We start from the raw sequence: 57,671 nt of genomic DNA on the forward strand, positions 1-57,671 counted from the left end.
TATTGATTCACTAGCACTTAACGACTCAGATTCGCTCAATGACTCACTCGTACTTAATGATTCACTCTCACTCAATGATTCGCTATCGCTTAATGACTCGCTCTCACTCAGTGATTCACTTTCACTTATTGACTCGCTATCGCTCAATGATTCAGACTCACTTATTGATTCACTGGCACTTAATGATTCACTCTCGCTCAATGACTCACTCTCACTTAGTGATTCACTTTCACTCAACGACTCACTTGCGCTTAACGATTCACTAGCACTTATTGACTCACTTGCACTTAATGACTCAGATTCGCTTAATGACTCACTCTCACTCAATGATTCGCTATCGCTCAACGATTCGGACTCGCTTAATGACTCACTCTCACTCAATGACTCACTTTCACTTAGTGATTCACTTTCGCTCAATGATTCACTCTCACTTATTGATTCACTAGCACTCAATGATTCGCTATCGCTTAATAATTCACTTTCGCTTAATGACTCACTCTCACTCAATGATTCGCTATCGCTTAGTGATTCGCTGGCACTCAATGATTCGCTTTCACTTATTGACTCGCTATCGCTCAATGATTCAGACTCACTTATTGACTCACTCGCGCTTAATGATTCGCTATCGCTTAATAATTCACTTTCACTCAATGACTCGCTTTCACTCAACGATTCACTTGTGCTTAACGATTCACTGGCACTCAATGATTCACTCTCGCTTAATGACTCACTTTCACTTAACGATTCACGCTCACTCAATGACTCGCTCTCACTCAATGACTCGCTGGCACTCAACGATTCGCTGGCACTCAACGATTCACTCGTACTTAATGACTCTGACTCACTCAACGATTCGCTGGCACTCAATGATTCACTCTCACTCAATGACTCGCTCTCACTCAGTGATTCACTTTCGCTTAATGACTCGCTCTCACTTAATGACTCACTTGCACTCAATGATTCGCTTAAACTCAACGATTCACTTGTGCTTAACGATTCACTGGCACTTAACGACTCAGATTCGCTTAATGACTCGCTCTCACTTAATGACTCACTGGCACTCAATGATTCGCTTAAACTCAACGATTCACTTGTGCTTAACGATTCACTGGCACTTAACGACTCAGATTCGCTTAATGACTCACTCGTACTTAATGATTCACTCTCACTTAACGATTCGCTTTCACTTAATGACTCACTTGCGCTTAATGATTCGCTTGCACTTAATGACTCACTCTCACTTAATGACTCGCTGGTACTCAATGATTCGCTCTCACTTAGTGATTCACTGGCACTTAATGATTCACTCTCGCTCAATGACTCACTCTCACTTAGTGATTCACTTTCACTCAACGACTCACTTGCGCTTAATGACTCGCTTTCGCTCAATGATTCACTGCCGCTCAATGATTCACTCTCACTTAATGACTCACTGGCACTTATTGATTCACTAGCACTTAATGATTCACTCTCACTTAACGACTCACTGGTACTTAATGACTCGCTCTCACTTAACGATTCGCTTTCACTTATTGATTCACTTGTACTAAGTGACTCGGATTCACTTAAAGACTCGCTCTCACTCAATGATTCACTCTCACTTAGTGACTCACTCTCACTTAATGACTCACTGGCACTCAATGATTCGCTCTCACTTAACGACTCGCTCTCACTTAACGACTCACTGGTACTTAATGATTCGCTCTCACTTAACGATTCGGATTCGCTTAATGATTCAGATTCACTTAGCGATTCGGATTCGCTCAATGACTCACTTGCGCTTAACGATTCACTAGCACTTATTGACTCACTTGCACTTAACGACTCACTTTCACTTAACGATTCGCTTGCGCTTATTGATTCACTGGCACTTAATGATTCACTCTCGCTCAATGACTCACTCTCACTTAGTGATTCACTTTCACTCAACGACTCACTTGCGCTTAATGACTCACTTGCGCTTAATGACTCGCTTTCGCTCAATGATTCACTCTCACTTAATGACTCACTCTCACTCAATGATTCGCTATCACTTATTGATTCACTGGCACTCAATGACTCACTTGCACTCAATGACTCACTGGCACTTAATGACTCACTCTCACTTAATGACTCACTCTCACTTAGTGACTCACTTTCGCTTAACGACTCACTTAATGACTCGCTCGCGCTTATTGATTCGGACTCACTTAATGACTCACTGGCACTCAATGATTCGCTTAAACTCAACGATTCGCTATCGCTTAACGATTCACTCTGTCTTAATGATTCGCTTGTGCTCAATGATTCGCTTGTGCTCAATGATTCACTTGTGCTCAATGATTCACTTTCACTTAACGACTCACTCGCGCTTAATGATTCAGATTCACTTAACGACTCACTCGTACTCAGTGATTCGCTTTCACTCAACGATTCGCTCTCACTCAGTAATTCACTTTCGCTCAATGATTCAGACTCACTTATTGATTCACTGGCACTTAATGATTCACTCTCGCTCAATGACTCACTCTCACTTAGTGATTCACTTTCACTCAACGACTCACTTGCGCTTAACGATTCACTAGCACTTATTGACTCACTCTCACTTAATGACTCACTTGCACTCAATGATTCGCTTAAACTCAACGATTCAGATCCACTTAACGACTCAGATTCGCTTAATGACTCACTGGCACTTAACGACTCACTGGCACTTAACGATTCGCTTGCGCTTATTGATTCACTGGCACTTAATGATTCACTCTCGCTCAATGACTCACTCTCACTTAGTGATTCACTTTCACTCAACGACTCACTTGCGCTTAATGACTCGCTTTCGCTCAATGATTCACTCTCACTTAATGACTCACTCTCACTCAATGATTCACTTTCGCTTAACGACTCACTGGCACTTAACGACTCGCTCTCACTCAAGGATTCGCTTGCGCTCAATGATTCGGACTCACTTAGAGATTCACTGGTACTTAACGACTCAGATTCGCTTAATGACTCACTGGCACTTAACGATTCGCTTGCGCTTAGTGATTCGCTTTCACTTAACGATTCGGACTCGCTCAATGACTCACTCTCACTTAACGATTCACTCGCACTTATTGACTCACTATTGCTCAACGATTCGCTGGCACTTAACGACTCACTTTCACTTAACGACTCACTCGTGCTTAATGATTCGCTTGTGCTTAATGACTCACTTTCACTTAACGATTCACTCGCACTTATTGACTCGCTTTCACTTAACGACTCGCTTTCACTTAACGACTCGCTCTCACTTAATGATTCGCTTTCGCTTAATGACTCACTCTCACTTAACAATTCACTCGCACTTATTGACTCACTTTCTCTTAATGACTCGCTGGCACTTAATGACTCGCTTTCACTTAACGACTCACTCGTACTCAATGATTCGCTTTCGCTTAACGACTCACTCTCACTTAACGATTCACTTGCGCTCAACGATTCAGATCCACTTAACGACTCACTCGTACTTAACGATTCACTCGTACTTAATGACTCGCTCTCACTCAACGATTCGCTCTCGCTTAACGACTCACTCTCACTCAATGACTCACTTTCACTTAACGACTCACTCGTGCTTAATGATTCGCTTGTGCTTAATGACTCACTGGCACTTAATGACTCGCTTTCACTTAACGACTCACTCGTGCTTAATGATTCGCTTGTGCTTAATGACTCACTTTCACTTAACGATTCACTAGCACTTATTGACTCACTTGCACTTAACGACTCACTGGCACTTAATGACTCACTCGCACTTAATGACTCGCTGGTACTCAATGATTCGCTCTCACTTAACGATTCACTCTGTCTTAACGACTCACTCGTACTCAGTGATTCGCTTTCACTCAATGACTCACTCGTACTTAACGATTCAGATTCGCTTAATGACTCACTCTCACTTAATGACTCACTTTCGCTTAATGACTCGCTTGTACTTAAGGATTCACTCTCACTTAACGATTCACTCTCACTCAATGACTCACTAGCACTCAATGATAGTGATTGGCTTAATGATTCACTTGTGCTTAAGGATAGTGACTGACTTGTTGATTCGCTTTCACTTAGCGATAGTGAATGGCTCAAACTCAATGATTGTGAAGTGCTTAGCGACTCAGATAAGCTTAGTGATTCCGAAGTTGTGTCAGAAACTAAACCAGCATCTATCGTCATATTGTCAGCATCTTTAATAGTAACGTGTGCAATGTATCTTCCATTCTCAAAAACTACATCTGAATCTTTGTCATCTACAGTGTTGTTCGCTTGTGTAGGAATATATCCTTCTGGCATTACGAATTCCACAAGATAATTACCATTTGTTAAATTATCAAAATTGTAGTGTCCTGTTATATCAGTAGTCGTTTTAGCTAAACGTATACCAGTTGGGTCAAGTAAATTCACAGTAATGCCAGCTGCAGCTGCGTTCGAATCATTCTGAACACCGTCATTATTCTTATCAAACCATACATAACCACCGAATCCACCGAATCCAGCAAGTTCTGCTCTGACAAACTGAATACTACTTGCGTGTGCTCGTGTGTCTCTTTGGTTTTTATTATTAGTAAATGTGTATTCTGATTTTAATACACCAATCCCCGAAAAATCAGGTAGCGTGTTTGGTTTACTTCTTATTATATAACCAAGTGTTCCAATATCCCCCAGGTCTACAGTTGCTGATCCATCAATATTTATAATGATTTTAGGATTTCTAACTTGCGTTAAGTTTGCATAATCTGGTGAGAAACTATCTCTGAATTGTGAGTTATTTAATACTTTATAAACCTCAATCTCATCAGGAGATGTAAATTTGAATCCTTGGCCACTTAACCTAACTTTTGATCCTGTATTAAATGCTCTATTTTGATTTATATAAGTTGTAAATTCAGCAAAGTCCTTCGTCAAATAATTTATATCTGAAATAACTGGTCTCGTTCTATTACCATAATTGAATATGACATTTTGAGTATAATCCTCTCCAGCAACTGTAATGCCTACTGGGACACTCTGTTCATCAGTAGTAACTAATTCTTTAAATGGCCAACTTAATAAACTAAAAGATCCTCTCACATTATTATAAATATCCACATAATTTGTGAAGGTATATTTCGCAGTATTCGTTGCACTATCATATGATCCAATAGCGATTGTTCTCCCATTAGCATCATGTATGTTATTTACTCGATACGGTTTTCTTGATGTACCTGGATGTATATATTTACCGAAATCAACTGTAAAGTAATCTCCTTCAACCACGGAGTCATCTACCGTATAGTCAATCTTAATTTTCAACTTACCATCCATAGTCATAAATACTTGATTGTATTTCTTACCGCCACCTAGTATTTCATATGAAGTGTTTGCAAAGACTAAATGGTTAACATTTCTACCACTCTGATTAGCTGCATAATTAACTACATTCGTTGCTCTTGTATTTGCAGATCTAAATTTACTTGTAGATGGTTTAGCTAAAGTTTTTTCAATATTCGTAGTATTCGTTTCAATACTTAAACTTTCGTTATTTGTTTCCGCACGCTTTGAAGCAGGCACATTGGCTTGTACTTTATCTTTATCCATTTGATTAGCTAGTTCAATTAATAATAATGCGATTAATTGATCTGAATTTTGTTTAGTAAAATCAATGTTTAATTTTTCAATAGCTTTTTTTGCATCACTAGCTGTAGCATTCGTATGTGTTTGGTAATAATTTTCTAATAGAGATTGCTTTTCTGTGTTATTTTTAGCATTATCTAATTGCTTTAAAGAGTGATTTACTGAGTTTATTAAATTTGAGCGGGTTGCATTATCTTCAGTTTTTTCAATAGAGGTACTACTTGAAGTGTTAACTTTATCATCTTTATTAACATTTTCATTTTTAGACTCTAAATTTGTTTCTTTGTTATTTTTATAGACGTTATCTTCTACTTTATTTTCGATACGGTGATTATGGCTTTCTAATTCATTTTTCTTTTTGCCGTTATCTTTTTCATCTTTATATGTATCTTTCTCTTTTTCTAAATCTAAGCTGCCTTCATCATTTTTTTCAGTTGTATTTTCTTTGTTTGCTTCTTCTACAGCTTTACTTTCTTCGGTTGTGCTTTCTTCGGTTGTGCTTTCTTCAGTTTTTCTGTCTTCTATTGACTCTTCTTCTGTTGATACTTCTTTACTTTCTTCTTTTACATGATTTTCAGTAGCATTTTGATTCAAATGAGTTTCATGATGATTTGACGTATCTTGCTCATTTATAGGCTTTTGGTCATACTCACTAGATTTATCGTGGATTGGTATCTCACTATGATTAGAATAGTTAGCCTCGTCATTATCATTAATTATGTTTGTTCTTTCTTCATCATGTTGTACTGAATTGGACTTGTTTGATTCGCTTTTGTAATTATTATCAGTCTGTCCATATACTTCTGATGTTGGTTGCTGTTCCGCTGCATCCGCTTCTTTATCAATTACTGCACCTAACAATATCGTTGATCCAATTAATACTGAAGCGATACCATTTGTAAATTTACGTATAGAATATTTATTTAATCGATTAGGCAAGAAATCAAATCGATGTCTTTTCTTGTTTTTGTTCATATGTTCCTCCTAATTTACTAACCTAAATTTCTAGTTGATTTTTATTGTACTTTATGTTTTTTTAGCACAATACATTTCTTATTTTACCTAATAGTACAAAATAATTCCATAATATTTTATAATTACACAAGAATATTATGCTTTAGTTTATTAAAATCAATGGAAAACCAATAACCCACAATCGCTTTCACACTGAATTTAATTGTATATGTATCATTTCTGTGAATTTTATTTCTTACCGTCAATAAATTTAATTTTGTCCCGTTTTCAAAAATTTTTGCTATAGAAAAAGCTTCTTTTTAAGTTATCACCCTAAAGTGTGTACTTAAAAAGAAGCTTTAATTGAATATAATTTAATAAATTTACCTTTTTATCGTTTGTTCTAAACTTTTCTATAACGCTTAAGACCTACAATATTAAGCACTGTAAATACGAAAATAAATACGAACAGAATACCAATATCGAACCAAATAAATTCGAACCCTTGGCTTTTGATCATAATATTGGTCAATGCATCCCCAGCATAGCGTAATGGAAACAAATAGCCTATCACACTGACCCAATCAGCAATATTTTCAAGAGGAATAATACCTGAAAAGAAAACTTGTGGTATTGCTACAATTGGAATAAATTGGATCATTTGGAATTCTGAATTTGCAAATGTTGATACGAAGATTCCCATCGCTAAAGCAGCTAATGCAATTAAAATATTGATTAATAGTACCCACCAAATACTACCTGCCACTTCAATGTTTAATATGAGAATCGCATAAAATACAATCAGTAGTGTTTGGAGAATTGCAAACAATCCATAGCCAGCTAAATAACCAAATACGATTTCACTACGTTTAACGGATGTAGCTAATAAGCGCTCTAATGTTCCATTTGTACGTTCTCGTAATAATCCAATGCCTGATATTAAAAACACAAATAAAAATACGAAGAAACCAATTAATATCGGAAACATTTTATCAAAATAAGTGCTATCTTCATCTCCATATAAATAATGATTATCTAATTTAACATTTTCATCTTGTTGTGCATTTTTTTGTTTCATATTATTCGGTATTTTTTCAACGATTTTCATCATATCTTGCATCTTATTTTGTTGTATCGCGCTACCAAGTAATTGTTTTGTTGAACCTGTTTTACTAGGATCTTCATTTGCATATGTGACCTCTAAATTAGAACCATTTTTCGTAATGTAACTATCTAATTTAGAATTTACGATTGTATCTTTTATAGAATCAGGCGATTTGATTTTTTCTATTTCTACTTTGTCTGAAGGTAATGCATTCACAATTTTTTGGGGCACATTGTCATCGATGCCTATTTTTAAATCAGTTTCTGAATTTGTATCGAATACAAAATATAATAATGTTAATACTAGGATTGGTGCAAATAACATGAGCGCCAAAGTTCTTTTGTCTCTTAATAATTCTTTAATCACTCTTATGAACACTGCTTTGAATCTCATGATTGCACCTCCGCTTCAGCTTTAATAAATACTTCTTCTATAGAATCTACGCCAAATTTATCTTTTAGTTCTTGTGGCGTACCCATAGTAAATAATCGTCCTTCTACAATTAAACCTATATAATCACAGCGCTCAGCTTCCCCCATAACATGCGTAGTCACAATAACTGATTTTCCTTTTTTAGTTAAATGTTTTAACTGCTTCCATATATCTCTTCTTAGACTTGGATCTATGCCTACTGTAGGTTCATCTAAAATAATAAGGTTTGGATTCGCAAGTAATGTAATAGCTAATGATAATCTACGTTTCATCCCACCAGAAAAAGTATTAACAATTTTGTTTAATTCTCCTTCTAAATTCACAAGTTTCATATTAGTCGCTATAGCTTGCTTTAATTTCTCTCCTTTTAAGCCGATTAAATTACCAAAAAAGACTAAATTTTCATGTGCAGTTAGTGATTCATATAATGCATCACTTTGGCCCATATAACCGATTTCATTTAAAATTTTACGATCTGGTATTTCAGTATCAAAAATTTGAGCATGACCTTCATCTAATTTCTCCATACCCATGAGACATTTAATCGTAGTTGTTTTGCCAGAACCACTTGGCCCGATAAGTCCTAATATTTTTCCAGATGATAACTCTATATCGGTATGATCTAAAACTTTCTTCTTACCATAATATTTCGTTGCATTTGTCAATTTGGCTACAAGTTCAGACATATAAGCCCTCCTTATTAGACACAGTGTCAATTATCGTTCATAATGCGATTATATACCTCTACTTTGCAAAAGCAATGGAAAAATAACCGTTAATGAACATAATAAAATATATGTCTATTAATATTTGGAGTGAGTTTGATTGAATGAAGAAATGATGACAGATTCGCGTATATTAAAAACAAAAAGAAATACCAGAAAGGCATTAATAACGCTGTTGAAGCATAAAAAGTATGATGATATTTCAGTTAAAGATATATGTGAAGTAGCTGGCATTAGTCGAGGCACTTTCTATTTACATTACAAAGACAAGTTTGATTTAGTGGAACAATATCAATTTGAAATTACAAAAGAAGGCAGCAAAAGAGTTCAAAGTTTATTACAAAGTGAACGTCATTTGTTGTATTATCATATAATTAACTTTTGGAATAATGAAGCCGAGCTTTTATTGTTGCTCATTTCGAATAATGGATCACCTGACGTTCAAAATCAACTAAAAAAAACATTACAATATAATGCGGAAAAGAATGTTTTCCCATACACAAAAAAATCCCATTTTAGTGAAAAAGAACGACACTATTTTGTAGTTTTCTTGAGTAATGCTATATTTGGTATTATTCAAGAATGGGTCAATAATGGTCAACAAGAAACCCCAGAAGAACTATCTGCCATTATCCATAAAATTATACCTGATTCTTTATTAGGTTAATAAAACATATAATAAAAGCACAATGCCATTATAAGTAGCATTGTGCTTTTTTGAATCGTCTATTATTTATTCATTTTCTGCATTAATTTGTACATCTTTCACATAACCATCTTCAACAATAAATTGAACTATGTTATCTCCCATATGATATCTATAATCAAATCCTTGAGCACTTTCAAATGGCTTTTCAATAGGTTGACCATATTGCTCAATTAAAGCTTCCTTCGATACTGCACCCTTCTTCACTTCAAAATCTACCATTGAAGCTGTTTGCTCCCCTGTCTTTGCAATGATTTGATCATATATATCAATCATCGAACTCTCTTGTTGTTCGTTTCCAGTAATATTATAACCGTTAATCACGAAGTTATTATTTTTTACGTCTTCAATAAATGATGGCTCCAATATAAAGTCATTTGCGTCAGTAGTATAACCATTTACTTGATAATCAATATTTTCTGATCCGTGTGCAATAAAAGTTGAGTTTGATGTCACGCTACTCGTTGTGCCAACCATTGCGCTCAGTGCTAATCCAGTTGCTAATGTTACCTTAACCAATTGATTCATACTCAATCACCTCCTAAATTTTATATAGCCCAATCAATTACAATATTGCATATTCTTCCAGACATTTCCACACAACATTTAAATCTTTACAAAAATTTAAAATTTTTATTTATTTATAAAAATTCCTATAAAAAAAACTATTATTACACTTAGGTATAAAAAATAGTGAGTTAGGCATTTTTACAAAATTAATTAACAAAAAGATATATATTGTGTTTAACAAATTAAAGCGCAAGTTTTAATTTAAATTTTTCAAAATAAAGAAGTGTCTCACATGACAGGAATCGTAGAAGCGATTGGTAATGCAGTAAACGCAGGATTAGCACACGACTGGGCAACAATAGGCGTTAGTATCGCAGATGTTTTAGCTAAAGGTGTAGACTTTGTTTTAGGTTTCTTTAAATAAATCACACACAAAACCCCTTTTCTAAAATTCTTACTTATGTAGGAATCATTTTGAAAAGGGGGTTGTTTTTTATTTATACTTATAAACAAGTTCTTTAGGTAAGTGACAATAATCATCTGGAAATCTTGATAAGCGATCCTGGTTTTCTTCTGCACTTCTTACATAATTCGTTAGTGGTAATACTTCAGTAGCAATAAGGTGATGGTCCTCAATACCATCTATGAATTGTTGAGCCTCTTTTAAATGTTTCTCATCTTCGCTGTATAATCCAGTTCTATATCTTAAGCCCACATCTTGACCTTGTTTATTCACACTATATGGGTCAATAATTTCAAATAAATAACCCATCAAATCTGTTACTGATACTTTTTGTGGGTCGAATTCTGTTTTAATTACTTCCACGTAACCATCATATTCACCGTCTAACGTATCCGTAATACCGTTAGCTCTTCCACCTTCAGTATTGATAACGCCGGGTAACGTTTTTACAAATGCTTGTACGCCCCATAAACATCCACCTGCTAAATATACTGTTTCCATTGCAATCCGCTCCTCATGATATTCATTATCATTTGAGTATAGTAATTTACCGTTACTTTTTCAATCACTTCTATTTAATTCAGCATCACACAATATGATTGACTGTTTTTAAAAAGGGAAAATAAATTTATATAAGGAGGAATTCTATGCCTAAAGTAGAAGAAAGAATGTTAGAAGATATTGAAAATAAAGAAACAAGATCTGAAAGTAATTTGAGTTCAGAAAAAGAAATGCAACAAAATGCTTTTGAGAGACTCGGCAAAGATGTCGTTATTATCGAAACATTATCTATCATGAACATTATTTTCGCCATCAGCACAATCAGCTTAATTGGTGCATTAATATTTACAAATAAAAAGAAATCATAATAGATATTAACTTGCTCTCTTCAAGATTTACTTGTAGAGAGCATTTTTTATTACATTAATCAAAAATCTTTACTTAATATAATAAAAATAATGAAGATACTTAAATTAATAAATTGAATAATATCCCTTTTTTGTTATAATGTAATAATGATAATTTTATGCTTTCGCTCAAAAAATAAATAAACCTTATTAAATTGAAGATACTCACATACTTTATATTAGCGAAAAAATGATACCAACATTTTATATAAATTTATAAGAACAAGAAATAAAAGGAGATTAGTATTATGGATTATAGAGTATTATTATATTACAAATATACAACAATCGATGACCCTGAATTATTTGCAACTGAGCATTTAGCATTTTGTAAAGACTTAGAACTTAAAGGTCGTATCCTCGTATCTACTGAAGGTATTAATGGGACAGTTTCTGGTACAGTCGAAGCTACCGATAAATATATGGAAGCATTAAAAAACGATGCTAGATTCCAAGGGATTACTTTTAAAGTGGATGAAGCCGAAGGACACGCTTTCAAAAAAATGCATGTTCGCCCTAGACAAGAAATCGTTGCTCTAGACCTTGAAGATGATGTAAACCCTAGAGAACTTACTGGTAACTATTTGTCACCAAAAGAATTTAGAGAAGCATTATTATCAGATGATACTGTTGTGATTGATGCTAGAAACGATTATGAATACGATTTAGGCCACTTCCGTGGTGCAGTTCGTCCTGATATCACAAGATTCAGAGATTTACCTGACTGGATTAAAGAAAATAAAGAGCAATTTATGGATAAAAAAATTGTAACGTATTGTACTGGTGGTATTCGTTGTGAAAAATTCTCTGGTTACTTACTAAAAGAAGGCTTTGAAGATGTGAGTCAACTTGAAGGCGGCATTGCTACTTACGGTAAAGACCCTGAAACAAAAGGTGAATTCTGGGACGGAAAAATGTACGTATTCGATGAACGTATCAGTGTAGAAGTGAATCATGTAGATAAAACTGTAGTAGGAAAAGAATGGTTCGATGGTACGCCTTGTGAACGTTATATCAATTGTAGTAACCCTGAATGTAACAAACAAATCCTTGTATCAGAAGAAAACGAAGCGCGTTATTTAGGCGCTTGCTCACATGAGTGTGCAAAACACGAAAATAACCGTTATGTAAAAAAACATAACATTAGCGATGAAGAAAAAGCGAAACGCTTAGAAAATTTTAAAGAATTAGTTAAATAACTATAAAAGAACCGCTGCTATATTGAATAGCAACGGTTCTTTTTATTTAATGGAATATATTCAAATCTTTCAATGTATTTTTCAGATTGATTTCATCCCATGGCATGTACTCTGCTACAGTAAAGCCTACAATATCATTATTTTCTGAAATGCCTTTTAGTATGTCATTTAAATGCGACAAGGACATTTGTCCAGCTACTGCTGAGAACGATTCAATATATAGGTTAACGATTTACTCTCTTTTCATTTAATTTAAAACTTGATAATTTAATCCTAACGCACCGGATTCAAATGTCTCGCTCTTTATTAGTTTGAGATCGACTTTATCATGAATATTTTGAAATAACGGTAATCCTTTACCTATTAAAGTAGGCGATATTGTTATTTTATATTCATCCACTAAATTAAGTTGCATTAAATAATGTGCAAATCTTGGACTGCCTAACACGACAATATCTCCGCCTTCTTGCTATTTTAATTTATTAATTTCTTCTTCAACATGATCTTTCACCAATTTTGAGTTACTCCATTCTACATGATTCAATGCTTTTGAAAATACAACTTTTTCAACATTTTCAATCCATTGAGCATGATTCAATTCGTGCTCATTTGCATTTTCATCAGATGGTACCGTCGGCCAGTAATCATACATCATTTCATATGTCTTACGTCCCCAAACAATCGTATCTGTATTACTCAGTACATCATCCGCAAATTTTTCCAATTCTTCATTATAGGCAACCCAACCGATGTCCATTGCACCTTTAGGACCCTCTACAAAACCATCTAGCGTACTATGCAAAAATACTATAAGTTTTCTCATATTCATCATCACTCCCTAATTTGAATTATTATAGCTAAATGTAACCAAGTATTACCACATCATTACCCATTTGCATATTTAATCATTCAAAGATATGCCATTAAAAACATTAAAGTAAAATCCAAGCTGCTTAGTACTATTGTCATCTTATTTCTTACTCAATTGAATGAACAAATTCAAAAATCCATATCCTACCTAAAAATTAAAACCAACAATTAACTATACAAAAAACCCGACTTCTTTATTAAGAAGCCGGGACCAAATTTATCATGTTAATTTAATTTTTATACTTTATTTTTAAAATTATGACTTACAGTTTATGCAGTAACCCATTGTGAAGCGCCTTCTGTATCATAAAGTTTTTGCGCTGCAGCATCTTGTACTGATTCTGGTGCTGAAGCAGCTGGTTGACCTTGATACTCAGCTGGAGCTACTGAATCCCATGTACTTTGTAAGAATTGGAACTTACCAGAAGCACCTGATGATGGATTTGTAGCATGGATGTCGCCACCTGATTCACGTTGCGCGATTTGTTGTAAGTGCGCATTAACACCTGATGATGAACTTTCTGAAGCTTCACTTGAACTTGATTCGTTTGAACTAGATTCATTTGAGCTTGATGCAGATTGTGTTGTTGCCTCTTGTTGTGGTTGTTGTGTTGCTTCAGTTTGTGGTGCAGCTTCTTGTGCTGGTTGTTCAGTTGAAGCTTGCTCAGTTTGTTGTGGTTGTTCTACTTGTTGTGGTTGCTCAGCAGTTTGTTGTGAACTATTGTCTGTAGCTTGTTCTGATGAAGCATTAGATCCTTCGCCTGAACCTTCACCATAGCTCCAGCTAAAGTTTTCACCATCTGATTGGAAACTATAATCTGTATTATTATAGTTAAAGTTGATATTATAAGCACCATCTTGAATAGGCGCCGCGTTTAATGATTCTGGATTTGATTGCGCTTGTTGTGCTAATTGTGCTTTGTCAACGCCTTGTTCTGAAGCGTCTGCTGAATTTCCTGCTGCGATTCCTGTTACGCCAAGTCCTACTGCTAATGTTGATGCAATTACTGTTTTTTTCATTATTAATAATCCTCCTAAGAGATTGTTTGTATTTTTAAAATTTAATAAATTAGCTTGTAATTTCAACCGTCAATAAATAAGTTTACTTTTTACAACTAATTTGTATTTCCTACTATAACACCTATAAAAAGCTTGTAGGTTACAGTGAAGTTAAAAAAACAAGCTCTTTTTTACATCCTAATTACGTTATATATTACACTCAAATCAGGAATTTCTACCTAAAAATCCTTTCATGTACACCTTGTAGTGTATTTATACACTTTTGTGGATGTAATCGCTTTGTAATTAGTGTGAAAAAAGATGTCTATTTGCACTCCAGAAAACATTAACATTGCTTACTATATATATTTAAAAACATTCAAATTAACTACTTTACTAAATGCGTTTTAAACAGCACATTTGCGTTTTGCGCAACAAAATTTATCTCAAAAGAATTCTATTGACTGACCAACCTGATATACTTATAAATAAAAAAGCTGAGACATATATGTCTCAGCTTTAAATATTTATCTTAAATTCATTACTACACTTAATTTTTTATGCAGTAACCCATTGTGAAGCGCCTTCTGTATCATAAAGTTTTTGCGCTGCTGCGTCTTGTACTGCTTCAGGTGCTTCTGTTGGTGATACACCTTGATATTCAGATGGTGCTACTGAATCCCATGTGCTTTGTAAGAATTGATATTTACCTGCTGCACCTGATGATGGGTTAACAGCTTTAAGGTCGCCGCCTGATTCACGTTGCGCGATTGCTTGTAAATGAGAGTTAACATTTACTGATGAACCTTCTGAAGCTTCACTTGAACTAGACTCATTTGAAGTTGATTCATTTGAGCTTGAAGTAGTTTGTGTAGTTGCTTCTTGTTGTGGTTGTTGTGTTTCTTCAGTTTGTGGTGCAGCTTCTTGTGCTGGTTGTTCAGTTGAAGCTTGCTCAGTTTGTTGTGGTTGTTCAACTTGTTGTGGTTGCTCAGCAGTTTCTTGTGCTGGTGCATTAGTTGAACCTTGTCCATAGCTCCAAGTCCAATATTGACCATCTGATTGGAAACTATAGTCAGTATTATTATAGTTAAAGTTAATGTCGTAAGCACCGTCTTGAACTGGTGCTGCATTTAATGATTCTGAATTACTTTGAGCTTGTTGTGCTAATTGTGCTTTGTCAACGCCTTGTTCTGAAGCGTCTGCTGAATTTCCTGCTGCGATTCCTGTTACGCCAAGTCCTACTGCTAATGTTGATGCTACTACTGTTTTTTTCATTATTAATAATCCTCCCAGAAGATAATTTTTAGATTTTATTATTTTTAAGATTTAATGTTGAATTTCAAATACCTTAAATAGATAATTTACTTTTTCAACTGACTCACAAATAACACTATAACATCCATACATAGCATGTAGGTTAAAACGAAATTAAAATACCCCCTTACTTTTTTACATCCTAATGACACGCGCCATAGGATTTTATATACCATAAACACCCACTCAAAACTGTCATGAAAGTCATGAGTTACTTAATTCAGCCATAAAACCTTGTAATATTTATGTAATTTTTGCGACAACTATACATGTTTTTCAATGGTTAATAAAGAAATCTCGACTTATAAAAATAAAAGATATGTTGTTATTACACCTCAACATATCTTTTATTAATTAACTACTATTGTAATAGTACATTTTAGTTCAAAGGAAAACTCAGCGTCATCGTTGTACCTTTTTTAAATACACTATCCACACTAATAGATCCACCTATTTGTTCAGCTAAGTTTGCTGCAATATATAATCCCAGCCCTGAACCACCTGTTGCTTGATTTCTTGAATTCTCCACTCTATATGTTCTATTAAAGATATAATTCAAATGCGTTTCTTTTATACCAATGCCCTCATCTTTTACTGAAATGGCTAACATACCTTGATTTTTCTCATAAACGTCAATTGTAATGGTTGTGTGCGCGTTTGAGAATTTAAGTGCATTATCTATAAAATTAGTAATAATACGCTCTAATGCATTTTGATCTTGAACAAAAGGTTGAATATTTTGAGGTATATGAACCTTAAATGCTCTATTTTCTGTGGCTATAAACTGCTGGTATGATTCTAATATTGGCATTAACAACTGATCTATATTCAATTTAGTCTTGTGGCGTTGTCTATTTAAAGCAATCCAAGTAAACTCATAAAATGAGATTGTCATGATTCCAATTCTAAAGCGATTAGACACCCTTTAGACATCAGTCAGTCTTCTCTCTACATACATTGCACACCGATTATCTTTATTAAAGTTTTTATAATACTTTAAAATGGATTTTGATTCAGCCATTGTCCACCATCCATTGTCATACATGCACCATTAATATAACTCGCATCCTCTGACATTAAGAATTTTGCCAAACCTGCGATTTCTTCAGGTTGACCCATCCTTCCAAGTGGGACACTATCCAGCGTTTGTTGTTTTGCTTCTTCTGATAAACTTAGCTTTCCCGATCCACCTGTATTATCGATTGGCCCTGGGGCAATTGCATTGACATTAATGCCATATTTAGATCCCCATTCAACAGCCAGTGTTCGAGTCATTGATAACACGCCTGCTTTTGCACTTGCAGAATGTATCACACCTATACCAGCTCTCCATGCATAAGTCGCAACCATATTAATAATACGTCCACGTTGACCATTTTTAATCCATTCTTTTCCTACAGCTTGTGTACAGTGCCATGTCCCATTAAGGACAATATCAATGACAGAATGCCATCCATTATATGATAAATCTTCAGCTGCACATAGAAAGTTACCTGCTGCATTATTAACCAAACCATCTATTTTGCCAAACGTTTCAACCGTTTTATCCACTGTATATTGCACTCTTTCAGGATCTCGCACATCCATATCTATGCAAAGAATTTGTCCTTCATATTGTTCTATTTCTTCTTTTGCCGCTTCTAACCGTTCCAATGAGCGACCCGTTATAACCACTTTTGCACCCGCTTCAGCAAATTTTTGCGCCATTGCTTTGCCCATGCCACTACTTCCACCAGTCACCATCATCACTTTACCATTCATGTGCATTCTCCTTTTAAAAACGATTTATACTAAAGCGTCTAAATATTTTTAGTAAGCGCTTACAATTAGTATAACAAATATCGTGCAAATTTATAATAATTCATCTGTTTTGAATGTATTTACCATATAAAATCCCTACGTTTTGAACCATAAGCTCAAAAAATAGGCTGTAACATTAAACATGCCTCAGCCTATTTCCTATTTCAAACCACTCTATTTATGAATCTTATTTTCAAAATAGTGACATAAATAACCACCTATTGCAAAAAACATGAGTAAACCTCTAATAATGACAAATGAAAATCCAGATTCTACTAAATACTAAGGCTCTTTCAATATGCCATTTTCATTTACATAACTTGGAATTAAAAGAAAACTAATCCCTAAAGATGCACCTAAAACAATACTTATAATACTTGCAAAAAATAACTTTTTATTCATAAACTTATTATGCTTCCTAAATTTTTAAATTTACTTGATGTCATCTATTATTGAATAAGCTTATTTTATTTAAAAGAAAGCATTGCTAGCATTTTAAAATATGCGCGCTAGGTGAACTTGCGGAGCATGTAAAGTATCACTAGCGTTCGCTTAACCACACTTTTTATAAACAAAATACGATTTAAAAGGAGCACATTTAACATATGAATTTTGGCACTCAAATTAAAATGATTCGAAAAGAAAATCAACTGACCCAAGAACAATTTGCCAATCAATTAAATATTTCACGACAAACTGTATCTGCATGGGAGAATAATCGTTACTTACCGGATATTGAAATGATAGTAGAAATTGCCAAAACCTTTAATTTATCTCTAGATGATTTAATCTTAGGTAATACTGTGGTAAAGGATAAATTAGTTAATGATACGAAGTTTGTGAAACGCATTCGCTTAAGTATATTAAGTATGATATTTATCTTAATTGCTATAGTATCCGCATTGCTTTTCACAAGTTTACCTTCACATGTCTCTCAAGATGGTGTGTTACAAGAACCCTGGTTTCTAGTTATTCTTGCATTTTTCTCATTATTAACTGGTTTAATCATTGGTATGGTCAATTTAGTATTAATATTCATCAATTACTATAAATACGCACGCCGAAGAAAATAGTGTATTGTATGACTTTGTTTATCATTTTACATTTATTTGCTATAATGATGTTTAAATAAAATAGTTCTCTTATTAAGAGTGAGTGGAGGGACTTGGCCCTATGAAACTCCAGCAACAGCAGTCATATGCGATGTGCTAAATCCAACAACTCAGTATGACGATTGAGTTGAAAGATGGGAAGTTGTGTGGAAGCTCTTCTTATCTAAGAAGGGCTATTTTATTTATAAAAATTAAAAAGGCGGTTATTTTTATGAGATCTCTACACACACTATTTAAACAATTAGAAAAATGGGAACAGTATCAACCTAAAAACATGGCGAGTAATATGAATAAAATGCAACATATTCAAGACATTAAAAAGCAAATTTGGAGACGTATTGATATAAATGATTATAAACAAGTGATACTAGAGAAAAATAAATAAAAAAATGGTTACCAATACCTTTATATCTCCTGGTATTGGTAACCTATTTAAAATTTTATGTTCTGTAATAAAATGAATTATTGCGCTAATGAACGGATAAATTCAGCTTTGCTGATTGAACCTGCTTGTTGCCATTGTTGTCTCAACCTTTGATCTAAATGAGATGGTTCAGCAACAATATCCCTCAATATACTACTTAATATCTCAAATTGTGCTTCCTCAAAAAGATTGTTCTCTGGCGTAACATCCTTATTGTGAGATGTCTCGTTGTATCCTAAGATGACTAAATTGTAATCAAACGCCGCTCTTACAGCATCTAATATTTCATTACCTTTATTTATGTCTAAATAAATATCACATGATTTATATAACGAAATAAATTTTTGCCTTTTGGCATTTGGATATAAATTTACATTGTCATATTTATTGAGGCTTAATAACTTCATAGACATTTCTGTTAAAGCTGCAACATGAAACTCTAGATTTGGATGGGCTTGTACGATTTCTTCTAAATGCGGGATTTGGTCTGAATTTGTCAAAGTTAATACCTGATTAGAATGACGATTCTCTTTCACAAATCTATAAACATATCCTGATTGGAAGATACGATTTTTATATTGTTCATCGATGAGCTCTATTACTTTTTCATACGCTGAAGGACTAGGCAAAATAATTTTAAAATTTCGTTTTTCTTTTGCCAGTGCATTTTCCATATGTTTCATAATTTCAGGCGTAATATCTCCCTGCCAAAAAATAGAGTCGTTTCCAGATTCAGACAAACCATTTAATACGGCAGAAGAAATCGATAGTGAATTAATCATAAAGTTTTCAGACTCAAGCTGCGCAACTTCTAAGTAAAAATTGACAAACTGTATCTTTGAATGGAAGAAATAGACTTTGTTTTTCCAAGTTAACATGATGTCATTAGTCACAAAATTTTCTACCATCATTACTTCATTATTATAGTTAAAATACCTTTTCAAAATGCATTTTTGTGAGTTTGCGTCCAATACCACTTGTGCGTATCGCTTACCTACTTTATTGTAATAATCTATGTATTGCGTATGCCCGCGTTTATTTAACCATTCTACACGTTCAACAATTCTATGTTTATAATTTGCTTTATAAATAATTCTCGCTTTCACCTCATCCAAATTTTTGATAAAGGCAGTATTATTATTACCTTCTATCGTCCAAAATCTTGGAATCGGTACTTCATTAAAAAATAAAGGTTGTGAAGTTGTTTCAGGATTATTCGCGAAAAAAGCGTAAGGTGTTAATATATCATCTGGTAAAAATCCATTTTCTTCAATAACGATTGTTTTGCGTTGCTTACCAACATGTTTAAAAGATTTATATAAGATAATGGCTTTTTTATCAAAAACATCAAATAAATTAATCATATAGCACCTCACTAATCAAATTGTTCCATTTTTGTACGACAACCGGTTGGGTAAAGTTTTCAGCGATTTCATATGAAGCTTGATTAAATCGGCTTGTGTCATTATCGAAATAATTAACAATACCTTCAGCAAGGTGATCTATAATTTCAGATTCTTTATCCTCATTTAAATCAATCGGTATTAAATAACCATTTTTTTGATGCTTAATAAACGTTGGGTTACCATAGTTCACATCAAAACCAATCATACCTAAACCTGAACCGACAGCCTCCATTAATGTAAGACCGAAACCTTCGCTAGTTGAACCCGATAAGAAAAGTTCATAATCTTGATAAACTTGATTTAAATTAACATGTCCTTTTAATGTGATATAATCTTCAGCATGATTTTCTTGAATTAGTTTACTTAATAATTGTCTTTGGCCACCTTCGCCATAGATATCAAATGTTATTTCAGGAACAGATGCTTTCGCTTTCAATACGGCTTTTACTAACCAGTCGACATGTTTTTCAGTCGCTAGCCTTGAGGCTGTAATGATTGAGTAAGGTTTTCTACGATTTGGCTTCACTAACGCACTTAAACTACCTACAGGAATTGTATAAATTTTAGGCTTCCTATGATAATTTTTTTCAAATTGTTGTGCTAACAACTGATTTTGAATATCCGTTGCTGTAATAAAGAAATCAATCTCATGTGCATTCATAAACACATATTCGTAATGATTATTCCATAATATGTATGTATCATTTGTTATCGATTCATTATAATGTTCAGCATGAATCACAACTCCTAAGCGTGCTGATCCTTTATTTTGCAAAACCGTTTGTCCAATATCTTTTGAGCGATCTACAATCAACATATCTTTATCTGTTAAATGCAATTTTTCTAAAAAATAAGCTATTAATGCTTGCTTACCGTACAGAATATTATCCTCTAAAACAAACATACTTTCCTCATCATTAACATATTCGTTATATGCAATGGATCCATCCTCATTATAAAAGGACCTCATATATAATTTGGCCGAATTATCCTCAGGTGCAAAGTACTCAGACAAAACGCGTACATAAGAGTAATAGTCTCTCCTAAGCAACTTGCCTCTAGAAATGTATTCCACTCTATCTACAACATCACTATCTTCATTTTTTAAATAACATACTAAATAATTACTATTGTGATTAAAATGGATTTTTCGAGTTTTACCTTGATCTTCAACTTTAGTGATTTCTGAATACAATGGTTTGATAATTTCATCTACAGTCACACTTGTAGGTGCTATTTTAATATCTGTAAAATACTGATACAGCCAGATGATTTCCTCATTTTTAAATCCTATATTTTCAGTCAATGTTTGAATGTTTTCATTCTTAATAAAATCTAAAAACACAAATTTTATCGTTTCATTACATTTTCTCAATAACTGCGCTCTATAACGTTGTGCATATTCCACACCACTACTCGCCCAGCCAATCCCAAAATTAATATTATAGATTGTCACCTATTTCACCTCTATATGCATTTGTCTATGACTCTATATAAATAACTTCACTAACCCCATTAGCATTAACAACACAATAATCAATTTACAAATAAATGTAAGCGTTAAAAATTGTTTCTTTTCTTTTTGGAATTCTTTATCAGCGTCATATGCGTTTAATTCTGTTTCAATTTCCTTATTCAATTGCTCAAGTTCATGATCTTCAATTTCTTTTTCACTCATATAAATACCTTCTTTTTATAATTTCTACAATCAAATTATAACAAATCCATTGTCCAATACATAAATAACTGTCTCTCTATCTAATCATCTAAAACCTAGATGATTAGCCCCAAATTTGAAGTAACACGTCCAAATGCGATTGTGTCAACACTACTGCTACATGCACTTGTTGCTCAGTTAAACCACATAAATCCCAAGTACTACTGCTGCATGCCTCTTATTTCAAGTATACCTTTAATTAACCATCTTTGGCGACGTATTACAAACTTATTTTCAGAAAAATCGGATAAAAGCTTTTTCTTTTGTTTGTTGTACTTAAAAACAATATTATTTTGATTGTTTTTGGTTACTAATACTGCCATAGGGCACATACTTCACTTTCGTATCTTTTGGTAAGCCTTCATATTCATTAAATAACGTTTGATACTTAGCACTTGTTGGTGTGGCATGATGTAAATAATGTTCAAAAGGTAATTTTTCCATACTATAAATTCTTTGCTTAGAATCTGCGTGAACGGCTTCTTTTAGCTGACTAATTCTTGCTTCATTTGCAGCGTGAATATTGTAGAATACCCCTAAATACATCACTGCACAAAAGATAGCTAATCCAGTAATCCACTTTTCTGATTTCCTGTTAAACACTTCCAGTTGCGCAAGTAAAATTAATAATATGACAACATAAATTGCATATACTGTGTAAAAATTACGTGGACCTATGGGTGATACGATGATTAAAGGACCACACACAAGTAAGATTGACGCGATTAATAAGTAAAGCGTATATCGAACTTCCTTTTGAGATATGACCGTATGGATAGCCAAGATCAATGCACACAAAAAGATAAAACATACCATAGTATTTAAAATATTAGTAAGTGTAATCATGTGAAAATGTTGTAATTCAAATTGTTTAAAAATAAAAAAATAATATATCGGTAATAGCGTTAAGCCACATACAATGAACCAATATCTACTTGTATATGTTTTCGTCATTTGTCGTGTTTTATACAACATAACAAGTAAGATACCAACGATTATCGTAATAATCACAATTTGATTAAAGAAAATCCAATCCGGCAATGTGGTTGTTACCGTTTTATAAACTTTATCAACGATACCCGTATCACTAGAGACCTGTTGATAATCGCTACCTTCAAAAAATATTTTGCGATAGTTCGGATTCAAAAACATAATGATTGTCCCTAAAGCAGAAATGAACCATCCTACAACAAATTTAGGATGCACTTTTTTATAGAAATATATATGTAATACAAGTGCGATTGCTATGATTAATGTATTAAATAATGTCGCATTTTCAATGAAAAATTGACCACCAAAACACACGCAATAAAAAATGATATTCCTACTTGGTTTATGACTGTTCCGGTAAAATAGTACCGTTACAATAAACCATAGAATAAATAATACACACAGCGTTGCTGGTACATAATTATAAAATCCTGCAAACCAGCCATACGTTTGTTTATAGATTTCATTTGGCATTGTCACCATTAAAATAAATGCCGCTAAACAAATGATAGAAGTCTGTTTATGTTTAACAAATTGACTGATGACCCATATGATCAACATGCTAAAGACGGCATACGCCAACCACCTAAACCAGTCAAATCGAACTGCTACAATTTCAAACAAATTACCAAGATAACGGCCGTTTAAATTAGCAAAATGTTCTTTCAACATTTGAATACCATATTGACTATACCAGTCCCAGTCATCATGGGTTAATGGCGTAAAAATAGCCATTAGTATATAAAAAATAAATAATCCTGTAAGTATTAGATGGATTTTATTTATATGTAAAGCTCTCATTTCAGTCCACCTCGCAATCACTTAAATTGGTTTGGCGTATGATATAGAGCGGTCGTTGTTTTACTTCATAATAAATTCTGCCTATGTATTCTCCAATGACCCCTAATGATGTTAACTGAACACCACCTAAAAATAATACTGCGACAATCGTTGTGAAATAACCTGGCGTCGAAACACCATAACTGACTGTATAAATAAAATTAAATAATATATAAAGGAAACTCATCGCGCACACAAATAAACCAAAGTATAAAATGGCACGTAACGGTTTATTATTAAATGAAATGAGACCATCTATGCCATAATTCAATAAAGAACTAAACGTCCACTTAGACTCACCATCGGCACGCACAACATTTTCATATTCAATCACTTTAGGTTCAAATCCAATCCAAGCAAATAAACCTTTAGAAAATCTATTGTATTCTCCTAAGTTCACTACTTCTCTGATCGCACGTTGGCTCAATAATCTAAAATCCCCTACGCCGTCTTCTAAATCCACATCTACAATTTTATTAATTACTGCATAATATAATTGAGATACAGTCTTGCGAATGACGTGTTCACCTGTTCTATCTCTTTTTGCCACAACCTGGTCTTCACCATCTCTATAATGAGCAATCATCTGTGGAATAAGGGTTGGCGGGTGCTGCAAGTCACCATCTAATATAACTAATGCTTCCGCTTCAGTACTCGCACATAATCCAGCATACATTGCAGATTCTTTTCCGAAATTTCTTGAAAATGATATGAACTTTACCGCATGATCTCGCTGTGCTAATGTTTTAATAATGGCTAGTGTGCGATCTTTACTTCCATCATCTATAAAAAGCAATTCATATTTATAATTGTTGCTGATACTATCTCGTTGCATAATTTCAGTTAATTTGGCATATGTTTGTTCTAGCACTGATGCCTCATTAAAACATGGAATTAAAATTCTAATCATAAAATACAGTGCTCCTCTTTCGATTTTAATTATATAAATATATTTCATATTATACAATATTAAAAGTAGAATGTAGTATTTATTTTTTCATCACTCGGTAATTAATTAAATTTTAATTCTAATGATTCTTTTTATTTTCACATTTAAACAAAAAGAATCCGAAACATTTATTTATGTTCCGGACTCATTTTTTCATTGTTATAATATTTAACATTCAACTTATATGAACGCTCACATTATTTTTCTTTCTTCGTTTCTTCTTTTAATTCTTTTTTATTTGCTTCTACCTTCTCTTTATCTGCTTTAGGTGTGTAGTCGACACCTTCTGTATAATCATTGGCAGCATTCCATAGTATGAACTCATTGATACCATGGTCTTTCAATGCTTTTACTTGATCTTCTACAGCTTCACTATCATAGGTCTTATAATTGCCTTCACCTAAATATTGCGCTGTAAAGTCTTGTAACCATGGACGAGATTTAGGTTTTTTATTACCTAATTTATTTAATACTTCAGTCTCTTTATCTAAATATTTATCAACTGCACCATAGGGCTCTTTGTCAGGGGCGTCATAGCCAAAGTCACCCGGACTCCAATGTGATGGATAGATCATAGATGAAATGGCATCCGTGTTTTCAGCAATTTTAGGGAAACTTTGACCAATACCCGGCGCTTCTTCGACCATTGCTGAATAACCAAATACATCAGCAGATATTTCAGCACCATACGGTTTCAGATCTCTGCGTGCAGTTTTCAAAAATTGAGTTATTGTATCCACACGTTGGTCAACTTCACTTAAGTCACTATCTTTATACTTTCCTTTATCGTAAGTTAAACTGTGCTCTACATTTTCAAATGCTTCAGGAAATCTCACATAATCATATTGAATATCTTTAAATCCAGCTTTAGCTGCTTCTTTTGAAACATTGATATTGTAATCCCATACTTCTTTTTTAAATGGGTTAACAAATTTATCTCCACCGTCACTTTCCCAAACAGTACCATCTGCATTTTTGAATGACCATTCAGGATGACTTTCTGCTAAATTCTTATCCTTAAAAGTAACAATTCTAGCTATTGGGTAAATATGTTTTGATTTCATCTTGCTAAGTAATGGCTTCGCGTCGACAATATCTAATGTGTGTTTATCGATTTCTTTGTTACCTGTATTAAAATTAATCGTGACATTTCCTGAATCATCTTTAACATCAATAACTATCGCATTCAAATCGCTATCTTCTATAAATTTAGTTAATTCATCAAATTTTTCACCTTTTGTTGAATTTGCACTGACGTAAATCCCCTTCACGCCGTCTTTAGGATATGTCACCCCACTGTTTTTACTAGCTTGTTCAGTTTGTTTATCATTATCTTCTTTATTTTTGCCTTTATCATTACTATTTGAACATCCAGTGATGATTAATGTACTTGCAAGTAATGTCGTTAAAACCCATTTTCCCTTCATTTCTTATCCATCCCCTTATCGATTATCGATTCAGACTATTTTTCATTCTATTTAAGCTTATGTTAGTTATCTTATATTGTATAATTCTTTTTTTTAAATAATTTGTATAGTTCACTATATTAAAGCTGTATTTCTTTCGTTTTAAAGTGCACAATTAGCTGGGTACATTCTCTTTTAAAGCAATGGATTTTACGGAGTTTATGAAAAAAGTTCTAAGACATATATAGTCTCAGACCTTTTCATCATACTATTTAGAAATCATTTCATTTTAAACATCCGTCACAGTGAAGTAACACAACCCGATGCCTACCTGAAGATGTCTTTTATAGAAGACATGCCTTTCACGATATCAATCAGATACGTATTTTATTTATTATCTTTATTAATGCGAACGCGATCAATTGGTTCACCAAGTTTTTCGTTACCTTGTGGCACATGGTAGGTTAATAGTTCTATATAATCTTTCGTTATGTTTACTTTCGTATACGCTGGTTGATTGTCCTGTATCGATTTGGCTGCATAATCCTTTTCACCATCTAATTCATAGAATTTACTGCCACTAGCTGAATTTAACGTTACATAAATTGTGCCGTCCGGATTCGTGTACGTTTGTGGTGCTTGTCCATTTTCATCGCATTGTACTTGTGCATCTTTCCCCTTCATCACATGCGAACGGCTATAAGAATGATCATGTCCTCCTAGTACTAAATCGATATTATATTTTTCCATTAACGGTGCAAATTTATCGCGTCTGATTTTGGACGCTAATTTGTCAGAATGCTTACCTGCCGAATAAGGGTTTCTATGCGTAAGTCCCACAATCCATTTAGGATTTTGATCTTTAGTATCCGCAATTGCACGTTTTAAAGTTTCTTCATGACCTTTAAAGTCTAAACTCTCAGAGTTCAAACTAACAAAAAGTGTATCATTGTGAGTGAAATAAAAATCTGAACTCGCAAAGTTTTTACCGCCATTTTGTAAATTAGGTAGATTAAAATGTTCAGAATATGCTTTGTTGGCGCGATCATGATTACCTAAAGTAGGTACCACTGTAAAATTCTCCATACCTTTTGCTTCTATAAAACCACTATACGCTTTTTCATCCCAAGGTAGATTGACTTGATCCCCCAAGCTCATTAAGAAGTCAGGATCCTGATTTAATTGTGCCATTTGATTTACAGTATTTTGCCAACCTTCATTATCTGATGCTAAATCTCCGGAAGCCCCTAGTTGAGGATCAACTACTGCTATAAAATTTGTTTCTCCATTATTATTTGTATCAAAACGACGTATAGCCGATTTCTCTCCATTCTCTCCATTCTCTCCATTATAAAAACGATACATATATGCTTTATTTTCTTCTAAATTAGGTAACGTGGCCTGAGTATAATTCATATTCGGTATATCTTTATTTACTAAACGTTTCGTGTTGCTACCTTGGTGTGTTTGTCCCTCAATTCGTCTTGCATTTGAAAAATCTCCACGGTCATTTGCTTTTGCAATTTCTACATAACCTTGTTCTTCAGATTCGTGATACCAAGTTAAATTCTTTTCTGTATTATCTTTGCCAATCGTCATGATGTCATAACGATGTTCATTGCTTTGTGTTTGATTTGAAACTGTTTCTTTATTATTTTGCTCTTGTTTCGTACGTTCGTCATTATTTGGATAAGATGGTTGAGATGACTTAGATAGTTGTTTTGTATCTTTGATATCCGTATTTTCTAGTTTATCCGAAGTTGCTAATTCTTTGTGAGCCTCATGATGATTATCTTCTATTTGTGTGTTCTCTGATTGTTGCTTTTTCTGTTGTTCCTTTGCAATAACTTTATCAGTATTATCTGTTTCAGTTTGCTGATTATTTCCTGGGTTATGTTGATGAGATGTTGATTGGCTAGGTAACTGCGGGTGCGCTTTTGAGTCTGTATATTGTTCTAATTTGAGTTGTGATGGCGCTTCTTGTTGTTTTTGAGAAGATGCTAAAGTTTCATTACTTTTATCTTGTTGATTCGATGTGAATGCTTTAGCTTGAGGCGCTTTTCCATTATCAGAAGTTGAGTTGTCTTTATCAAAATTTTTATTATTATTTATTTGAGACTGTGTCGTTGTGTCATCTGTATTATGTATTGTATTATTCTGATCTATATTAGCTTCTTTATTAGGATATGTATCTCTTTCTAACTGTTTGTCTGAAGTTTGTGATTGTGACATAGTCTCATCACTTTGACGCGTTTCATCTGTAGTTGGTTCTAACGCTTCTTTCTACTGTCCTTCTAGTTCCGAGGCACTGGCATGATGCGTTCCGATAAATACGCCAACCGCTGACAAAGTAAATATGATACTCGAGGTCCTTTTTTTCATAAATTAAATCCACTCCTAACTATTTTTATAGATTGCGTATTCATGTTGATTACCACGAACTTAACAAAAGAGTATTAATTTCAAATTAAATAGAAGTAAATGTTATATGAAAAAAGAGCGGATAAGAAATCTAGGAAAAAAGATTTCGTAGTTCCGCTCACAATCATGCGTTCTTACATTAGGTGAAATAGTGCTACTCGGGTTAAATCTTATACAGTTTGTCTATCGTTTAAGCACTTTTTATATTTACTATCCTCCAAAGAACAAATCGATAATATCTGTTGTTCGATTTTTATCTGCTTTATAAAATTCTGTATAACCACAATTTTTACATGTGATTGTAGTAAAATTATTATGTTGCAAATCAAACACTTTAGATAACCCTGAACCTGTAGCTGAAAGCGTGCCTTCTTCAATTTCAGTATGTCCACATTTGACACACCCTTGATCTGATTCTGTTGCCATTACTCCCACTCCTTTGTCGTAAATGTTATTTTTTATTTATCACTAATTCAGGTGTACGAAACTTGATTTGGTGTTTCTATGTATCGCCATATTTAAAAAGACATCAACTCAGATTTTAGTATCCGACGATTGATGTCTTTTATAATGATCATTTTAATTTTATTTTGAGATAATAGACATAAAATACAAAAATTGTTATTAAACCCCATCCAAGTAAAATCAGCGATCCGCAAAAATTATAATCCATAAATATTATTGCGCTTGATATAAAACACGTACTAATCATTAAACAAGTTACAAACAAAGATATTAATGTATTCACTTTATTACGTGGTACCTTCTTTATTTCTATAGATGCAATAATAGATAAATTCTTAGTTTTTAGAATATAAATGGAACATATAGTAGATATTAAGATACATAAAACAGCTATTAAAATACTTATATTCATGTTACTCCTTCACATTTACAAACAAATTTGAATTATAAATTATCTAGTTTCTAATAATTCCCTATCCCAATTTTATAATAAGTTATGTCTCTATCGTACACTACTCATTACTTTTAATTTTTGTATTATAATCATTCAAAAAATGGTATTCACATTGGATAAATAACACAATAAATTCAATATCTACATATAAAAAGAGAGCAATCATTGGAGTTTAATAACCAATGATTGCTCTCTTTTATATCTTACTATTTATTTTTCACTTTTAATCCCCCATAACGATTTAACATCGCGCAGAATTCTTGTTTTCTTGGTTTGGCTAGATTACCTGGATGGCCTTTAAATGATGAAATAGCATCAAGACCATGTACTTCTATAAAGTCATAAAGTTTATCCGCAGCTTGAGATACTGTATCGTGTTCATTTAGAAGATGTGTTTTATAATAATCCACCATTTCTGCTAAACATTGTGTTTGACTATGATCGACAAGCTGTTCTAGTCCTGATATATCAATCAGTTCCTTACCATATAAAATGGAATAGCGGCCTTTCACTTTAAAACGATCTTCTTTTCCCTTTTTAGAGAAGCTGGATTTTAATGGGATTCTATTCGATATATCACCAAATGGTTGTTTCGCATTTATCTGTTTATCACTTTCATCTGATGCAGCTATCTTTTTAGCATTTTCTGTAACATCATTCAGTACATACTCATCCATCATCAACACATGATCTGCCGCTTCAAAATAATCCCCTGAACCCCCTACGATTAAAATAGTGGAAACATCATAATCTTCATACAGTGATTTCACCTTACTCGCAAACGGTGTAATAGGCTCTTTTTCAGGTGCAATCAATTGTTGCATACGGCTATCTCTAATCATGAAATTCGTTGCAGAGGTGTCTTCATCAATGAGTAATAGCGATGTGTCTGCTTCTAACACTTCCATCACATTAGTCGCTTGTGATGTACTTCCACTCGCATTTTCAGTGGAAAATTGATGTGTGTCTTTATTTCCCGGTAAATTATTAATAAATGGACTGATGTTCACTTTTTCAATATGACGTCCATCTTCTGCTCGTATTTTCATTGCGTCGTGAGATGTAATAACATATTCTCTACCGTCATTATCAATATGATTATATACGCCGCGTTCTAACGCTTCGAGTATCGTTGACTTACCATGGAAACCTCCGCCTACAATTAACGTAATGCCTTTTGGAATCCCCATACCAGAAATCGTCTTCCCACTAGGCAATGATAAGTTTACTTCTACACTTTCAGGACTATGAAACGCAACAGCACCCGATAATGGTTTATCCGAAACCCCACTTTTACGTGGCAATATCGCGCCATTTGCAACAAATGATACAAGTTGTCTACGCTCAAGTTCTTCACGAATAAACACTTGATCTAACATTAGTGTAACCTGATTCTTTAGTTCAGACTGATTCATATTTTGATAAAGTAATGCATCAGCTACAATTTTTGGTAGCGTATCTATCAGTATATGCGCTGCAACTTTTCCTAAGATTTTTCTACCAGCTGCAGGTAAACTAACTTCAAGTCGCACGTCGATGTCATGTTTATTAATGACCACTGCCGTTCGCTCTAAAATCTCTTGACCACAATGATCTATAAAGATATTTTTGACACTTTTCGAATCTTTTTCACTATGCTTGAATGATTCGAGACTTTCTCTAAACGCTCGCGTTAAGAAATCTGATACTGCAATCACTTTATTTTTTGAATCTAGTAAGTCTCTTGGAATATTTGCAGTTTCGCGATTCATAATGACTCTCATTTTAGAAGGTGGTGCATAAGGATCCACTTGTGCATGATCAATAGCTAAACGAAATTGCTTAAACTGATACGCACCTTTCAATCGTTTATATGCACCATATTTTTGTCCATCTAAGGATTTCAATAATTGCGCTAACTCTGTAGCTTGTTTCAATGGAATGCCTCCTAGAAATGCATTTTTGCTATTTTCCCGCTTATTTAATATTTATTTAGTATAGAATACTAAATTTAATGTGTACAACAAAAGCATTATAACGTATTTAAGCCGCCAACCAATGGCGGCTTAAATATATTTTTCTAGTTATTTTTAGTAAAGTAATTACTTTACTATACAATGGAAATTACAGAATCATTAATTAATGAATTAAAAGAACAACCATTAGATTATCTTCATGTATCACTTATGGATGTGCATTCTCAAACTCGTGAAGGTAAATATGCTGGTGAAGAAAGAATCAAGTTATTACATGGTTGGATAGACGGTCGCATGCTACTCATTGGTATCGGATCTATCTTCACTGCTGAACAAGCTTTAGAAGCAATACAATCACCTTACATTGAGATGATTGCCTTAGGAAGAGAAATTTTGATTGATCACAATTTTGTGAATAAAATTGAAAAATGGTAAAGATGAAACAATCATTTCTGAATTCGATGAAGATCGTCAAGATAAACACGATTTACCACCGAAACTTTGGAAACTTTTAAATGATGGTTTCTATCCATTACCAAGAAAAAACAGTGAAGTTAACGCATAAGATTGATATTTGTCCGAATGTATCTACGATGTTTTAATTAAAAATGAGCTTTAAAGGAGCGATTTATTATGACAATTAATACAAAAGATTTTATCGATGAAAACTATGGTTTATTTATCAATGGTCAATATGTAGCAAGTGATAGTGGCGACACATTAGAAGTACCAAACCCTGCGACAGGTGAAGTATTAGCTAAAGTTGCGAAAGCTCAAGATCGTGATGTGGATAAAGCAGTCAAAGCTGCTCATGATGCATTTGAAGGCTGGAGTCAAACTTCTAAAAGTGAACGTGCTGAATTGTTACGCCAAATTGGTGATAAAATTCTTGAAAACAAAGATAAATTTGCGACAATCGAATCATTAAATACTGGTAAACCTATTCGTGAAACGAAAGCCACAGATATACCTTTTGCTGCGAAACACTATAAATACTTCGCAAGCGTAATCGATACAGATGAAGGTTCTGTGAATGATATTGATAAAGATGTCATGAGTATTGTACGTCACGAACCCAATAGGTGTTGTCGGAGCAGTGGTTGCCTGGAATTTCCCATTCTTATTAGAATCATGGAAGATCGCTCCAGCAATTGCTGCCGGTAATACAATCGTCATCCAACCTTCTTCGGCTACACCACTTAGTTTGATTGAATTAGGAAAAATTTTCCAAGAAGTATTACCAGATGGTGTTGTTAACATTGTGACTGGTAAAAGTTCTGAATCCGGAGATGCCATTTTCAATCATGAAGGCGTTGAAAAACTTTCATTCACAGGCTCAACAGATGTCGGCTACCAAGTTGCAGATGCGGGTGCTAAACGTATTGTTCCAGCAACATTAGAACTTGGAGGTAAAAGTGCCAACATCATCCTAGATGACGCAAACTTAGAGCTTGCATTAGAAGGTATTCAATTAGGTATCCTATTCAACCAAGGTGAAGTATGTAGCGCCGGTTCAAGATTATTAGTACATGAAAAAATTTATGATACTTTAGTTCCAAAACTCGTAGAAGCATTTAAAAATATTAAAGTTGTCGATCCTATGGATGAATCCACACAAATGGGTACGCAAACAAGTAAAGCACAACTTGAGAAAATACAGTCTTATGTTGATTATGCGAAAGAATCTGATGCTGAAATTCTTGTTGGTGGTAGTCAAATCACTGAAAATGGCTTAGATAAAGGGTCCTTCTTCGAGCCAACACTTATCGCTGTATCAGACAATAAAAACAAACTTGCACAAGAAGAAATATTTGGACCTGTCTTAACAATTATTAAAGTTAAAGATGACGAGGAAGCCATTCGTGTTGCAAACGATTCTGACTATGGCTTAGCTGGCGGCGTATTTTCTCGTAACATCACACGTGCACTCAATATTGCTAAAAGTGTTCGCACAGGATGTATTTGGATTAATACCTATAACCAAGTTCCTGAAGGTGCCCCATTCGGCGGATATAAAAAATCAGGTATCGGAAGAGAAACATATAAAGAAGCAATTAAAAATTATCAACAAGTTAAAAATATCTATATCGATACAAGCGATGCACTAAAAGGACTTTACTAATTTAATACAAATCATCAATTGAAAAAATGCAAAGGCTGAGGATAAACCTATTAAGGTGTCCTCAGCCTTTTTTAATACCGTTAAATCCCCTTCTAAAGCATATTCTGCTACATATCATCGATTAAGATTTACAACATTAAAAGTAATTTATGCACGTCATTTTGACTAATATACTTGTCAAATTGACATATATAGTATATATTGTGAGCAAGGAGTTGATAGCATTTGCGAAATCGTGTTAAAGAGTTACGTGCTCGTGATGGCTATAATCAAACACAACTTGCAAAGAAAGCCGGTATTTCTCGGCAAACCATTTCTTTAATAGAGCGTAATGATTTTATGCCTTCCATATTAACTGCAGTTAAAATAGCTCGTATATTTGATGAACCCGTAGAACATATCTTTATCGTAGAGGAGACTGATTTATGAAAGTAGGACGTTTTTTACTTCTCATTTTATTGGGAGCCATCGTTGGTGGATTTATAGGTGGTATGATTAGTGGTTTTAGTAATGTTTCTAAATATACAGATTTACTTGAGCAATTAACAGTGTCATTCAATGCAATCCTAATTCTCTGTATCATTGCGTCAGTCATCAATTTAATTCTTACTCTAGTACTATTTCAAGTACAAAGAAATGCGCTTAAATATAAGCGTAAAACTGAACAAGTACTAGATGAGCAAAAAGCTGATCATTACGAGAAAAAAGCAAATTTGAAATTTATCAGTTCTAATTTAATTTATTACATTCAAATTTTAATAAGTCTAATTACAATGATAATAATAATTATCAGCCACAATACCGAACATACAATACTATATTCTATTATCCCATATTTAGTTACTATGATTCCTTCCATAATGATAGGTTTCTTCGTGCGAAAATTTGATTCACGCTATCCAAAACAAGGCGAAGAACAATATACTGAAAAAATCTTAAAGCTGATGGATGATGGTGAACGGCATATCACACTTGTATCTATGTTTAAAATATACCATTATAACTTAGCCATCATTATTACTGGTGGTATTGTATTAAGTTTATATTCGTTTATTACAGGGGTTAACCAATTCTTTGGCGTATTAATTTTAACAGTACTTTTCATCTATAATGCATTCGGCTACACATTGAAAGTTCGAAAATTTTATAAATAAAAATAATTTTTAAATGGAGGATTTTATGGAACATTTATTAGAAGTACAAAATCTAAATAAATCATATGACAAATCAGATTTTAAACTATCAAATATCTCAATTACACTGAAACCAAATGAGGTCATCGGTGTCATTGGTAAAAATGGCTCTGGAAAATCCACGTTATTTAATACTTTAGTGGGCAATCGTTTTAAAGATTCTGGTGAAATTGCATACTTCGGTAAGCAAGTATCGGATAACGACGATGCGCATAAAGAAAATATTGGTGTTGTATTCGATGATTTACGCGTACCAAATAAACTAACAATTAACGACATTGATAAAGTATTTTCTAATATTTATCAAACATGGCATTCCGATCAATTTTTCTCTATTATAAAATCATTTGAATTACCAACCGATAATGAAATCAAATCTTTCTCACGAGGCATGCGTATGAAAGCCGCATTAGCCATTGCGCTAGGGCATGATAGCAAAATACTCATTCTTGATGAAGCTACTGCTGGCATGGACGCTTCTGGACGTGAAGAAGTCATTGAAATATTAGAAGATTATGTTGCAGAAGGCAATAGCATTTTAATTTCTTCACATATTTCAGAAGATATTGAACAACTTGCGACTAAATTAATATTTATGAAAGACGGTCAAATTATACTTGAGGAAGATAAACAATACTTGTTGGACCATTATGGCATAGTAGAACAACCTGAAGCTGATTTCAACTTACCTAATGAAGCGATTGTAGCAACTAGAAAGCGTAAAGATGTGAGAGTTACGTTGGTCAATAACCAAAAAGACATTTCAGATGCACGTCCTTTAGAAAGCATAGACGATGCAACAAAATTGATTATGAGAGGTGAAAAATAATGAGAGGTTTAATTATGAGCAGTTATTACTCAAGTAAAAATTCACTTTACACTTATCTTATTGTCTCAATTTTTGCCAGTATTATTTTCGCATTTATTAATCCGACTATGACTTGTTTTTTACCTATGATTTTCTTACTATCACCTGTTACAGATAACATTAAACATGAAAAAGATTCCAAATGGATGTACTATATCTCTACTTTGCCTAGTGGCAGAAAAGCCTATGTAAATGGTTATTTTAGCTTTTATGGCATACTGATATTGATTGGCCTCATCATAGGCGTAATATCCGTTGCACTCGTGACCCAAAGTCTAGCAATGACGGTACTGTCTATATTCGTCGGTATTGGTGGTGCTGGAACGTATGCCATGATGTTTCCATTAACATTTAAATTTGGTCCAGAAAATTCAAATGTTATTTTAATTACGACCTCTATTATTGCGATTGCTTTATTTTTCATAGTTTTCTATGGTGCCATTTTCGCAAATCTTGGCTCTACAACGGGTACATTAAACCCATCAACTATGGGCAGTACTTACCTATTTGTTGGTATTTATGCATTAGTTGGCTTATTAATTTTAATCGTTTCGTACATTGCATCATTAAATATTTTCAAAAAACAAGAACTATAATATGTAAAAAGCTTGTTCCCTGTTTGAAAATTTAGAGGGCAAGCTTTTTTATGCTATATCAGTTTCTTTTTCGTGAATTTATTTTGAATCCATCTTACAAGTAAAGCAAGTGTGGTAAATAATCCTAAGTAACCTACCACTTTAAATACAAAGTTTACAAGATCTACGAAACCTACAAAGCTCAAGACATATGCCAATATTAATGAAACAGCTAATAATAAAACATAAGCCTTTGAACCAGGGCTGGTAAATCTATTTAAAAATGGATATAACATGCCAATACAGCTATTAAATATCACTGCAAACATGACGAGTGACACCAGAATACCTATGATTGGGTGAATATCATTTGCCAATAATAAAGTTGGAATATCAACTTTATTCGCATTACCAATATTAGCGAGTAATCCAGCGACCATAATTAATAACAACACACTAAAAGCTAATCCGCCAAAATATGCACCTCTACCTGCAATTTTATGATTATTCGCATCATTACCTACAATAGTTAAAAAGCTAAAACTGTTACCAATGATTAAGCCACCATAAATAATCGCATCCCACCACCAAAATGCTCTTGACGCTTTAGATGGTTCAATATGTTGTGATACTTCTGAAAACGAAATTGTAGGATTTATGATATTCGTTCCGGCAATGATTAATACCGCAATAACTAAAAATGGTGTAACCGTCCCTAGTACTGCAAGAATTTTATCAAACTTAAGTTGTAAAACAACAAACAATAATATAACAATGGCAAGCGATCCTATCCAAATAGGTATATCAAATCCTTGGTTAAGTGCAGATCCTCCACCTGCTACCATTACCACAGTTAAACCAAATAGGAAAAAGATAATTAAAAAGTCGATGATTTTCCCCATAATATTTCCAAACAAATTATTTAAAGAAATATCATAGGAATCTACATCCACACGATATCCTAATTTTGAGATTTGTCGCGTCCCAAATGTAACGATGATACCTGTAATGATTGCAGCAATATAACCATAATTGCCGTGATTAACGAAGAACTGCAATAATTCTTGTCCAGTCGTAAAACCTGCGCCTACGATAAAGCTAAGATAAGCTAGGGCAATCCCAATCGACGCTTTGTTATCTTTACTAAACATAATATAAGTTCCCCCTATAAAATATGTATAATTGCTATATTTCATAGTGCAACATGAATTCATTTTTTATTTTTAAATTGTTCGAATTATATGATTGATTAACCATTTTATTTATTTCACTTATTGTAAAGATTATTTACTAATTCTTTATTATTATAAAATAATAGACAAACATCGTAATGAGATAATGAAATCGTACGTATTTTATCTATTTAGGGGGATTTTATGTTTAACAAAGCTAAAAAGAATACCATTTATTCTATTAGAAAGAGTGCAATGGGTGCCGCTTCGGTGACCATAGGGACATGTCTATTACTTGGGATGACTCATACAGCATCTGCTGATGAACGTGAACAAAACCGTATTGATTCTGAAACAACCACTGCTCCAAAACAAGGCACTAATGAAAGTAATCCTTCAGCAACACAATCAACTTCACCCACATCTACTGAAAATCATAAGATACACACAAAACAAGCAGATACGATACATAAAGAAACCGAAAAACGCAAAGAAACAGCAATTAATCGTGCCAAACAATCTATAAATGACAGTACTGAATCAATTCCTAATCAAAATACATCAAATAGAAACTCAAATAAACTTAAACCTGAACAAAAAATGGAAAATCACATTACTGAACAGCAAAAAGTAGAAGACAATATTACTAAACAACAAGCTGGCACAAGCAATACTAAATATCAAAAAGAACCATTATTAGAAAACAATGCAAAACAAAAAGGCGTTAAAGACACTAAAATTCAAAAACAGCAACAGCAAGAACGTACTCAACAAGAAGATAAACAAACGATTTCAAAATTGGAAAAAACAACATCCACACATACACAAAAAACAATTAATCCAAATCAGGTTCAATACAATAATGAATCCAAACAAACTATAGACTCACCTAATGAATCAACAACATCAAAAACAAAATCTCAACCAGCGACATTTACTGAAAAAGATAACGTACATCAGTCAACAGAAGAGACCATCATACCAACTCATAAACAACAATCAACGCAAAAATCACAAAATAATACTGTTCAGCATACGCACCCAGCACATGAAATGGAAGTGACATCAACAAAAACCCAACCCATTTCAAAAATAACCAACGACAAACATATTCACCAAGACACCGTTTCAAATAACAAACAATCATCCAAGAATTTAGAAAACTTATCTAACAATGAACGTACATCACTGCTCAAAACCATTCAACATGATACGCAAGAACAAGACAAACAACCTAAGGCAACATTACAAAATTTATCTACTCAAATTAAAACAACAAGACAAACACGTAATGCAACTAAAGAGTCAACACAACTCAACATCGAGCATACAGGTCGTTATGACAGTGGCTCAGGATTTGATAAAGGTGGCACTGAAATTGTAAAGTATAACCCCAAAAATGGTTATGCTTATTCAATAAATGGTGATAAAGAAGCTTTAGACATTTTAGATATTAAAAACACGAACAACAAAGATATTTCACTTGTAAAAAGAGTTTATTTAGAAGATGCAGGTATTAAATCCGGAGATTTAACGAGTGTCGCTGTTCATCCTAACGGTGATTATATCGCCCTTTCAGCACCTGCCAAAGACAAAACAGAACCTGGTCACGTAGTTTTTTATAGTGATACTGGAAAGTATCTAAACGCTTTGACAGTAGGCAGTCTACCCGATATGGTAACTTTCACTAAAGACGGGACACGCTTACTTGTAGCTAACGAAGGCGAACCATCTGATGATTACAAAAAGAATCCAGAAGGTTCTGTGTCAATTATTGATACGTCCGGTTCACCATCTAAATTAAATCAAACAAATGTAAACACCGTTCCCCTCACACAGGCACATATGAACGACTCTATTCGCGAATTAGGTCCTGATAAATCAACAGCTTACCTAAATTTAGAACCTGAGTACATCGTTCCTGATGAACATCGGAAATACGCTTATGTCACAATTCAAGAATCTAGTGCTATAGCGAAACTAGATATTGAAAAAGGTGAATTCGTAAAAGTACAAGGTTTGCCTTATAAAGATCATTCTTTACCAGAAAATGCTATGGACCCTTCAGACAAAGATGGTAAAAAAGCATTACGCCCTGTCCCTGTGCTCGGCATGTTACAACCAGATGGTATTACCGCATATGAGTATAATGGCGAAACATACTTATTAATTGCTAATGAAGGTGATGCACAAGACTATGATGGCTATAGTGAAGAAGTCCGTGTCAAAGATATTAAAGACGATATCAAACTAGATGCTAAATACTATGAAGCCTATACACAAGCAGAACTAGATAAACTTGTAGCCAATGGATTATTTGATGATGATCAATTAGGTAGATTAAAAGTGACAACTTCTCATAAATTTAGAGATAAAAATGGAAAATATAATGCACTCGTATCGTTTAGCGGTCGCTCATTTTCTATATTAAAAGGCTCTGATTTATCTATGGTTTACGATAGCGGTAGCGACATCGAACAACGCATAAAAGATATTTTACCAGGGCGCTTTAATGCTAATTACGAAGACTTTAATGATATAGAAGTAGACGGAAGAAGTGATGACAAAGGTCCTGAGGTTGAATCCATCGAAGTTGGAACCATCGGCAATCAAACGTACGCCTTTGTTGGCTTAGAACGCGTAGGTGGTGTGATGATTTATAACATTACAAACCCAACTACACCTCAATTCACACAATACTTATACGATGAAGAAAATAAAGATATCTCTCCTGAGGGCATTACATTTGTATCATCAGAAGACGGCCCTACTGGTAAACCCATGTTAATGGTGTCATTCGAGTTATCAGGAACAACATCTACATTTGAATTAAATGAAATTGATGAAACTTTTGACCAAACACACCCGGACGGACAAAATGATACTGATAATGCACAACAATCTAATAACAGTGATGAACATGATGATACAGATGAAACGAAAGGTGAATATAATACCGATGTTGAAACACAAGATGATGAGGAGGATACTGTAGCGACACAAGATAATGATAGTGTAACTTCAGTAACAAATATAGAAGATAATGTGATTGAAAACATTGGCAAAAGTCCTGCTATCAATCAAACTACAGACATTGATAATTCGGATAATCTAAATTCAGAAAATATAGTAGCAGTCCATCATGGACCAACGCATTTAAATAATAATGCGACATTAAACATTTCTAAAATTTCTAGATTATTTGTAAACGAAGCATCTAATCATACATTGAAAATGAGTGATGCGAATACACGACTAAACCATAATCAATATCAGCTAGCTACAAAAACAACTAACCAAATAAATCATCAAAAGATTATAAATATGAATAGTCCTATCGCAACAAATACTGAAATAGAACACCCCGAAGCTAAAAATGAAGGCAACCATTCAATTAATAAACAACAACTCCCTAACACAGGTCAAAGTCAAAACCATGCTCCACTTTGGTCATCTTTAATTTTAGGTGTTGCTTTACTACTAATTGGTAGAAAACAAAAATCAAAATAATCATATAGCAATAAGTTATTTTAAATAATTTAAATATCTTGTATCCGCTTCAATAACGTAATAATTTATAAAAGTTGTACTTGTCCTTTCAGTTTATTCATATACTATCCATATCATTAACTAAGCCGAGGCATTTAATCATGTCTCGGCCTAGTTAAAATCGATAAATAATTAGTTCTAATCTATCAGGATTAGAACTTTTTATAAATTTGAATTTTTATTCTAATAAATATTCAAATCAAAATTGAACGTTATCTTTTTATTGTTTAATCGATATTCCTCATTTAATTCAGGACCACAACTATTTGAACCTATACCGCTTTGTGCATAATCGACATATAAATATGTGTTATTTTCTATTTCCAATTCATCCACATGTTTTGCCTCTGTTAATTGATTTAAAGAATAATGTGATGCGTTAAAGCTGAATGTATCTTCACTAGTGATGGTAAGCGTATGCTCATTGTTGGTAATATTCATAATTGTTGTTTGATTATGACTACCAGCTTCTTGAGGTTTAATATGCACATCACCATTATTTGTCACCGTTGTTTCAAACATGTCTAAGTATGTTGCTATCCCTTTATCTTGATAGCTACTCATTGGACCATTTCCATAGTAATTTATTTGTTCATATGTTGAAGGTAAAGTTATTAGTAAACCAAATCTTGGTAAAAATGGTGCGTTGTTATCTTTTTCTAAGTTATAATCTACATTTACTTTTCCATCTTGATAAACCGTCCAAGTAAGTGATCCTTTCAAAACTGGCGGCACGGCTTCTGACTCTATATTAATTTCAAAAACGAGACTGATATTAGACTCATCTTCAATTATTTTATAATTTGTCACACGTGTTTGAATGTTATTATAACCAGAATATAACCACTCTTTTTTAATATATGCATCATTATCTATCGGGGCACGCCAAATTTTAGTTTCGGTATTGTTATTGAAAATGATTTCATTATTGTGAAGCACTGATTTTAAGCATCCTTGTTTCTTGTCAAAAGTATATGCATATTTGTTGCCTACCGAAATATTAATCGAATGTTCCATATCTTTGCATTGAAACTCCATTTTTTCTTCATTGAGATATGGTAATGCTCGACGTTGATAAATAATTTGATCATGTCCAACCTCAAAATAATTATCTCTATAGCTTTCTTCTTCTTTTAATTTATAACGAAGCATCAAACTACTTATATTATCAAGCGTTACATAATCTCTTAAATCAAAAGTTTGGCTTATATGAGGCGCGAAAGCAGTTAATGGAATATTAAACACCTTTCTCTCACCATCTAAATAAATAGCTTCTCCCTCAACAATCAAACTATCCTCCGCATTTGTAAAATCAAATTGATTCTTCAATGTAAACCGATAATCCTCTTCGTTAACCAATCTCAAAGGTCTATGTTCATGTTTAAACTCATAATAACCTTCATGTGGAATTCGATCTGGCGAAACAATACCATCAACACAAAAATTTCCGTCATGTAAGGCCTCACCAAAATCTCCACCATATCTAAAAATTGGTTTACCTTCCTTTATCCCAACCTGAATGCTATGATCACACCATTCCCAAACAAAACCGCCAATAAAACTATCATATTTTTCAATTAATGTTTGATATGCATTAAGATCTCCTGGTGAATTTCCCATTGCATGTGCGTATTCACATAATATAAACGGTTTATCTAATTTAGGATTTTCTAGATATGTTTCTAAAATTTCTTCTGGAGAAGCATACATTCTACTTATCATATCAACATTGGACATATCATAATTTTTTTCTTTATCTCGATACAATGCACCTTCATAATGTAATGGTCTTGTCGTGTCTAATTGCTTTGCCCGTTCCAATCCTTTAACCATATTGATGCCAAATCCAGATTCATTACCTATTGACCAAGAAACAATAGAACTATAGTTTTTTAATGGCTTGATAGAGGCTTCTATTCTTTCAATAATAGATGTTTCAAATTTTGGATTATCAGCAATAATATTAAAGTGTTCTGTATTTTCTTCTCCATATAACCTTACTACACCATGAGTTTCTAAATCTGCCTCACTCATTACATAGAAACCATATTGGTCAGTCATTTCATAAAATAATGGTGCCTTCGGATAATGCGCAGTACGAATCGCATTAAAATTGCCTTGTTTCATTAATTTTAAATCTTTTTCAAAATCTTTTTCATACATGACAAAACCATTTTGAGGATGGCTATCATGGTAATTTACTCCCCGTATTTTAATTGATTTTCCATTAATATAGAATTGATTATCTTGTATTTTAACTTCTCTTATTCCAATTTTCTGAGTGATTACTTCGTTTTCTGTTTCAATAATTATCTTATAAAGTACTGGATTCTCAGATGACCATAATTGTGGATTATCTATTACAAATTGATGATGCTTTGAAACAATTGCGCGATCTATTTCTAGCCCTTTAGGATTATATAAAACCAAGTTAATATTCCCTAAATGATGCTTTCCTTGTAAAGTGAAATTTATTTTTCCATTATTAGATTCATGGTTTATTGTTGTCTCAATTTTAAAGTCGTCCACGCGCGATTTAGATCTTTTTAATATATATACATCTCTAAAAATACCTGAATGACGAAACATGTCTTGATTTTCAAAATATGTTCCATCAGAGTACTTAAGTACAATGACTTCAATTGAATTTATTCCTTTTTGAACATATGGTGTAATATCAAACTCTGAAATTGAATGTGCAATTTGACTATATCCTACAAACTGTTCATTGATCCAGATATAGAATGCACTATCGACACCTTCAAAGTTCAAATGATAATCGCTTTGTTCATTATAGTCATTTATTTCAAATGAACGTTTATATCGACCACATGGATTTTCTCTAGGCACGTATGGTGGATTAAACGGTATAGGGTATTGTGTATTTAAATACTGAATCTGATCAAACCCATACAAATTCCATACAGATGGTACTGTTAAATATTGCTCTTTGCTATTAATATCTTCATTTGTATAGTCTTCCAATGAATTAAAAAATTCAAATTGCCATTTACCATTAAGTAATGTGATATTTTGAGTTTCATATCTCGTTTTGAAATCATAATCTTTTTCTCCAAGCTGATATGGTATATAAAAAGCTCTTCTAGGCAACAAATTCACATTTTGTTTTTCTAAATCTTCATGAAATTTTTCTTTAAACATATGACATCCCCCTATTTAATTCTTTCTCTATGTTCTCGTTGACGTTTAAATTGCAAAGTCTTTTCAATATCCGTTAAAAAATCTCCTTTCAAATTAAAGGCTTTGTGATATAAAAATGCAGTTAAACAAACGAATAACAGTGGTGCTATGATAATCATGATTCTTAAGCCATTAATTGTAACGAGTGATTGTGACTCATTTGGCGTGTATCCCAGAATTGATAACCCGACACCAACTATTAATGCTGCAACAGCTTGTGAAGCCTTAGTTAAGAAAGTGTTCGTTGACGTGATGATACTCTCGTTGCGTTGTCCAAATTTAACTTCACCATAATCAATAACATCAGCTAATGAAACCGTTGTAATACCTATCATGAAGCCAGAACCAATTCTCAAAATGCCCGCACCTAAAATAATTAAAAGTGTACTTTTCGGAGCGATAAATCCAGCTATTAAAATAATCAATAATCCTAAAATAATAAATGAAGTAGCCGTATTAAACGCTTTTGTTCTACCTACCCATTTGATAAATCTAGGAAGTAATAATAAACCAACCATTTCACATAAAATCATCGAATTAAAAATTGAAAATAAATGTTCTGCATTTACCACATATTTAAAATAGTAAATAATAGAACCATTTAAAGTTTGTAAACATAAATTAAAAGTTAGTAATACCCCCATAATTGCCAATAACTCTTTATTTTTAAATAAAATACGTCCAATATCTTTAAAATTAACTTTAATACCAATTTGTTGTTCTAATTCCTTATCTTCAGGCACTTTAAAAACAGTAACACCAATTGTAATTATAAATACTGCACTACAAATGATTGCAAATATGAAAATCCCTACTGAATCACTGCCATTACCAAAAACGTCTCCTAATTGATGAATAAAATACAGTCCAAATGTACCTACTGTGAATGCTGCTAAACTCGCAAAAAATCTTGGAATTACTGACACTTCTTCACGTTCTCTAGGATTATGTGTTAAATTCGGCAACCAAGACCAATAAGGAATATCCATCATTGTGTAAGTCATTCCCCAGGAAATATATAAAATTGATATGTAAACATACATTGCTGTCTGTGGTAAATCAAAGTTAGTAAATAGTAATATGGTGACAATTGCATTCGCTAACGTTCCTATAGACAACCAGGTTTTGAATTTCCCGAAATTATTTCTAGTGTTATCAACTATCATCCCCATAATTGGATCATTTATGGCATCCCATATACGAGCAACAAATAGCATAACACCAACAAATGCGGGTGATAAACCTACAATATCTGTGATATAAAACATTAAAAAGACACCGACGATATTAAATATGGCATCTTTACCAATTGCTCCAAATCCAAATGCAAACTTCTGCTTTCCTGTTAAATGTCTGTCCATTTTTCCACCTCTAAACCCTCTTTTAGTAAAGCGTTTTCATGTTTGTTGTTTTTATTTTATCAATACAGATATAGAGGGATGAATAGCATAATGGTGATGATATATGGCAAAATGTTTCATTTCATATTACTATGTATTTATATAAATACAAATTAAAATCATTTTTTAATTAAGAGGGATATTATGCAAGTACTATGGAAAAAGTTTCAAAAGAAATTGATAGATGCCAACTTGGCAGAATGCGGTATTGAAGTTGGTGTGCCGAATGTTGGCTATAGCTATAACGTTTTTCAACAAGCCGTATTACATATCGTCACACAAGGTGAAGGTATTTTTACATATAATAATGAAACTCATCATCTGAAATCGGGAGATATGTTTTTACTAGAACGAGGTATGAAAGTTGAATATAAACCTTCTTTCTCAAACCCTTGGACTTATTATTGGGTGGGAATTAATGGCAAACAAATTCTTACATATTTATCTCGCTCTAGTATCGTCGATACGCACGTTCTTATTAATAAAAACACTAAAGATATTCAATCTATTATTAAAAAAATTTGTAACCTATCTCAAACGATTCAATCTAATAATTCTCATGACATACTGATTATGCAACATATATATCAACTGGTTTATGCCTTGCAAGACAAGTTTCCAAAACACTTTTCTGTTCAAGTTGATATTGTAAATGAAGACATTCAATATGCTGTCGAATATATAAATTCTAATTATCAAAAAGATATTACAATTGTTGATGTTGCAAAATCAGTCAATATCTCAAGAAGTCATTTATTCAAATTATTTAAAAGAAATTTAAACTGTTCGCCTAAGGAATACTTAACTTATATTAGGATGTATCATGCTTCTCAACTTTTAATTAATACCAATTTATTGATAAATGAAATATCTAGCAAAATAGGTTATAAAGACCCACTGCTATTCTCTAAAAATTTCACAAAACATTTTGAAATAAGTGCTTCTGAATATCGTACATGTTTTTCAGTACACCAAACAAATACAGACTAACACATAAAAAATACTCCTCTCAAAATAGACATTAAAAAATGAAAACTTTGAGAGGAGCATTTTTAATTCAGATAGCTTGCCTTTTTATTAAACTTCCACAATAACACGACATAGTTAATTCATTTTAAGCACTTGCACCAATTCATTTATCAATGGGTAGACGGATTTTCCTCGTTGAGTTAAGGAATAGCGAACTTTTTTAGGATAATCATTCGTTTCTTCTCTTTTTACAATTTGCAAAGCAATCAAATCATTTAATTGTTCTGTCAAAATCTTTCTACTTATACCTGAAACTTCACGATGTAATGCATTATAAAAGTAAGCTTCATCATAAAGCGTATTGATAATAATACCTTTCCATTTTCAACCTAATGACATCAATGTTTCTTCTATCGGACATCCTCGTTGAATTACAAGATTACAGCTACCATAGTCCATGCTATTTTTTAACATATGAACCTCCTCATTAACGTGAGTTACTTATTTGTGCCTTCTTGTGACATTGTCGCTTATCCTCTACCCTTTAGTTATAACAAATAATAGAAAGCAGCGATAATAATGAAACTCATTCAAATGTCAGACCATATTTATAAATTAAATATGCAGACAACAGTTGGTATTCCGATACAAATCAACACTTGGTTTATTGTGAATGATAACGACGTTTATATCATAGACACAGGTATGGATGATTATGCTGAGCTACAAATCACGATTGCTAAATCGCTCGGTAATCCTAAAGGCATTTTTTTAACGCATGGACATCTAGATCATATCAATGGCGCAAAACGTATTTCTGAAGCTTTGAAAATACCTATCTTTACACATAAAAATGATCTCCCTTATATCAATGGTGAGCTGACTTATCCAAATAAAACGCATACCGAAAATACAGGTGTTCAATACATTGTTAAACCTCTAGAAACTAATACAAATCTGCCCTACAATTATTACTTAACTCCTGGTCATGCACCAGGTCATGTCATCTATTTTCATAATCAAGATAAAATTTTAATATGCGGAGATTTATTTATTTCAGATGCGCAACATCTGCATATTCCTATCAAAAAATTCACTTATAACATGACTGAAAATATCAAAAGCGGTCAAATCATCGATAATCTTTGTCCCAAATTAATTACAACTTCACATGGCGATGATCTATATTATTCAGATGACATTTATTCAATTTATAAATTTAAGTACGAGGAGTAAGCAATATGAAATTACAAATTTATCAATTTGAAGTTGCAGAAGCGAATTTCAAACAAAACAAAGCAAAGATCTCTTCATTAATAGAAACGCATTACACAAATTCTGATATCATTGTGCTACCTGAAATGTGGAATAATGGTTATGCCTTAAATCAGTTAAAAGATAAAGCGGACATAGATTTACAACAATCTCTACCATCTATGGCTGGTTTAATAACAGCTTGTTCATCTTTTGGTATGTCAAAAAACACTGGCGACGCGACACTGAAGACATATAAACATTTATCCATAGCTTGTTCCCAATTCTCGTCTTTAGACAAATCTGCTTCTATAAAACTTAGTTTTTCAATAGGTAGTTCATGCTGTTGCATTGTTTCAAGCACTTTATGTTTGTTATTTAATGAACGCAATGTTGTACGTACCGCATAGCCTTCTTTTAATAATTCAGATATAAATCGCATACCTAAAAAGCCTGTTCCACCTGTGACCAACACTTTATTTTTCATCAATGCAGTTCTCCTGTCATTTGCTTATTTATTGAAATATATTTGAATCCAATCACTTAATTTCAAGCGTTCTGGATTAATTTGAACCATTTGATCAAAATCTATTTGATAGCCCTTTTGTTCAAGCCAATCTTTTTCAGCTGTTTGACTCGTAAATGTGCCTTTAATTTCAGTCTTTTTCAGCGTTGTTTCGGAAAATATATCTACGACTTCATTTAACGTTAGTCTATCTGATGCAATTTCAATTGCTTGATGGTTATAACGTTGAGTATCCTTGAAAATATTAGCAGCAATTCGGGCGATATCAACAGAAGATATCATCGCAAATTTAACTTCTGGTGCAATAAATTCTGGTATATAAATACGGTCTGCTTCCACTGTGGTAATGCGTAGAAAATTATCCATAAAAAAGGACGGCTTGATGATTGTGTAGTTGAGCGAATTATCCATCAATGTGTGCTCAATTTTTGCCAATGCCTCAAAATGTGGTCCTGTACGATCTCGATTCACGCCACCTGCTGTACTATATACAACGTAGTCGACACCTTCTCGCTCTGCGGTTTCAATGATCATCTGACCTTGTCGCAATTCTTCTTGAGTGTCATTTGGGATGATAGGTTGAACACTATAAACGCCGTACTGCCCTTTCATCGCTTCAGTTAAATCAGCTTGATTACTTAAATCACCTTCAAAAATAGTAAGGTGCTTATGATTAAGCGCCAATAGTTTTTCATTGTTCTTATTGCGTGTAAATGCACGCACTTGCCAACCGTCTTCAAGTAATGTATTCACAACTGCATTTCCTTGTTTACCCGTAGCACCAATCACTAAAATACTTTTACTCATATTATAATCTCCTATCTTAAAAACCAATAATCTTCCTTTTCACCTTTTAAAAACGAATATGCTGTTGGTTGCATTCCATTTGATTTGATATTGGCATTGATTACATCACGTACATCCCATACTTGCAAAATAAATGTTTGTAGATGGTGATTGAATACACTTTTAGGCGCATTCATTGCTAGTACTTGTCTTACTTCCGAAACAGTCATATGCGTTGCCTGAGCGATATCATCTTCCGTTAATGTAGATTTATGAAAATGTGCTTTTAATTCTTCACTCGTAATACTTCTCTGCGCTTGATTCAGTGACATCATATGCCTTCTCTCATTAAATTTTTGCATTTGTTTTACATATAAATTATACTACTTATAGTAAACGGACAGGTATCCGTATGTCAATTTTAAAGATGATTGAAGGTGAAATTTATGAGAAAAGATGCTTTGGAAAATAGACAGCGCATTGAATCTCACGCAGCCAAGCTTTTTAAGACCGAGGGCGTCGAACAAGTTAGTATGAAACGTATTTCTGAAGAACTTAATATCGGTATGGGCACACTTTATCGTCACTTTGAAGATAAAAGTGCACTCTGTTATCAACTCATTAACAATGACTTTGAGTCTTTTATGACAGAAATTGAAACAATTGCACAACAACCCACTGATGCAAAAGAAATGTTTATCCAATCCATTGATCAATTTCTACAATTCAAAATGAAACATAAAGATTTATTACATTGTGTAGAAATGGGGAAAAGTAAACGTGACTTTAGACAAACATCGTTCTTTGAAAGATTACATGGTTATTATTGTCACATACTTAATATGAACAACGGGAATAGCCAAACAGATCTTACTTTTAAAGTAGATGTCTTAATGAACACATTAACAACGCAACATTATCAATTTCTAACTGAACAAAGAGCTTTATCAAATCTACAAATACGCGAACAACTTGTATCATTATTTTTCAATGACAATTAGGAGGCAAATGATTATGAAAGTTACATTAATTACTGGTGGTAATAAAGGTCTAGGATTTGAAACGGCACGAAGCCTAAAAGCGGAAGGCCACAACGTCTATATCGGTTCAAGAAATGTATCACGTGGACAACAAGCAGCTGAATCACTCGGCGTTAATTTCGTGCAACTCGATGTAACAGACGATGACTCCGTGTCTCAAGCTGTGCAGTTTATTAAAGAACAAGAGGGCCACTTAGACGTCCTTGTCAATAATGCAGGTATTTCAGGTGGTTTCACACAACCACAAGCACTTACACCAGAAGATATGGAGAAGGTCTATCAAACGAATGTCTTTGGTCTTGTGCGCGTAACGAATCAATTCATTCCATTATTAGAACAATCAACACAGCCTGTTATCGTGAATGTCAGCAGTGGCTTAGGTTCATTTGGTATGGTGACCAATCCTGAAACAATGGAGTCTAAAGTCAACTCCCTCGCTTACTGTTCTTCAAAATCTGCCGTCACGATGGCTACCGTTCAATATGCAAAAGCATTACCTAATATGCAAGTCAATGCTGCAGACCCTGGCTCAACGAATACAGATTTGGTAGGTGATGCAAGCAATAATTCTAAACCAGCAACTGAAGGCATTAAACCTATCGTTACACTTGCTACGATTGACAAAGATGGTCCAACCGGTACTTTTATTGATGGCGATGGCCCTATGCCGTGGTAGATGGTCAATATGATATATGTGAAGTTATTTTTAAGATATTCGATTGATCAATCAAACTTCTATTGTGAGGTCAATTTGATGATATTTACATGTATTGTAGCGGCGAAGTTTATAAAATATTTTGCACGTTGCTGTTACTACTCTATGCCAATAAGTTCATAAGACTGAAAATCCAAAATGGAGGTTTTTATACAATGAAAAGCATTAATTTCGAAGAACACTTCGTCTTAAAAGAAGTTCAAGATCAAATGACGCATTTAACTTCACCTTCTCCAAATGGCGTGCCACTTAAAGCAATGTTAGAAGCACTTGAACAACAAACTGGATTTACAAACCAAGATGAAATTAGTGAACATGATGCACGTATTCAATTCATGAATCAATAGGATGAACAGATGCAAGTGTTATCTTATGGTAATGGTTCACCTTCCCTAATTTCCGGCGAAAAAGTGATTGAGCTCTGTCGTTATACCAATGATAGACTTAAAGCTTATATCGATCATTATCCAGACCGTTTCTTAGGGTTTGCGACTTTACCTATGAATGAACCTCAAGCGGCCGTGGAAGAATTCAAACGCTGTGTCAATGAACTTGAATTTAAAGGGGCACTTATTTTTGGCCATCCTAAAGGACAATTTTTAGACCATCCAGACTATGATGTCATCTTTCAAACAGCTGAAGCGCTAGATGTGCCTATCTACTTACATCCTGCACCAATTAGTGATGAGGCCTATCAAACTTACTATCAAAGTGATAACTATCCAGATTCAACGGCTGGCTCTTTTGCGTGCTATGGTTACGGTTGGCACATAGATGTCGGGATTCATACGATGCGTTTGGTACTCAGTGGTGTATTTGATCGTTATCCAAATTTAAAAATGATCATTGGACACTGGGGAGAATTCAGCCCCTTCTTCTATGAACGTATGGATGACATGATTTATGCGCCTCATCTTAACCACAAACCCAGTGACTATTTCAAAAATAATTTCTACATCACACCAAGTGGCATGTTAACCAAACCACAATTTGAAATGGTCAAAAATGCTGTAGGTATTGAGCACATACTATACTCAGCGGATTACCCTTATGTACAACCAGATAATTTAGGTAGCTTCTTAGATGAGCTTGGTTTAGCAAATGAAGAAAAAAGGAAAATTAATTATAGTAACGCTGAACAATTATTAAATATTAAAATTCCAAAATAACGGAGGCATTTATGACACATACATTAGCATTAGATGGCGCAACAATAAATTATTATAAAGAAGGACAAGGCCCGGTATTAATTTTAGTTCCAGGCGCAAACGGTACAGGCGATATTTTCTTACCCTTGATAGAGCAATTAAAAAATCATTTTACAGTTGTAGCAATTGATCGTCGTGATTATGGTCATAGCAAGTTGACTGAACCGCTTCCTGAACGTGCAAAACAACCAGATGATGACTATCGTATTAAACGCGATGCACAAGACGTTGCTGAATTAGCAAAACACTTAAGCGATGAACCGATTTATTTATTAGGTTCTAGTTCTGGTGCAATTGTAACAATGCATGTCTTAAAAGATTATCCAGAAATTATAAAAGAGATTGCTTTCCACGAACCTCCAATTAATACGTTTTTACCGGACAGTACGTATTGGAAAGAAAAAAATGATGCGATCGTTAATCAAGTATTAACTGAAGGACTACAAGCAGGAATGAAAACTTTTGCACAAACACTTCATATTGCACCAATTGATGCAAAAAGTATGTCGCAACCCGTTTCTGAAGATGATACAGCACAAAAAGAACAATATGAACGTATGATGTTCTGGGCAGCTTATGAAATCAGACAATATACACATTCTGATATTACATTGGCTGACTTAGCGCAATATAAAGATAAAGTGACTTTATTAAATGGCACAGATTCTAAAGGCTCATTCCCTCAAGATGTTAACTTTTATATTTCAGAACAGACTGGTATTAACATCGTTGATATTCCTGGTGGTCATTTAGGTTACGTACAAAAACCTGAAGGCTTTGCTGAAGTCTTATTAAATTTATGGACTTAACATTGGTAACTAAGGAGCTAACATGATTTTATTCGAACGTAACGCACCTTATAATGACGAAGCCTTGCGCAACAAAGCAGACATTCAAGAATTGATTCAATTCGAACGTTTTTGTCGTGATAATTATTTATGGGAAGGCATGCTTCAATGCTTTTCCAAAGATTCACGTGTCAACATTTCATGGTTTGATGGTACTGGTGAAGAATTTGTTGAATCTTCAAAAGCAATGAATCGTTATGCACCACATCAAATTTACAACACCCAAATTTGGATGAATCAACATCGAGTCGTAGCAATCATGCAAGCTACGATTCAAACACGGATTAATATAGATAACGTCGAAATGCAACTGAATTCAGACGCTAAAATCATATACTGTGTCGAACAATTAAACGGAGTTTGGTACATTAAAAATCTAGAATGCGTTTATGAAAAAGATACCTTAATCCCAGTTGTGCCTAGTACAGTGACGATTCCATCATCTGATATAGCATCTTATCGTACTAGTTATGCCTGTCTATCCTATTGTTTAAACTATCTAGGCTACGAAGTAAATCATGAATTACAAGGTATTGATCGTCCTGAAGCACTCAATCATTACTATGTTCAACTAGATGCATGGTTAACCTATCAAACGAATTCCTTACAGAAAGAAGATGGCTCTTTTGAAAAAGATTGATTTACATTCACACTATATCTCACCAGGGTTTGCTAAATTTTTAGATGATTATTTTGATGGTAAAGGTGATGGCGTCCCAACACCTGAATTCTCTATTGAAGGTTACCTTCAGTTAATGGCTGATCTCGAAATAGACTATGGTGTACTCTCTATTTCTAGTCCTCACCTTAGCGCCGCACCAGATGAAGCAATGCTGCGTCTTACAGAAGAAGTGAATGATTACGCATCAACTATGGTGCAACAACATCCAACGAAACTGGGTTATTTTGCATCGTTACCATTACCACTTGTAGATGAAAGTATTGCAACCATCGACCAATCTCTAGATAAACAAGGCGCATTAGGGTTCACCCTACCAACGAATGCACGTGGCATCTATTTAGGAGACGCTCGTTTAGATGCTGTATTGGCAAAGCTTGATGAACGTCACGCTACAGTTGGCATACACCCAAATGAGCCAAAGCCCGTCAATGATGCGATTAAAGAAAAAGTACTTGCACCACTAATGGAATTCTTCTTTGATACAACCCGTGCAATTGTCTTTATGAGTCAAAATAATGTATTTAGTAAATATCCAAACATTCAATGGATTGTCCCTCACAGTGGCGCACTGTTACCAGTTATTGCGCAACGTGTTAGCATGGGGAATCAAATGTTTAATGTGGGCGATAAACCGAATGACATTGCTACAGTGATGCAGCAACTCTATTTTGATTTAGCTGGTAAAGGATTGCCTTATCAATTACCCACATTACTAGCCATGGTTGATGAAAATAAAATTGTCTACGGTGCGGATGCGCCCTATACTACAGACCAAGTAGTCAAATTACTTTCGGATGAAATCGAGACTTCCGACATTTTATCAGAATCACAAAAAGAGAAATTTCTATTTAGCAATGCAGCAACATTACTTAAACGATAATCACTCTGAAAAGGATGTGACAATTTATGCCAATCGATAACGCAACAGAAACACAACATCATAATTTAAACACTCCCGTCACAATAATTGGTGGCGGTATTGGCGGATTAACGCTTGCACGTATGTTATATATTCATGATATACCTGTCACTGTTTATTAAGCTGAACATGATCGTCATACACGAACTCAAGGTGGTCAATTGGACATTCACGAACACAATGGACAAATTGCGCTTGAAGCAATTGACCTAACCGAACAATTCCATGACATTATTCATGAAGGCGCAGACGCAACAAAAATTGTCGACTCAAATGCTAGCACTTTATTAGATATACCTAGTGACGCATCAAATGCACGTCCCGAAGTATTACGTGGCGATTTACGCCAGATGTTATTGGACTCCTTACCAGAAGATATTGTGCAATGTACGCCCTCACACCAGATAAAGGTATTGTCGCACATCGTGAAGCAGGAGATGTCCTACACACATATATTCAACTTAAATGTGATTTAGATTGGATTTCTAATATCGATTTTACTAATTTGAGCGCATCTACGCAGGTAATTGCTGAACAATTTGAAGGTTGGGCACCTGAACTTACTGCTTTAATTACAGAAGGATCATCGAATTTAATTCCACGTAAAATTTATGCCTTACCTGATGAACATCGTTGGCAACGTACACCTGGTGTTACGCTACTCGGTGATTCTGCGCATTTAATGGCACCATCTGGAGAAGGCGCAAACCTAGCAATTTATGATGCAGCAGAGCTTGGCAAGTTAATTGTTGAATATCCAAATGATATTGAACTTGCACTTGAAAACTATGAACAAGCCCTATTTAAACGCAGTGCCGCAGAGGCCGAAGAATCTCATGAATTATTAGACTTGTGCTTAGGTCAAGATGCACCCTATGGACTGATTGCATTGTTTGAAGGTAGTAACGAACAAAACTAATAGAATTATAATTAAAATTTAGCTAAAACTTCAATACACACTATAACCAATCCATTCTAAACTTAATCCTTTCCAGCCCGAAACGGGACAGCAAACCTGATTTAATTCAGCTGCTGTCCCGTTTTTTATTAAGTAAAGTATTATATGTATAAAATTAGCAACTAATTATAACATTCATAATTGACCTTGATTCCCCTTTGTTAACTCGCATATTAACAAATAAAAATGGTACACGAAACCAATTAATAGGACTCCGTGTACCATCTTCACTTTTATACAATTCATACATCCACATTTGAAATTATTCCTCTGAACTTTTTTCAATATCTAAAAAGTCTTTTACTGATATGGTTGTAGGACGAAATGGCTGAATTTGATTTGTAGACACAAGTTTTTCTACTTTTTCTAAAAATACCTCAATCGAATCGTCTGCAGTCACGCCTTTGAAATCTGCAAATCCATATTGCCACCATTTTAATTTAAGTAATCTTTCAATAATATGTGCTTCAAATCGATATCTTATTACTTTAGCGGGATTACCACCCACAATTGCATAAGGTGGCACATTTTTGGTAACCACTGAACCAGCTGCTACTATCGCACCATCACCGACAGCGATACCTTTTGAAGAAAACAATACATCTTGTCCAATCCATACATCATTCCCAATAACTATCGGCTCCATGCCACCGACTGTTGAGGGGCGATGATCGAATTCAACGCCTGCCGCATCAAGATAGTCATTAAATGCACAAGTATTTTTACTGTAAGTTAACATTGACGTTGTAAAACGTTCCATCGGGTGATTGCCAGCCATTCTTCTAACTTGAGCAGCGATTGAGCTATAGCGACCAACGATTGTATTAGCTGGTAATTGACTATTCGTTGAACTAAAAGCACCCATAGTATGAAACACATTTCCTACAAAAAATATTGCATATTGTTCAATTTGTGCATAATTTGCTACTTTTAATGGGTGGTTATTTGACAACCTGAATTTTCCTTGCGCACTCGACATGGTATAAACATTATTATCAAAAAAGAGTTCCTTGTATGTTGGATTGACGTTGAATGTATTACAAGCATGCGATGATGTATCCACTAAATTATCTGTAAAAAATGTAATTCCCTTAATCTCTGTTGACATTACAAACCTCCACAATGATTCATTACTTAAGGTATATGTGTCCGTATGCATCTCTATAATATATAAGCCAGGTCATATTATTCCTTAGATTAATATTAAATTATTTTTTAGTTGTTTTCTACCTTAAATTGGTGTTTTACGAAAGATATATCCAATAAAAAAGAATAACCACTTTTAAATTGAGGTGCGTCATTTGTATATAAGCTTGTTTGCCCTTTATATATTAAAAGCAATTATTTAAAATATGATTTTGTGTAAAACACTATAATGATAACATTGAAGTGAGCATCTCCTAGCGACTGATATAATGTTTTATAAAATCGTTTAATTCTTGAAGCACTTTCTTCTCCTTGTGATCAGACATCCCTATGACGCCTTTTTAAATCAAATTATTCTTTACTAATATTTAATTTATTAGCTAGAGTAATTATTGTTCAAGAAATTTGTTTAATAATAAATGTATTATGCATAAATTATCACAATAAAAAGATTTTTGACAACTAATTATGTATCATGTGTGTATAATTGAATCATAACAAATAGAATCAATTATACAATTCATAAGTAGTACAATATGAGAAATAATACTTATTTTATTGAAAGTGGGTTATAAGAAAGGTGTAATCACGATGGATTGACGTATTGTAAAAACAAGAAAGACCATTAATGATAGTTTTTATGAGCTTTTTGAACAGAAAGATTTTGATAAAATTACAGTAAAAGATATTACAGAACACGCGCAAATCGGGAGAAAAACATTTTATCTACATTATATTGATAAATATGACTTATTAGACCGTATTGTCGATAAAAAATTCGAAGCGCTCGA

Annotated in this window: 47 protein-coding genes, 5 pseudogenes and 1 riboswitch (1 of these 53 cut by a window edge); of the genes and pseudogenes, 23 read left to right on the top strand and 29 right to left on the bottom strand. The window is 33.7% G+C overall.

The features are described from left to right. The 3 genes and pseudogenes from ACP7BT_RS09725 to ACP7BT_RS09735 all read right to left on the bottom strand — a co-directional run. Positions 1 to 6,600: pseudogene (locus ACP7BT_RS09725) on the bottom strand (SdrD B-like domain-containing protein); its annotated part reaches 171 nt to the left of the window's first position; the annotation flags it as partial. A 382-nt stretch (positions 6,601 to 6,982) separates the two neighbouring features. Beyond that, entirely contained in the window at positions 6,983 to 8,077 is a 1,095-nt protein-coding gene (locus tag ACP7BT_RS09730) for an ABC transporter permease (protein ID WP_041080153.1), read from the bottom strand. Then, the gene (locus ACP7BT_RS09735; protein WP_041080155.1) at positions 8,074 to 8,802 is read right to left on the bottom strand and encodes an ABC transporter ATP-binding protein; all 729 of its coding nucleotides are present in this window, start codon (positions 8,800 to 8,802) and stop codon (positions 8,074 to 8,076) included. The genes ACP7BT_RS09730 and ACP7BT_RS09735 overlap by 4 nt, the downstream gene beginning before the upstream one ends. Positions 8,803 to 8,941: 139 nt before the next feature. Between ACP7BT_RS09735 and ACP7BT_RS09740 the strand changes: the two genes are divergently transcribed. Further along, positions 8,942 to 9,508: a TetR/AcrR family transcriptional regulator gene (locus ACP7BT_RS09740; RefSeq protein WP_037537447.1), complete on the top strand. Its 567-nt coding sequence runs from the start codon at positions 8,942 to 8,944 to the stop codon at positions 9,506 to 9,508. 66 nt (positions 9,509 to 9,574) lie between these two features. Here ACP7BT_RS09740 and isaB read toward each other — a convergent pair whose 3' ends face one another. Then, entirely contained in the window at positions 9,575 to 10,075 is a 501-nt protein-coding gene (gene isaB / locus ACP7BT_RS09745; RefSeq protein ID WP_041080156.1) for an immunodominant staphylococcal antigen IsaB family protein, read from the bottom strand. 274 nt (positions 10,076 to 10,349) lie between these two features. Here isaB and ACP7BT_RS09750 point away from each other — a divergent pair, with 274 nt between their 5' ends. Next, the gene (locus tag ACP7BT_RS09750; RefSeq protein WP_002482076.1) at positions 10,350 to 10,481 is read left to right on the top strand and encodes a beta-class phenol-soluble modulin; all 132 of its coding nucleotides are present in this window, start codon (positions 10,350 to 10,352) and stop codon (positions 10,479 to 10,481) included. A 69-nt stretch (positions 10,482 to 10,550) separates the two neighbouring features. Here the strand turns inward: ACP7BT_RS09750 and ACP7BT_RS09755 are convergent, their stop codons facing one another. After that, positions 10,551 to 11,021 carry a peptide-methionine (S)-S-oxide reductase gene (locus tag ACP7BT_RS09755; RefSeq protein WP_041080157.1) on the bottom strand — a complete coding sequence of 157 codons (471 nt, stop codon included), beginning with the start codon at positions 11,019 to 11,021 and terminating at the stop codon, positions 10,551 to 10,553. A 146-nt stretch (positions 11,022 to 11,167) separates the two neighbouring features. On the opposite strand from ACP7BT_RS09755, the gene ACP7BT_RS09760 reads away from it, so the two are divergent. Further along, positions 11,168 to 11,389 (top strand): hypothetical protein, encoded by a 222-nt coding sequence (locus tag ACP7BT_RS09760; RefSeq protein ID WP_002482074.1) that lies wholly within the window; start codon positions 11,168 to 11,170, stop codon positions 11,387 to 11,389. Between the two features lie 287 nt (positions 11,390 to 11,676). Continuing rightward, positions 11,677 to 12,627: a rhodanese-related sulfurtransferase gene (locus ACP7BT_RS09765; RefSeq protein WP_002482073.1), complete on the top strand. Its 951-nt coding sequence runs from the start codon at positions 11,677 to 11,679 to the stop codon at positions 12,625 to 12,627. A 46-nt stretch (positions 12,628 to 12,673) separates the two neighbouring features. Here ACP7BT_RS09765 and ACP7BT_RS09770 read toward each other — a convergent pair whose 3' ends face one another. From ACP7BT_RS09770 to fadH, 6 genes and pseudogenes are all read right to left on the bottom strand, one after another. Then, on the bottom strand, positions 12,674 to 12,808 hold the full coding sequence (locus ACP7BT_RS09770; RefSeq protein WP_256106355.1) for a hypothetical protein: 135 nt from the start codon (positions 12,806 to 12,808) through the stop codon (positions 12,674 to 12,676). Positions 12,809 to 12,874: 66 nt separating this feature from the next. After that, positions 12,875 to 13,450, bottom strand: a pseudogene (locus ACP7BT_RS09775) (dihydrofolate reductase family protein). 317 nt (positions 13,451 to 13,767) lie between these two features. Further along, positions 13,768 to 14,517 carry a transglycosylase family protein gene (locus tag ACP7BT_RS09780; RefSeq protein ID WP_011302118.1) on the bottom strand — a complete coding sequence of 250 codons (750 nt, stop codon included), beginning with the start codon at positions 14,515 to 14,517 and terminating at the stop codon, positions 13,768 to 13,770. Positions 14,518 to 15,054: 537 nt separating this feature from the next. Then, positions 15,055 to 15,771, bottom strand: a complete 717-nt coding sequence (locus ACP7BT_RS09785) for a transglycosylase family protein (protein ID WP_041080160.1) — start codon at positions 15,769 to 15,771, stop codon at positions 15,055 to 15,057. 418 nt (positions 15,772 to 16,189) lie between these two features. Next, entirely contained in the window at positions 16,190 to 16,705 is a 516-nt protein-coding gene (locus ACP7BT_RS09790) for a sensor histidine kinase (protein WP_052463685.1), read from the bottom strand. A 101-nt stretch (positions 16,706 to 16,806) separates the two neighbouring features. Continuing rightward, complete coding sequence (fadH, locus tag ACP7BT_RS09795) at positions 16,807 to 17,571, bottom strand: 2,4-dienoyl-CoA reductase (RefSeq protein ID WP_002482062.1); 765 nt, start codon at positions 17,569 to 17,571, stop codon at positions 16,807 to 16,809. A 644-nt stretch (positions 17,572 to 18,215) separates the two neighbouring features. Between fadH and ACP7BT_RS09800 the strand changes: the two genes are divergently transcribed. Further along, positions 18,216 to 18,683 (top strand): helix-turn-helix domain-containing protein, encoded by a 468-nt coding sequence (locus tag ACP7BT_RS09800; RefSeq protein ID WP_041080162.1) that lies wholly within the window; start codon positions 18,216 to 18,218, stop codon positions 18,681 to 18,683. A gap of 66 nt (positions 18,684 to 18,749) precedes the next feature. Then, positions 18,750 to 18,863, top strand: a riboswitch (SAM riboswitch). Between the two features lie 70 nt (positions 18,864 to 18,933). Further along, entirely contained in the window at positions 18,934 to 19,107 is a 174-nt protein-coding gene (locus tag ACP7BT_RS09805) for a hypothetical protein (RefSeq protein ID WP_002482060.1), read from the top strand. A 77-nt stretch (positions 19,108 to 19,184) separates the two neighbouring features. Here the strand turns inward: ACP7BT_RS09805 and gtfB are convergent, their stop codons facing one another. From gtfB to ACP7BT_RS09855, 10 genes are all read right to left on the bottom strand, one after another. Next, positions 19,185 to 20,510, bottom strand: coding sequence for an accessory Sec system glycosylation chaperone GtfB (gene gtfB, locus ACP7BT_RS09810; RefSeq protein WP_037537438.1), 1,326 nt, complete (start codon positions 20,508 to 20,510; stop codon positions 19,185 to 19,187). Continuing rightward, a complete protein-coding gene (gtfA, locus tag ACP7BT_RS09815) occupies positions 20,503 to 22,008 on the bottom strand; it encodes an accessory Sec system glycosyltransferase GtfA (protein WP_041080164.1) in 1,506 nt (501 codons plus the stop codon). Before gtfA ends, gtfB begins: the two co-directional genes overlap by 8 nt. 33 nt (positions 22,009 to 22,041) lie before the next feature. Next, complete coding sequence (locus ACP7BT_RS09820; protein ID WP_041080165.1) at positions 22,042 to 22,230, bottom strand: hypothetical protein; 189 nt, start codon at positions 22,228 to 22,230, stop codon at positions 22,042 to 22,044. A gap of 200 nt (positions 22,231 to 22,430) precedes the next feature. Further along, on the bottom strand, positions 22,431 to 22,592 hold the full coding sequence (locus tag ACP7BT_RS09825) for a hypothetical protein (protein WP_160279504.1): 162 nt from the start codon (positions 22,590 to 22,592) through the stop codon (positions 22,431 to 22,433). Beyond that, positions 22,558 to 24,060 carry a DUF6056 family protein gene (locus ACP7BT_RS09830; protein WP_041080167.1) on the bottom strand — a complete coding sequence of 501 codons (1,503 nt, stop codon included), beginning with the start codon at positions 24,058 to 24,060 and terminating at the stop codon, positions 22,558 to 22,560. Before ACP7BT_RS09830 ends, ACP7BT_RS09825 begins: the two co-directional genes overlap by 35 nt. Before the next feature lies 1 nt (position 24,061). After that, on the bottom strand, positions 24,062 to 25,009 hold the full coding sequence (locus tag ACP7BT_RS09835) for a glycosyltransferase family 2 protein (RefSeq protein WP_041080168.1): 948 nt from the start codon (positions 25,007 to 25,009) through the stop codon (positions 24,062 to 24,064). 236 nt (positions 25,010 to 25,245) lie between these two features. Continuing rightward, positions 25,246 to 26,475, bottom strand: a complete 1,230-nt coding sequence (locus ACP7BT_RS09840; protein ID WP_002482054.1) for a putative glycoside hydrolase — start codon at positions 26,473 to 26,475, stop codon at positions 25,246 to 25,248. Between the two features lie 366 nt (positions 26,476 to 26,841). Next, complete coding sequence (locus ACP7BT_RS09845) at positions 26,842 to 28,686, bottom strand: purple acid phosphatase family protein (protein WP_235304927.1); 1,845 nt, start codon at positions 28,684 to 28,686, stop codon at positions 26,842 to 26,844. 399 nt (positions 28,687 to 29,085) lie between these two features. After that, entirely contained in the window at positions 29,086 to 29,301 is a 216-nt protein-coding gene (locus ACP7BT_RS09850) for a zinc ribbon domain-containing protein (protein WP_041080169.1), read from the bottom strand. A gap of 699 nt (positions 29,302 to 30,000) precedes the next feature. Continuing rightward, positions 30,001 to 31,710, bottom strand: coding sequence for an ABC-ATPase domain-containing protein (locus ACP7BT_RS09855; RefSeq protein ID WP_041080170.1), 1,710 nt, complete (start codon positions 31,708 to 31,710; stop codon positions 30,001 to 30,003). A gap of 177 nt (positions 31,711 to 31,887) precedes the next feature. On the opposite strand from ACP7BT_RS09855, the pseudogene ACP7BT_RS09860 reads away from it, so the two are divergent. The 6 genes and pseudogenes from ACP7BT_RS09860 to ACP7BT_RS09885 form a co-directional block, all read left to right on the top strand. After that, positions 31,888 to 32,314: pseudogene (locus ACP7BT_RS09860) on the top strand (NADH-dependent flavin oxidoreductase); the annotation flags it as partial. A gap of 68 nt (positions 32,315 to 32,382) precedes the next feature. Beyond that, positions 32,383 to 33,871: pseudogene (locus ACP7BT_RS09865) on the top strand (aldehyde dehydrogenase family protein). 225 nt (positions 33,872 to 34,096) lie between these two features. After that, positions 34,097 to 34,300 (top strand): helix-turn-helix transcriptional regulator, encoded by a 204-nt coding sequence (locus ACP7BT_RS09870; protein ID WP_041080171.1) that lies wholly within the window; start codon positions 34,097 to 34,099, stop codon positions 34,298 to 34,300. Beyond that, positions 34,297 to 35,025 carry a DUF3169 family protein gene (locus ACP7BT_RS09875; RefSeq protein ID WP_041080172.1) on the top strand — a complete coding sequence of 243 codons (729 nt, stop codon included), beginning with the start codon at positions 34,297 to 34,299 and terminating at the stop codon, positions 35,023 to 35,025. The genes ACP7BT_RS09870 and ACP7BT_RS09875 overlap by 4 nt, the downstream gene beginning before the upstream one ends. A gap of 25 nt (positions 35,026 to 35,050) precedes the next feature. Then, positions 35,051 to 35,893: an ABC transporter ATP-binding protein gene (locus ACP7BT_RS09880; protein ID WP_041080174.1), complete on the top strand. Its 843-nt coding sequence runs from the start codon at positions 35,051 to 35,053 to the stop codon at positions 35,891 to 35,893. Continuing rightward, positions 35,893 to 36,528 (top strand): ABC-2 transporter permease, encoded by a 636-nt coding sequence (locus ACP7BT_RS09885; protein ID WP_041080175.1) that lies wholly within the window; start codon positions 35,893 to 35,895, stop codon positions 36,526 to 36,528. The genes ACP7BT_RS09880 and ACP7BT_RS09885 overlap by 1 nt, the downstream gene beginning before the upstream one ends. Before the next feature lie 53 nt (positions 36,529 to 36,581). On the opposite strand, the gene ACP7BT_RS09890 is transcribed toward ACP7BT_RS09885, so the two are convergent. Then, positions 36,582 to 37,658 (bottom strand): YkvI family membrane protein, encoded by a 1,077-nt coding sequence (locus tag ACP7BT_RS09890; RefSeq protein ID WP_041080176.1) that lies wholly within the window; start codon positions 37,656 to 37,658, stop codon positions 36,582 to 36,584. Positions 37,659 to 37,883: 225 nt separating this feature from the next. Between ACP7BT_RS09890 and ACP7BT_RS09895 the strand changes: the two genes are divergently transcribed. Continuing rightward, on the top strand, positions 37,884 to 41,189 hold the full coding sequence (locus tag ACP7BT_RS09895; RefSeq protein WP_041080177.1) for a choice-of-anchor I family protein: 3,306 nt from the start codon (positions 37,884 to 37,886) through the stop codon (positions 41,187 to 41,189). A gap of 222 nt (positions 41,190 to 41,411) precedes the next feature. Here the strand turns inward: ACP7BT_RS09895 and ACP7BT_RS09900 are convergent, their stop codons facing one another. Continuing rightward, complete coding sequence (locus ACP7BT_RS09900; RefSeq protein ID WP_041080178.1) at positions 41,412 to 44,390, bottom strand: glycoside hydrolase family 2 TIM barrel-domain containing protein; 2,979 nt, start codon at positions 44,388 to 44,390, stop codon at positions 41,412 to 41,414. An 11-nt stretch (positions 44,391 to 44,401) separates the two neighbouring features. After that, on the bottom strand, positions 44,402 to 45,790 hold the full coding sequence (melB, locus tag ACP7BT_RS09905) for a melibiose:sodium transporter MelB (protein WP_041080179.1): 1,389 nt from the start codon (positions 45,788 to 45,790) through the stop codon (positions 44,402 to 44,404). A gap of 183 nt (positions 45,791 to 45,973) precedes the next feature. Here melB and ACP7BT_RS09910 point away from each other — a divergent pair, with 183 nt between their 5' ends. Then, positions 45,974 to 46,819, top strand: coding sequence for an AraC family transcriptional regulator (locus tag ACP7BT_RS09910; RefSeq protein ID WP_426303764.1), 846 nt, complete (start codon positions 45,974 to 45,976; stop codon positions 46,817 to 46,819). Between the two features lie 114 nt (positions 46,820 to 46,933). On the opposite strand, the gene ACP7BT_RS09915 is transcribed toward ACP7BT_RS09910, so the two are convergent. Further along, entirely contained in the window at positions 46,934 to 47,170 is a 237-nt protein-coding gene (locus ACP7BT_RS09915; RefSeq protein WP_327083195.1) for a helix-turn-helix domain-containing protein, read from the bottom strand. Between the two features lie 222 nt (positions 47,171 to 47,392). Here ACP7BT_RS09915 and ACP7BT_RS09920 point away from each other — a divergent pair, with 222 nt between their 5' ends. Further along, positions 47,393 to 48,034, top strand: coding sequence for an MBL fold metallo-hydrolase (locus tag ACP7BT_RS09920; protein ID WP_376785630.1), 642 nt, complete (start codon positions 47,393 to 47,395; stop codon positions 48,032 to 48,034). A gap of 151 nt (positions 48,035 to 48,185) precedes the next feature. On the opposite strand, the gene ACP7BT_RS09925 is transcribed toward ACP7BT_RS09920, so the two are convergent. From ACP7BT_RS09925 to ACP7BT_RS09935, 3 genes are read right to left on the bottom strand one after another with little or no spacing between them, the layout of a single operon-like run. Further along, positions 48,186 to 48,539, bottom strand: a complete 354-nt coding sequence (locus ACP7BT_RS09925) for an SDR family NAD(P)-dependent oxidoreductase (protein WP_052463687.1) — start codon at positions 48,537 to 48,539, stop codon at positions 48,186 to 48,188. A 24-nt stretch (positions 48,540 to 48,563) separates the two neighbouring features. Beyond that, a complete protein-coding gene (locus tag ACP7BT_RS09930; protein ID WP_041080184.1) occupies positions 48,564 to 49,385 on the bottom strand; it encodes an NmrA/HSCARG family protein in 822 nt (273 codons plus the stop codon). Between the two features lie 11 nt (positions 49,386 to 49,396). After that, positions 49,397 to 49,696 (bottom strand): DUF2316 family protein, encoded by a 300-nt coding sequence (locus ACP7BT_RS09935; protein ID WP_041080185.1) that lies wholly within the window; start codon positions 49,694 to 49,696, stop codon positions 49,397 to 49,399. 114 nt (positions 49,697 to 49,810) lie between these two features. Here ACP7BT_RS09935 and ACP7BT_RS09940 point away from each other — a divergent pair, with 114 nt between their 5' ends. The 8 genes and pseudogenes from ACP7BT_RS09940 to ACP7BT_RS09975 all read left to right on the top strand — a co-directional run bounded on the left by ACP7BT_RS09940 (position 49,811) and on the right by ACP7BT_RS09975 (position 55,695). Beyond that, positions 49,811 to 50,365 (top strand): TetR/AcrR family transcriptional regulator, encoded by a 555-nt coding sequence (locus tag ACP7BT_RS09940; protein WP_041080186.1) that lies wholly within the window; start codon positions 49,811 to 49,813, stop codon positions 50,363 to 50,365. A 10-nt stretch (positions 50,366 to 50,375) separates the two neighbouring features. Beyond that, positions 50,376 to 51,080, top strand: coding sequence for an SDR family NAD(P)-dependent oxidoreductase (locus ACP7BT_RS09945; RefSeq protein ID WP_041080324.1), 705 nt, complete (start codon positions 50,376 to 50,378; stop codon positions 51,078 to 51,080). Between the two features lie 194 nt (positions 51,081 to 51,274). Next, positions 51,275 to 52,288, top strand: a pseudogene (locus ACP7BT_RS09950) (amidohydrolase family protein). An 11-nt stretch (positions 52,289 to 52,299) separates the two neighbouring features. After that, positions 52,300 to 53,136 (top strand): alpha/beta fold hydrolase, encoded by an 837-nt coding sequence (locus tag ACP7BT_RS09955; RefSeq protein ID WP_041080187.1) that lies wholly within the window; start codon positions 52,300 to 52,302, stop codon positions 53,134 to 53,136. 25 nt (positions 53,137 to 53,161) lie between these two features. Beyond that, positions 53,162 to 53,815, top strand: a complete 654-nt coding sequence (locus ACP7BT_RS09960) for a bile-acid 7-alpha-dehydratase (RefSeq protein ID WP_041080325.1) — start codon at positions 53,162 to 53,164, stop codon at positions 53,813 to 53,815. Beyond that, positions 53,802 to 54,737, top strand: coding sequence for an amidohydrolase family protein (locus ACP7BT_RS09965; protein WP_041080189.1), 936 nt, complete (start codon positions 53,802 to 53,804; stop codon positions 54,735 to 54,737). Before ACP7BT_RS09960 ends, ACP7BT_RS09965 begins: the two co-directional genes overlap by 14 nt. A gap of 26 nt (positions 54,738 to 54,763) precedes the next feature. After that, positions 54,764 to 54,898 carry a hypothetical protein gene (locus ACP7BT_RS09970; RefSeq protein WP_323741563.1) on the top strand — a complete coding sequence of 45 codons (135 nt, stop codon included), beginning with the start codon at positions 54,764 to 54,766 and terminating at the stop codon, positions 54,896 to 54,898. A gap of 263 nt (positions 54,899 to 55,161) precedes the next feature. After that, positions 55,162 to 55,695: an FAD-dependent oxidoreductase gene (locus tag ACP7BT_RS09975; RefSeq protein ID WP_052463688.1), complete on the top strand. Its 534-nt coding sequence runs from the start codon at positions 55,162 to 55,164 to the stop codon at positions 55,693 to 55,695. A gap of 301 nt (positions 55,696 to 55,996) precedes the next feature. Here the strand turns inward: ACP7BT_RS09975 and ACP7BT_RS09980 are convergent, their stop codons facing one another. Then, the gene (locus tag ACP7BT_RS09980; protein WP_041080191.1) at positions 55,997 to 56,842 is read right to left on the bottom strand and encodes a CatB-related O-acetyltransferase; all 846 of its coding nucleotides are present in this window, start codon (positions 56,840 to 56,842) and stop codon (positions 55,997 to 55,999) included. Between the last annotated feature and the right edge of the window lie 829 nt (positions 56,843 to 57,671).

This window comes from Staphylococcus sp. Y174-1, from assembly GCF_049897865.1.
In the GTDB taxonomy this organism is placed as follows: domain Bacteria; phylum Bacillota; class Bacilli; order Staphylococcales; family Staphylococcaceae; genus Staphylococcus; species Staphylococcus saprophyticus.

Coding starts and splice junctions, on each gene's coding strand:
- ACP7BT_RS09780 (WP_011302118.1), bottom strand. CDS start 14,517: ATGAAAAAAACAGTAATTGCATCAACATTAGCAGTAGGACTTGGCGTA.
- fadH (WP_002482062.1), bottom strand. CDS start 17,571: ATGAATGGTAAAGTGATGATGGTGACTGGTGGAAGTAGTGGCATGGGC.
- ACP7BT_RS09825 (WP_160279504.1), bottom strand. CDS start 22,592: ATGGCAGTATTAGTAACCAAAAACAATCAAAATAATATTGTTTTTAAG.
- ACP7BT_RS09750 (WP_002482076.1), top strand. CDS start 10,350: ATGACAGGAATCGTAGAAGCGATTGGTAATGCAGTAAACGCAGGATTA.
- gtfB (WP_037537438.1), bottom strand. CDS start 20,510: ATGATTAATTTATTTGATGTTTTTGATAAAAAAGCCATTATCTTATAT.
- ACP7BT_RS09885 (WP_041080175.1), top strand. CDS start 35,893: ATGAGAGGTTTAATTATGAGCAGTTATTACTCAAGTAAAAATTCACTT.
- ACP7BT_RS09975 (WP_052463688.1), top strand. CDS start 55,162: ATGTACGCCCTCACACCAGATAAAGGTATTGTCGCACATCGTGAAGCA.
- ACP7BT_RS09805 (WP_002482060.1), top strand. CDS start 18,934: ATGAGATCTCTACACACACTATTTAAACAATTAGAAAAATGGGAACAG.
- ACP7BT_RS09800 (WP_041080162.1), top strand. CDS start 18,216: ATGAATTTTGGCACTCAAATTAAAATGATTCGAAAAGAAAATCAACTG.
- ACP7BT_RS09955 (WP_041080187.1), top strand. CDS start 52,300: ATGACACATACATTAGCATTAGATGGCGCAACAATAAATTATTATAAA.
- ACP7BT_RS09875 (WP_041080172.1), top strand. CDS start 34,297: ATGAAAGTAGGACGTTTTTTACTTCTCATTTTATTGGGAGCCATCGTT.
- ACP7BT_RS09935 (WP_041080185.1), bottom strand. CDS start 49,696: ATGTCACTGAATCAAGCGCAGAGAAGTATTACGAGTGAAGAATTAAAA.
- ACP7BT_RS09830 (WP_041080167.1), bottom strand. CDS start 24,060: ATGAGAGCTTTACATATAAATAAAATCCATCTAATACTTACAGGATTA.
- ACP7BT_RS09930 (WP_041080184.1), bottom strand. CDS start 49,385: ATGAGTAAAAGTATTTTAGTGATTGGTGCTACGGGTAAACAAGGAAAT.
- ACP7BT_RS09785 (WP_041080160.1), bottom strand. CDS start 15,771: ATGAAAAAAACAGTAGTAGCATCAACATTAGCAGTAGGACTTGGCGTA.
- melB (WP_041080179.1), bottom strand. CDS start 45,790: ATGGACAGACATTTAACAGGAAAGCAGAAGTTTGCATTTGGATTTGGA.
- isaB (WP_041080156.1), bottom strand. CDS start 10,075: ATGAATCAATTGGTTAAGGTAACATTAGCAACTGGATTAGCACTGAGC.
- ACP7BT_RS09730 (WP_041080153.1), bottom strand. CDS start 8,077: ATGAGATTCAAAGCAGTGTTCATAAGAGTGATTAAAGAATTATTAAGA.
- ACP7BT_RS09910 (WP_426303764.1), top strand. CDS start 45,974: ATGCAAGTACTATGGAAAAAGTTTCAAAAGAAATTGATAGATGCCAAC.
- ACP7BT_RS09895 (WP_041080177.1), top strand. CDS start 37,884: ATGTTTAACAAAGCTAAAAAGAATACCATTTATTCTATTAGAAAGAGT.
- ACP7BT_RS09900 (WP_041080178.1), bottom strand. CDS start 44,390: ATGTTTAAAGAAAAATTTCATGAAGATTTAGAAAAACAAAATGTGAAT.
- ACP7BT_RS09765 (WP_002482073.1), top strand. CDS start 11,677: ATGGATTATAGAGTATTATTATATTACAAATATACAACAATCGATGAC.
- ACP7BT_RS09920 (WP_376785630.1), top strand. CDS start 47,393: ATGTCAGACCATATTTATAAATTAAATATGCAGACAACAGTTGGTATT.
- ACP7BT_RS09820 (WP_041080165.1), bottom strand. CDS start 22,230: ATGAGTGAAAAAGAAATTGAAGATCATGAACTTGAGCAATTGAATAAG.
- ACP7BT_RS09880 (WP_041080174.1), top strand. CDS start 35,051: ATGGAACATTTATTAGAAGTACAAAATCTAAATAAATCATATGACAAA.
- ACP7BT_RS09925 (WP_052463687.1), bottom strand. CDS start 48,539: ATGAAAAATAAAGTGTTGGTCACAGGTGGAACAGGCTTTTTAGGTATG.
- ACP7BT_RS09840 (WP_002482054.1), bottom strand. CDS start 26,475: ATGAAGGGAAAATGGGTTTTAACGACATTACTTGCAAGTACATTAATC.
- ACP7BT_RS09760 (WP_002482074.1), top strand. CDS start 11,168: ATGCCTAAAGTAGAAGAAAGAATGTTAGAAGATATTGAAAATAAAGAA.
- ACP7BT_RS09755 (WP_041080157.1), bottom strand. CDS start 11,021: ATGGAAACAGTATATTTAGCAGGTGGATGTTTATGGGGCGTACAAGCA.
- ACP7BT_RS09735 (WP_041080155.1), bottom strand. CDS start 8,802: ATGTCTGAACTTGTAGCCAAATTGACAAATGCAACGAAATATTATGGT.
- ACP7BT_RS09980 (WP_041080191.1), bottom strand. CDS start 56,842: ATGTCAACAGAGATTAAGGGAATTACATTTTTTACAGATAATTTAGTG.
- ACP7BT_RS09845 (WP_235304927.1), bottom strand. CDS start 28,686: ATGTCACAATCACAAACTTCAGACAAACAGTTAGAAAGAGATACATAT.
- ACP7BT_RS09850 (WP_041080169.1), bottom strand. CDS start 29,301: ATGGCAACAGAATCAGATCAAGGGTGTGTCAAATGTGGACATACTGAA.
- ACP7BT_RS09835 (WP_041080168.1), bottom strand. CDS start 25,009: ATGATTAGAATTTTAATTCCATGTTTTAATGAGGCATCAGTGCTAGAA.
- ACP7BT_RS09790 (WP_052463685.1), bottom strand. CDS start 16,705: ATGACAATCTCATTTTATGAGTTTACTTGGATTGCTTTAAATAGACAA.
- ACP7BT_RS09890 (WP_041080176.1), bottom strand. CDS start 37,658: ATGTTTAGTAAAGATAACAAAGCGTCGATTGGGATTGCCCTAGCTTAT.
- ACP7BT_RS09970 (WP_323741563.1), top strand. CDS start 54,764: ATGCCAATCGATAACGCAACAGAAACACAACATCATAATTTAAACACT.
- ACP7BT_RS09940 (WP_041080186.1), top strand. CDS start 49,811: ATGAGAAAAGATGCTTTGGAAAATAGACAGCGCATTGAATCTCACGCA.